At 37.1% G+C, this 40,766-nt stretch carries 36 protein-coding genes and 2 pseudogenes; 9 read left to right on the top strand and 29 right to left on the bottom strand.

All coding sequences use genetic code 11. The features are described from left to right. Both B3P17_RS06210 and B3P17_RS06205 read right to left on the bottom strand, forming a co-directional pair. Nucleotides 1-263: pseudogene (locus B3P17_RS06210) on the bottom strand (hypothetical protein); the annotation flags it as partial. A 4-nt stretch (nt 264-267) separates the two neighbouring features. Next, on the bottom strand, nt 268-552 hold the full coding sequence (locus B3P17_RS06205; RefSeq protein WP_291104421.1) for a hypothetical protein: 285 nt from the start codon (nt 550-552) through the stop codon (nt 268-270). A gap of 166 nt (nt 553-718) precedes the next feature. Here B3P17_RS06205 and B3P17_RS06200 point away from each other — a divergent pair, with 166 nt between their 5' ends. Together B3P17_RS06200 and B3P17_RS06195 are read left to right on the top strand one after the other, a co-directional pair. Continuing rightward, the gene (locus B3P17_RS06200) at nt 719-1,312 is read left to right on the top strand and encodes a hypothetical protein (RefSeq protein ID WP_252639445.1); all 594 of its coding nucleotides are present in this window, start codon (nt 719-721) and stop codon (nt 1,310-1,312) included. A gap of 136 nt (nt 1,313-1,448) precedes the next feature. Beyond that, nucleotides 1,449-2,402, top strand: a complete 954-nt coding sequence (locus B3P17_RS06195) for a hypothetical protein (RefSeq protein WP_291104417.1) — start codon at nt 1,449-1,451, stop codon at nt 2,400-2,402. A gap of 41 nt (nt 2,403-2,443) precedes the next feature. On the opposite strand, the gene B3P17_RS06190 is transcribed toward B3P17_RS06195, so the two are convergent. The 4 genes from B3P17_RS06190 to B3P17_RS06175 form a co-directional block, all read right to left on the bottom strand. Beyond that, entirely contained in the window at nt 2,444-8,143 is a 5,700-nt protein-coding gene (locus B3P17_RS06190) for a phage head spike fiber domain-containing protein (RefSeq protein WP_291104414.1), read from the bottom strand. Next, a complete protein-coding gene (locus B3P17_RS06185; protein ID WP_291104411.1) occupies nt 8,140-8,553 on the bottom strand; it encodes a hypothetical protein in 414 nt (137 codons plus the stop codon). The genes B3P17_RS06190 and B3P17_RS06185 overlap by 4 nt, the downstream gene beginning before the upstream one ends. 1 nt (nt 8,554) lies before the next feature. Then, complete coding sequence (locus B3P17_RS06180; protein ID WP_291104408.1) at nt 8,555-12,694, bottom strand: hypothetical protein; 4,140 nt, start codon at nt 12,692-12,694, stop codon at nt 8,555-8,557. 91 nt (nt 12,695-12,785) lie between these two features. Next, complete coding sequence (locus tag B3P17_RS06175; RefSeq protein ID WP_291104405.1) at nt 12,786-13,475, bottom strand: NUMOD3 domain-containing DNA-binding protein; 690 nt, start codon at nt 13,473-13,475, stop codon at nt 12,786-12,788. A 306-nt stretch (nt 13,476-13,781) separates the two neighbouring features. Between B3P17_RS06175 and B3P17_RS06170 the strand changes: the two genes are divergently transcribed. Then, nucleotides 13,782-14,144 carry a hypothetical protein gene (locus B3P17_RS06170; protein ID WP_291104402.1) on the top strand — a complete coding sequence of 121 codons (363 nt, stop codon included), beginning with the start codon at nt 13,782-13,784 and terminating at the stop codon, nt 14,142-14,144. Between the two features lie 146 nt (nt 14,145-14,290). On the opposite strand, the gene B3P17_RS06165 is transcribed toward B3P17_RS06170, so the two are convergent. The 21 genes from B3P17_RS06165 to B3P17_RS06065 all read right to left on the bottom strand — a co-directional run bounded on the left by B3P17_RS06165 (nt 14,291) and on the right by B3P17_RS06065 (nt 33,544). Then, nucleotides 14,291-14,536 (bottom strand): hypothetical protein, encoded by a 246-nt coding sequence (locus tag B3P17_RS06165; RefSeq protein ID WP_291104399.1) that lies wholly within the window; start codon nt 14,534-14,536, stop codon nt 14,291-14,293. Beyond that, nucleotides 14,509-15,033 carry a hypothetical protein gene (locus B3P17_RS06160; RefSeq protein ID WP_291104395.1) on the bottom strand — a complete coding sequence of 175 codons (525 nt, stop codon included), beginning with the start codon at nt 15,031-15,033 and terminating at the stop codon, nt 14,509-14,511. The genes B3P17_RS06165 and B3P17_RS06160 overlap by 28 nt, the downstream gene beginning before the upstream one ends. A 76-nt stretch (nt 15,034-15,109) precedes the next feature. Then, a complete protein-coding gene (locus B3P17_RS06155) occupies nt 15,110-15,649 on the bottom strand; it encodes a hypothetical protein (protein WP_291104392.1) in 540 nt (179 codons plus the stop codon). A 7-nt stretch (nt 15,650-15,656) separates the two neighbouring features. Next, the gene (locus B3P17_RS06150) at nt 15,657-16,049 is read right to left on the bottom strand and encodes a hypothetical protein (RefSeq protein ID WP_291104389.1); all 393 of its coding nucleotides are present in this window, start codon (nt 16,047-16,049) and stop codon (nt 15,657-15,659) included. 10 nt (nt 16,050-16,059) lie between these two features. After that, nucleotides 16,060-16,632: a hypothetical protein gene (locus B3P17_RS06145; RefSeq protein WP_291104386.1), complete on the bottom strand. Its 573-nt coding sequence runs from the start codon at nt 16,630-16,632 to the stop codon at nt 16,060-16,062. Between the two features lie 14 nt (nt 16,633-16,646). Next, entirely contained in the window at nt 16,647-18,140 is a 1,494-nt protein-coding gene (gene dnaB, locus B3P17_RS06140; protein ID WP_291104383.1) for a replicative DNA helicase, read from the bottom strand. After that, complete coding sequence (locus B3P17_RS06135; RefSeq protein ID WP_291104380.1) at nt 18,079-18,915, bottom strand: DUF4373 domain-containing protein; 837 nt, start codon at nt 18,913-18,915, stop codon at nt 18,079-18,081. Before B3P17_RS06135 ends, dnaB begins: the two co-directional genes overlap by 62 nt. A 3-nt stretch (nt 18,916-18,918) precedes the next feature. Next, complete coding sequence (locus B3P17_RS06130) at nt 18,919-19,110, bottom strand: hypothetical protein (protein WP_291104377.1); 192 nt, start codon at nt 19,108-19,110, stop codon at nt 18,919-18,921. Between the two features lie 10 nt (nt 19,111-19,120). Continuing rightward, on the bottom strand, nt 19,121-19,300 hold the full coding sequence (locus B3P17_RS06125; RefSeq protein ID WP_252639682.1) for a hypothetical protein: 180 nt from the start codon (nt 19,298-19,300) through the stop codon (nt 19,121-19,123). After that, nucleotides 19,266-20,699: a PcfJ domain-containing protein gene (locus B3P17_RS06120; protein WP_291104372.1), complete on the bottom strand. Its 1,434-nt coding sequence runs from the start codon at nt 20,697-20,699 to the stop codon at nt 19,266-19,268. Before B3P17_RS06120 ends, B3P17_RS06125 begins: the two co-directional genes overlap by 35 nt. Continuing rightward, a complete protein-coding gene (locus B3P17_RS06115) occupies nt 20,696-21,328 on the bottom strand; it encodes a hypothetical protein (RefSeq protein ID WP_291104369.1) in 633 nt (210 codons plus the stop codon). Before B3P17_RS06115 ends, B3P17_RS06120 begins: the two co-directional genes overlap by 4 nt. A gap of 2 nt (nt 21,329-21,330) precedes the next feature. Beyond that, complete coding sequence (locus B3P17_RS06110) at nt 21,331-21,702, bottom strand: PcfK-like family protein (RefSeq protein WP_291104366.1); 372 nt, start codon at nt 21,700-21,702, stop codon at nt 21,331-21,333. Next, nucleotides 21,686-21,907: a hypothetical protein gene (locus B3P17_RS06105; RefSeq protein ID WP_291104363.1), complete on the bottom strand. Its 222-nt coding sequence runs from the start codon at nt 21,905-21,907 to the stop codon at nt 21,686-21,688. Before B3P17_RS06105 ends, B3P17_RS06110 begins: the two co-directional genes overlap by 17 nt. Beyond that, on the bottom strand, nt 21,904-22,227 hold the full coding sequence (locus B3P17_RS06100; protein WP_291104360.1) for a hypothetical protein: 324 nt from the start codon (nt 22,225-22,227) through the stop codon (nt 21,904-21,906). Before B3P17_RS06100 ends, B3P17_RS06105 begins: the two co-directional genes overlap by 4 nt. 3 nt (nt 22,228-22,230) lie before the next feature. Beyond that, complete coding sequence (dnaN, locus tag B3P17_RS06095; RefSeq protein ID WP_291104358.1) at nt 22,231-23,352, bottom strand: DNA polymerase III subunit beta; 1,122 nt, start codon at nt 23,350-23,352, stop codon at nt 22,231-22,233. A gap of 173 nt (nt 23,353-23,525) precedes the next feature. Then, on the bottom strand, nt 23,526-24,851 hold the full coding sequence (locus tag B3P17_RS06090; RefSeq protein WP_291104356.1) for a site-specific integrase: 1,326 nt from the start codon (nt 24,849-24,851) through the stop codon (nt 23,526-23,528). Between the two features lie 995 nt (nt 24,852-25,846). Continuing rightward, complete coding sequence (locus B3P17_RS06085; RefSeq protein WP_252636728.1) at nt 25,847-27,253, bottom strand: efflux transporter outer membrane subunit; 1,407 nt, start codon at nt 27,251-27,253, stop codon at nt 25,847-25,849. Nucleotides 27,254-27,255: 2 nt separating this feature from the next. Continuing rightward, nucleotides 27,256-30,426 carry an efflux RND transporter permease subunit gene (locus tag B3P17_RS06080; protein ID WP_291104354.1) on the bottom strand — a complete coding sequence of 1,057 codons (3,171 nt, stop codon included), beginning with the start codon at nt 30,424-30,426 and terminating at the stop codon, nt 27,256-27,258. Between the two features lie 32 nt (nt 30,427-30,458). Beyond that, complete coding sequence (locus B3P17_RS06075) at nt 30,459-31,577, bottom strand: efflux RND transporter periplasmic adaptor subunit (RefSeq protein ID WP_252636730.1); 1,119 nt, start codon at nt 31,575-31,577, stop codon at nt 30,459-30,461. A 13-nt stretch (nt 31,578-31,590) separates the two neighbouring features. Further along, nucleotides 31,591-32,064, bottom strand: a complete 474-nt coding sequence (locus B3P17_RS06070) for a MarR family winged helix-turn-helix transcriptional regulator (protein ID WP_135105064.1) — start codon at nt 32,062-32,064, stop codon at nt 31,591-31,593. A 184-nt stretch (nt 32,065-32,248) separates the two neighbouring features. Continuing rightward, entirely contained in the window at nt 32,249-33,544 is a 1,296-nt protein-coding gene (locus tag B3P17_RS06065; protein ID WP_252636731.1) for a mechanosensitive ion channel family protein, read from the bottom strand. 443 nt (nt 33,545-33,987) lie between these two features. Between B3P17_RS06065 and B3P17_RS06060 the strand changes: the two genes are divergently transcribed. The 4 genes from B3P17_RS06060 to B3P17_RS06045 all read left to right on the top strand — a co-directional run bounded on the left by B3P17_RS06060 (nt 33,988) and on the right by B3P17_RS06045 (nt 38,010). Beyond that, a complete protein-coding gene (locus tag B3P17_RS06060; RefSeq protein WP_252636732.1) occupies nt 33,988-34,893 on the top strand; it encodes a sugar phosphate nucleotidyltransferase in 906 nt (301 codons plus the stop codon). Between the two features lie 170 nt (nt 34,894-35,063). Next, the gene (locus tag B3P17_RS06055; protein WP_252636733.1) at nt 35,064-36,062 is read left to right on the top strand and encodes a class II fructose-bisphosphate aldolase; all 999 of its coding nucleotides are present in this window, start codon (nt 35,064-35,066) and stop codon (nt 36,060-36,062) included. Nucleotides 36,063-36,196: 134 nt separating this feature from the next. Beyond that, nucleotides 36,197-36,577, top strand: a complete 381-nt coding sequence (locus B3P17_RS06050) for a BlaI/MecI/CopY family transcriptional regulator (protein ID WP_252636734.1) — start codon at nt 36,197-36,199, stop codon at nt 36,575-36,577. Nucleotides 36,578-36,579: 2 nt separating this feature from the next. Beyond that, nucleotides 36,580-38,010 (top strand): M56 family metallopeptidase, encoded by a 1,431-nt coding sequence (locus tag B3P17_RS06045; protein WP_291104349.1) that lies wholly within the window; start codon nt 36,580-36,582, stop codon nt 38,008-38,010. A gap of 16 nt (nt 38,011-38,026) precedes the next feature. Here the strand turns inward: B3P17_RS06045 and B3P17_RS06040 are convergent, their stop codons facing one another. Next, a complete protein-coding gene (locus tag B3P17_RS06040; protein ID WP_252636736.1) occupies nt 38,027-38,575 on the bottom strand; it encodes a DNA-3-methyladenine glycosylase I in 549 nt (182 codons plus the stop codon). 468 nt (nt 38,576-39,043) lie between these two features. Between B3P17_RS06040 and B3P17_RS06035 the strand changes: the two genes are divergently transcribed. Both B3P17_RS06035 and B3P17_RS06030 read left to right on the top strand, forming a co-directional pair. Beyond that, a complete protein-coding gene (locus B3P17_RS06035; RefSeq protein ID WP_252636737.1) occupies nt 39,044-39,472 on the top strand; it encodes a GNAT family N-acetyltransferase in 429 nt (142 codons plus the stop codon). 557 nt (nt 39,473-40,029) lie between these two features. Continuing rightward, nucleotides 40,030-40,230: a helix-turn-helix transcriptional regulator gene (locus B3P17_RS06030; protein ID WP_252636738.1), complete on the top strand. Its 201-nt coding sequence runs from the start codon at nt 40,030-40,032 to the stop codon at nt 40,228-40,230. Between the two features lie 158 nt (nt 40,231-40,388). Here B3P17_RS06030 and B3P17_RS06025 read toward each other — a convergent pair. Then, a pseudogene (locus B3P17_RS06025) lies at nt 40,389-40,766 on the bottom strand (DUF5009 domain-containing protein); the annotation flags it as partial.

The following is a 40,766-nucleotide window of genomic DNA, read 5'->3' as shown; positions in this document are numbered from 1 at the left end:
AATAGATCAATTCCGAACGGTTGACCGAATGCTTGACCGAAAGTATATGCGAGTATAATCCATAGACAATAATTAGTTATTTTGTCGAAAGTGCGCCTTACAGCTCTCGATCGCTTTACTATCTCATTACGATATTTAGCGGCTGATATGCCAAACTTTAAATCTGCCATTGTCAAAAGAAAAGCCAATGATAAAAGCCATTTAGCCCAAATAAAGAAATCGAGCAATCCAATAAGGAAACCATCAGTATAGTTGTTATCCATAGCCTTATCCCTCTATTGGTTGTACTTCTTTTTCGATCTCACCGACAATTGCTTTGAACTGTTCAGCATGGGCAATATAATCCTCACTATCCCTGAGAAATAAATTTACCTGTCCGTTTTCCTTCCGAATATTACCGACCTCATTTGGTACAGAGTTCACTTCTTGTCGAATCGAGCATGAAATCAAGGATATCACTCCGTTAACAATCGTATATACAACACGATATTCATAACCTCCTACGGTCAAAGTTGACTCTTTTGTTACTGATGCACTTATTAGTTTAAGCATAATGATATAAATTTGATATTTTATATAAAATATACCGGATTGGGATAATTTCTTGAAGTGATCTTACGAAATAAATTATATAGAAGACATAAAAAAATTGTTGGCTGAAATAGAGAATAATAAAAGTTAATTCCTATTTTCATATAATAATCTTAAAATTTATGATATGAAGAAATTTTTACTGCTTTTATCCCTAGTCCTTATTGTGATAGGATGTTCCAACAATAAGAAACAGGCAATTGATCCAGAATATGAAGAATTAGCTAAAAACGATAACATCAACAATCTTGGTATTTGGAAAATAGGTGATTATGTTGATGAATTTGGCGAAAAAATGGGAATTAAATATATTTACGCATCAGCTCAAGGCTATTTCAGTAATTCAGCCACAACAAATTCTCCATTAGATATCACAATAACTGTAAGCCCATATTCAGTCGATTTAAAGCTTTATGAATATTCAGGCAATCATCCTGTAAAAGGGGAAGGATATATGAATTTTTCTATTAAGGACTCCAAAGGATTGGTTCATTATATAGAGACGTATAATGATGAAAATGGAAATAATACTGTAAAAGACTTGAATTATAAATCTGACAGTATAATGAGGGATGTCTTACGAAAAGGGGGAGAGATTAAATTTTACGGTGTTGCCGATAGATACGGATCTAAGAGTGAATATACATTTACATTGAATAATGCAGATTTTCTCGAAAAAGCATTGAATCAGATTGGACAAACATTGGAAAGAGAAGAGTAAACGAGGTTACGCCATATTCCATAACAAACAAAAGGCAATTTCACGAAAAAAATGATAGTTATATATTTTAGAATATATCCTATTTCCTTTTTATAATAATTGTTACATTTGTTAAAAAATTAATTCCTATCTAATTATGAATAAACTATTACTTATTTTATTTTGTTTGCCTTTACTTATCGCTTGTGGCGATAGTGGCAATGATCCCGTACCCGTGTCGAAAGAAAGAACCATTACGTACAAGTTCAACACGAATAGTGCACCTACAGGCACAAACAACCTGATCGGTGTTCAGATTTATAAAGGAGTAAAGGCAGGTAGCTTAATCCAATATAGCCCCTATGCATACGGACTTTTCGATGATTTCAGTAAGATCAAACTCGAACTACCTAAAGATGCCGAATATAAGATTGTATCGTCTGTAGTTGTAGATGGTAAAACAAAAGTCGGAAAAGACGGAAACGGGTATCTCAAGCCTTTTGCACTTGGAGGTACAGCAGGCGTTCAGTTGACAAATACGTTCACGTTGGACGATACTAGAGCTATGACGTTGCTTAATCAAAGCACCACTACGCTATCTAGCTCTAATAAAAAAACTACAAAAGAAAATTATGAGGCTGACCCGAATGAATACAAGATACCTAATCTCGATCGTTATTATGGAGAGGTTAAAGAATACAATGGCAGTAACTCCGACAATCCTGTAATAGACATGCAACGATGTGTTTTTGGTGTTAAGTTAAGCCTTGACGATGTGTCTAATATAGATGAAGGGCTACATGTTTCCTTCTTTATATACGTATATGGTGCTCCTGATACATTGAAGGTCTCTAATACCGATGAAGTGAAACAGGTAGAAAGGGTTTATACATTGATGGACGAATCTGACCAGATATCTTTCAGAACTAAATCATGGTGGATTGTCAATGATGGACAACCTTTTGTCGCGTCAGATGGAGGTGTTTCAGATGCTTATAAATCAGCCTTAATGGAGATAAAGAGCTACCCCTATTTTAAAGATGGGAGTCAACGATGGGGTGAAAAAATAAATTGGCGTTATTGGTATTATGAACCGGAACCTGCTAGTTAATATATTAAATAAAAGCTACCAATATACGGTAGCTTTTATTTTTATATGCTCATCCAAGAAGCTCCCCCATTTGTTGACTTCTGGAGTCCGCTACTCGTTAATCTTAACATATATTGATCCATTCGCATATATATGCCATCTGTAGTTATGTGCATATACTTATTACTGCTCATAGCCGTAAGTGATCCATTTAATCCCATCTCTGTAAATTGACTTAGCGGTATTACCTGTATTACAACATTTGAATTCATTGTAAAAGATGCAGTACCCGTAAAGTAGGCATCCGTTATAGCCATCATCTCAATCTCTATTCGCCAATTGCCCGCAACTACACCATTCAGCCTGGCAGACTCAAATACAGTTCCTCCGAAGTCTCTCGGCGATGCTTCAATTGATGCGATCTCGTATGACGCATACGTTGTTGTATTCCGAAGCCTGATTACTGTTCTGGCATATACGGTTGTAGGACTACCGATTGTATTTATAGTCGCCGATATGCTGATTGCAGGAATAACCAGATCATATACTTTTCCGGCTGCAAGAGTAAATGTACGCCCATACCATACATTTGTCTCATTTTGTATTGATCTACTGGCGGCCGCACCGCCTGTATTTACAGGCTCCGTTGTTTCATATCCTCCTATATTTGCGATAGAGGTTATGTCTGTCGGCTTTATGGTAACACGTGTATTCCCTCCAGCATCAGCAACTGTTATCTGGTTGTTTCCCGATACCCTCAACGCACCTTCAATATTAGCATTCTTTGATGTAAAATCGCCGTTAGGATCTACCTTAAACTTTCCATTACCCACATTTAGTTGTCCGGCTTCTATAGCGTCTGCAATCGTATCTCCTTTCAGTTCTATGGTTTTAGAAGATAACGTTATTTTATTGGCAGCAATACTCAAAGAACTTGCAACCTCAGCCAAAGTAGTCTTCCCGTCTATTTGCGATTGGGTGTCTTCGGGGGCTTCCGTCCAAGCAGTAGCTTTATTTCCTTCCTCTAATTTCATACCACATATAAGCAGCTTTACTCCGGCAGGTAATCCCGCACTTAACTCAAGCCTCAATCCACTTGTATCACTCTTATTTAATCTTACGGGAACCGATAGACGAGTCCATATGTTCGGTAAAGCTGATATGGCTGATATCAATATTGCATTAGGTAGGCCGTAAGCCCAGAGACTACCACTAACAGAAGATGCGCTGCCATCTATTTTCAGATAAAAACTAAGCATATAATCAGTATCAGCCAAAAGACTTGTATCTGTTAGCTTATATGCGTATGCAGACCATGCAGTAGAAGTTGAGTAAATACGACATCCATTATAGATATCTGTTAATAACGATACCGTTCCTTTTGTTTGCCAATATGATGTATCGTAATTAGCACTTCTTTTTAAAAAGTTACGTCCGCCTACCTGTATTTGCGAAACAGCAAGAGTTATTTTATCAGGTGTCTGATCTATCAAAGATTTAAGGGTTTCTCCTGTCCCCAAACCGTTAATGCCTGTTTTGGTAACCAATGACGATATAGAGTCGTTTGTCTGAGTTACATACGATCCTGATACATTGAAATTGATCTGTACCCACGTTGTGCCGTTCCAACGATACTCAAACCGACAAACATTTTTCGATGAATCCATGTTCACAACGCCTGTTGTATCTGTATAAGTCACCTTCTGCCAGATGTCCCCTACCGAGAATCCCCCACTCGGAGCTGTAGGTTGTGCATCTTGATAGTATGTGCGAGTTTTACTGTCAGCAGTCGTTTGGGCGTTGTTAACTTGAGTTACAACACTCGATATCTGCCCCGCCTGTTGTGTAATACTGCTTTCTGTTGCAGATACCCTGCCGCCTAAAGTATTAAAATCAGTCTGGCTTACCTTAGATGATATCTGAGTATCCAACACCTGCATTTGCGCATTATACTCTGAATAGGCAACTTTACTCAATAATCCTGCATTGGCTGTATCGGCAGCGGATTGAGCCGTAGTTATTCTAGCCTGCACATCTTCGGGAGCTTCCGTCCAATCGGTTCTTTTATTACCTGTTTCCAATTTTATCCACTCAAATTCCCATGAGTCGGTTGCAGCCTGGTTACCTACCAGATAAATCCCCACATTCCTATTACTGGTTTGAGCCGGAACGGTCTTTACAGCAGAATAAAGGCCATCGCTTATCTTTGCAATCTGACCGCCATAATACAATCCACCATTAAACCAAATGCCGAATAGTTTATCCCCCGGGATGTTTCCCTTGATAGTAACTGTCAGCACTTCGCCCACGATGAAGTCTCTACTGGAAATGAATGTGCCTATGTTGTACGCGCTCCCGGCCTTTGCTGTCTTGCTATTCAATAACAGATTCCGGCCTCCCACCTGGATTGCACTTACCTTATCTGTTGCGTCAGTTGCAGCTGTAGAGATAGCTGCATTTTGTGCATTCGTGATAGCTGTCGTCACGTTTGTCCCCGATGACTGGATAGTGAAGTCTCCTGTAAATTTGTTCCCTGATGGAGAAATAACAGTTACCTCTTTGCCTGTCAGGTTATACGAGTTTATACCTGCATATTGCTTGAAGCTCGGAGCGTCCGAACCGTAAGCAGATAAGATGATAGCCGATCGCCTTGCGCTATTTGTACGGTTACCGAACTGGATTATTTCGTCGTTAACTGCCGGGACTCCTGCACCGTCCTTATCTGTCTTTGAGATATTAATATAATCCGTGCCTACCGATGTTACCCGTGCCCAATAGTACTTTATATTAGCACCGTTGAACTTCCGGCATATCACCTGATCGTCAACGGCGAACTGGTTAGCAATAGTTCCGTTTGAAGTATCAAAAGAGCATTTCCAGTACGATCCCCCATCTGTCACAGCATTACAATACATATTCGCAAGAGAGAGTAATATCTGGCCGCCCACACTTTTAATTTCTGCAATAGTAAGTGTATTGATAATCATTTCCCGCCTTACCATCAGATTGTCAAATTCAGCGTATGATTGTCCGTTGGCTGCTAACCATGTACGGAATCCATTACCGAACTGACCCGATGTAAATGTTTCATTTCCGAACTGATCTGAGATAGCTTCGTTCGCTTTTATTTTCTTCTGAAAAAGGACATCGCCTTGTACGGTCCCGCCTGCTTGTTTATTCAGGTAGCGGGCATCTGATGCTTTAGCAGAATAAGCATTAAAGTCGCTTGCAGGTGTATTATCGAATTGAGTTATAAGATAAACACCGTTCTTACCTGTAGCCTGATAGGTAACACCTGCAATTTGTAGCTCTTTTATCGAGTTATCGACACTTTTAGCCCATGAAGCAGCAGCATTATCCCCTACTGTATAAGTAGCCTGATATTTATTTAAAAGACGTTTTTCATACCCTTGTATGCGTGATGATCGAAAACCGCCGTCAAATTGGTCGTGTATGAGCTTTATCTTTTGTCCTATCTCCAGATCCATCTCATTATCGGCGAAATGCTGTATCATGGTAGGACACTCAAATACCGATTTATCCTTCAACATATCTTGCTGCCATTCTACAGCAGTATCATATAACTCCTGTTCTCCAGCCGGTATATACTGATCGGAAACGAGCTGTATGTTGAATCCGTAAAGGATATATGTATCTCCGTTTTGAGGCTTTAGGGTGTCGTTAGGTAAGGCTTTGCCGTAATCTTCATTGCGCACTATTTCAAATAGTTGAGAATCGGGATCTGTTTCAGGTTTACCAAGGGGATTGAATTTAACGGCAAAATCCAAACCATTAAGAGTCGTGCCGCTTTGAATGGCGATACGAAGCTCAACACCCGGCATTAAATATTCTTCCTTGAATTGCAGGCCTGTATCTTTATACCTGTAAGCATTCCATTTCGTAACTACTCCGGTGTCTGTATCCGTATCGGTATATTCTACTGTCGTAATAGAAGACATCGTTCCTATCCTTTTCGGGTAGACCTTTTCAAAAATAACGACAGCCGATTTTATCTCTTCAGGTGACATGTTTGGCTTTGCATCAATAAACTTGCCTTTGGATGCAGGAATACGAAGCCTTTTTTGATAGATGGCGTCCACAGCCTCTCCCGGTGTTGTCTCTCTATAATTTGCCGGGATATTACGTGTAGAACCAAAAGCAAGGATACGTGTATATTTTTCTGAGTTTTCTCCTTCCGAACGTTCCATCTTTTCGACCGACACTTCGCTCTCAAAATCGATCTCCGAGCCGTATGATAATTTCTTTACCAAATGGAATGTTGTGCCCGTCAGATGCCATTCTCCCCCGTATTCCTCTGCTATCTGTGTGGCTGCATCCCAGATCGACACTTTATCGAATCGAAGGTATTTTAATTCCATGAATTCGATAGTACCTACATTGAAAGTGTTAACTCCAAAATAACGATTAGCATTATCGGCCAGCAACTGAAAGTGAGTAGCTGCATTACTCATCAAAGACCACTCCGCCTCTTCAAGGTTTTGATTCATATAATAGAACGTATCGTCCTGTAACAAAGTCGTCCAGTGATCGAAACGAAGCGTATATTTGTAATTACATTTATTTACCTCATCGGGTATATAATCTTCCTTGATAATATACTTTTCACCTTCCCAGATAATATAATCCGAACGAACGAACTTAAAGAAAATATCTAACGCAAAAGATAGCTCGATATAATGCTCGCTCATTAGGGCGTTTTTCTCGATGTCTGTATCTTTGAGGGCATACCGTGCCTTTACAACTTGGTTCTTATCACGAATTGGAATAATGAATTCCTCTACGGCTGTTTCTTCGTCAAACCCAATAATTATATCTTCATAGAAAATAGCTAAGGCCTCTATACCTTCATTGTTCAAATCATCGTGAATATTCCACAAACCTTTCGGCTTGTTCAATAACGTACTTTGCTTATTGGTCTTTAGATATATCCCCGATGATACAGGCAATGTGTACATAAGCTTATCGGCGGCACGTGTGGCGGTCGTTGTGGTTGTAGGAATATAAGAGGTAACCTCCTGTGTCTCCAACTGTATATTGGCAGCAAATAACCCTTTGGAATTGCTATACATGTGTAGAATTGAACTCGTACTACCTAAAGGCATCGTTTTTGAATATCTTTTCCAGTCGGTAGTTATGGAGATTATTGGATTTGGAGTTTCAGCCGGAGGATAATCAGTCAATGATAAGTTATAAGAAGAATCTCCTTTCAAGTAAAAAGACCATTGATATTGACTTGTTGGCGAAAGCCCCGATATTTGATTAAGTCTCGGATAATTACCCTTGTAATATATTGCCTGATTCATTTTTGTATCAGGAAGAATCGAAGAAGTTGAACGATCGCCTTCGTAAATACACCTAATTACCCCTGAGGCTACATAATTACCATTTCCACTGTAAGGGATCAGATTTGCACTTTCCTTTTCTACAAGCAACTTAACATCGTCCGTATAGTTCCCGTAGTCTATACGTGGGATGTTGTTACCTGCAAGCTTCATATTCTTATCCTTGTCGAATAGTGTAGCGGATGAAGCACGAGAGAAGTTGAAGGGAACCAGATCCCCTGTTATATTATCCATTGCATATACAACACCCTCCTTTGCGGCGATAGGCAATAATATGACCTTTGCCCCTGTCTGAACATCAATAGGGAGATTTTGATACAGGTTCAACAACAAAACTTCATCTATCGTAATACCGATTAACGAAAGGTTATATCTGTAGTTTTCTAATTTAGTTATCATAGGGATATACGGTCTTTGGGGTTGGGTTCATTGAATTTTACTGCAAACTTTCCGATATAGTCAAAGAAACTCAGATCCTGATAGCTTAGTGCATCAAGCTTATATATCTTTTTCAAAGAAGGGACTTTCATGGTTACCATACCGGAATCAAGCTCATCAACAAAAGCTTCATATTTTTGTAGATATTCGTCTCTATTTGATGCAGCGATACAGAAGTAAAGAATAGCATCTCGATCGGATTTTCTTGGAGTACGTCTGAATACCTGCTTACCATGTTGACTACGCGCATTATTCGAAGCGTATTCTTTATTTGATGCAGGTAATAGTAAAGCGTTATCACTACCTTCTTCCAGGTATGCCCCCCATGTAGCAAAAGCATCTTTGTCGTTAATATATAATTGACCTATCATACTACTTTGTAATTAATCCTTTTGTATTCTTCTTTATCTCTTGTAAAATATCTTTTATTTCATATAGCTCATTATTGCTGTCTCGAATTTCTTCCCATAGAAACCTCGATTCAACCAAGACATTCCGTATAGCCATAAACTCTTCCTTATAGCCTCTAATCAGCTGGTTGCTTTCAGTGGATAGAAGTACTAACTGAAAAGTATTTTGTTGAATAAGAAGATCGACTTCATGAATGCCGGTTAGCCTGCCGTCAATAGCTCCCGCCTGATCCTGTGTTATTGACTCATAACTACCACGAGATGAGTCTTGCGAATAACTACCGGATTGCCACCCTTGCAGATCTTTTAATTTATTCCTTTCCGCAAGTGAGTCATTCACTATACTATTCCATTCATTTTGCAGGCGGTCATATTCACTCTTATCTATATTCCCATCTCGGTTAGCTTCTGCAAATGAGTTATACCAATCTTCCAGTCTTTTGGCGTATGTCTTTTCCAACATAGCCTTTAGGATAGCTTTTTGCAAATACCCCGAAAAATTATCGGCAAAATCTTTTGCGTCGCTATCCATATCTAGCAGGGTATTCAAGAAAGAATCTTGCAGGCTATCGAACGATACGCCTGTGAGCACTTCTTTTGCCTGTGATATGACTTCTTTTGCATTATCCCCGTATGTGATTAGCTGCTCAAGATAACCTCTAAAATCGCCATCCATGACAGACCAAAACCCGGAGTAGTTTTCTTTAATCCATTGCAATTGGTCGGCAGTCATATTGAGCATATCCGACATTCCATTAAACTTGACATCCCCCAAGCCAGCATCTTTAATGCCTTTTGTGACATCAGGGGCTACATCCTGCCAGTTTTTTCCATCAAACTTATACGAGCCCTTCCACATCCGATACCAGAGGGAGTGACTTCCCGCGCTTTTGCCTGCATCAAGTCTGGCTTGAGCTAGTTTTTTGACGGCATCTGCTTGTTTATTAATAAGGTCTAATGCCTCTTTTTCGGTACGGACAACCTCGTCGGCTACCGACTCCGAGAGGTATTTCTTCTTCTTGTCTATCAGTTCATCCCAGATATTGAGTAGATTCTCATACTTCGACTTAAGTTTGTCATAAGCTGAGTAATCGGCTGTTCCTAGAATACCTGATATAGCATTAAAGTAACCTTTTGTTTGCTCAATTGCCCCGGATATTATCTTTGCAGGATTTTTTGTTGCGATTCCTTCGGCCAAATCTCCGGCTCCTTTCAATATCGACTCAAAACCATCAAGTGCTTTATTAGTGTCATCAGATAGTTTTACACCAAAATCGCCTAATGCATCCCGCAGAGAGGAGGCAATTTCGGCAGCAGAGTTTGCGAGCTCGGCAAACTTCTCTGTTTTTGTCTTTGAAAGTTCTTTGTTGAATAACGCAAGTTGTATTTTAGCATCTCTTAGTTCATTGGCAATATCTACATTATTGGGATCATTAGTTAATCTTTTTTCAATAGTTTCAATAAGCTCTTCCTGATCTGATATCTGTTGCTGTATTGAAGCTTTTCTTCTATCTGATTCAAATGCGTATCGATCATTAACAAGCTCCATAACTTTTTGATTATAGCTTGCATCTGATTCTAACTGACGCTGATATGCTTGTAAACGAGCAGCTGTGATTTCCCTATCCTCATTCCCATTAATCAACTTAATATCTTCTGCATTCTTTTCTGCTTCTTTCCTACGCTCTTTGTAATGCTTACGTATAGAGTATATTTGTTGATCTAATTGAGAGGCGAACGTCAAGCTTTCTTCATCAGAAAAAACCTTTTGTTCTTTTGCTAAATCTTCATTTCCTTTTTGCCAAGCTTTAAAGATAACATCCCATAAGTTGTTTGCTTGAGCTTCTACATCTGATGGTTTTAATCCTGAAGGAAGTAACTTCTCTAAATCTGTTTCACTATATGAAGTAAAATTGAATCCCTTATCATTCCCATTCTTTTTTACATAGATAGTCTTTGCTGCCTCTTGTTGATCCTTTGCCTTTTTCTGTCGAAACTCTTCGATAGAGACAAGCTCTTTTGCCATATTCAACTGATTTTGCCGATAACGCTTATCGAAACTGTCTTGCTCGATATCTAAAAGCTTTTGTTCGTAATCAAGTTGTTGTTTAACGGACTGGGTGTCTAGTTCAGCTTGAAGATTAAGCAATTTAAGCGAGGCTTCTCGGGATGAGGCTAAAGCCGAATCTTGGCTCTTGAAATTTGTCTTATCCCATTGTTGAAGCATTCTAGCTGCAGCATCTCTTTTTGCTTTTGCTGCTGAGAACTCAGGCGTTTTTGGCTTATAGTCTTCATCCATTAACCTTTGTTGTTCATCACGGATTGTTTCCCAATATTTTTTTGAACCTTCAATGATTTCTTCTGTTAGTTTCCCTCCAGATCCTTTCAGTTTTTTTCTTGACTCTTCATCATAACCAAACGCTTTTTCAAACCAAGCTTGCGATTCTTTATTCAGTTTTTCCGCTTCGCCTTTATCTCTATTCGACGCCAGTTTTGCATAATAATCCTCGCCTAAATTTTCAACATATTTACCTGATGAAATGGTTTGTGCAAAAGCATCAAATCTATTAAGTAATGATTCTGCTCCATCTGAGATAGCCTCAGTAAACGACCTGTTGGTTGCTCTTTTTTCAGCATCAGCCATAGCTTTTAAATATTCTTTATATTTTTCAGTAGCTAGCTCCATCGCTGCTACTGATTTAGCCCGAAGCATCATCGAATCCCTAAAAGTGTCTGCATTTTTCACGAATAGACTCTCGGCATCTTTTACATCATTTATTTTTACACCGAAAGTATTATATGCATCTATGTTTTCTCGAACAAGTTTTTCCTTTTGTTTTAAGTCGTCTTTTGCAGCGATCCATTGTAATCTGAGTTTTTCATATTCTATTCTTTGAGAAGCTACGCTATTAGCAACAGATTCGTTAAATTTTTTGGTCGTCGTCGCTGCTTTTTCCTGATCAGAGGAGTATTTATTTATTAAATATATTACTCCTGTAATAGCAACTGATAACCCCAATGTCAATGTTCCCATTAAGGCTTTAGCTGCAACGTTGGATATTCCGAATGTGGAAGCAAGCCATGTGTTAGCAGATGATAATAATTGCGTAGCCTTTGTTACCGTATTTACCCGAAATGAGGATGTTGCATGAAGAGTATTACTTACTTGCTGTAATCCGATAGTAATCGACATTGCAGCTTGTAATTTAGTTTGTATGGCTGCCAATCTATCATTATCTTTTACAAATAATGAGATAACACCTTGTCCGGCTGAAAAGGCTCCTGATAATCCTGTGATTCCTTGCACTAATCCTTCTAATTGAGCATTACCTTTCGTGGTGAGATCTTTTTGTTCTTGCTGCACTATACGATATGAAGTTCCAAGTTCTGAAAGTTTTCTCTTCAATTCTTCATATCGTGCTAAGTTTTCGGGTTCAACAATTCCATCTGTCCCCCTTAAAGTACGCATCTCTTCTGATAGCTGCCTGATCTGTTGTAGTGTTGTAAGTTGCTTGGTTGCCGCTTTCTCTTGTTTTTTTACTCTTTTATCCTCTTCCTTAGTCAAATTTGAATACTCCTGTTCCAGCTCTTTTAGACCTTGCTTTTCTCCTTCGAGTGCAGTTCTTATTTCTTGAAAAAGTTTAGAAGCTTTTTTTCTTTCTGCAATAATAGTGGAATCGGACGTTGATATATTTACAGTGTCGAATACCTCTTTTGCGGCTGCATATTGCTTTTCAAGCTCTGCAACAATTTGTTTTTGTAGTTCTAATTGTTGTTTGATTGCTTCTAAACTTGTAGAATTTGCGTCAAATTGAAATATACCAGAAGTCGCCTTTCCTGACTTCTCTATTTCTTCAATTATGGACTGTACGGATTTACCTGTTCTATTTAATTCTTCAATAAATGCTTTGGATGAATCTGTGCTATTTTCAAAAGTATTTTCGATCTTTTGGCCCGCACGTTGCATTTTTTCACTAACGTCTTCTGTCCTTTTGCCTATATCATCAATTATTTTTTCGGCCTCTGCTGCACCTTGTTTTAAACCTGAGTTATCAATACCGGTGGCCATATACAAAGCTCCTTCTCTATTTATTATGCCCATATCTTCTTTATATTTAAAATATAAGAGAACAAAGAAAAGCCCTAATCCTTATGGGATCAGGGCTGAAAAGAATTTGGAGCTTCCTCTATTACTAATTCTCAGAAATGTATTTCCACTTAAATCCTCCACTTGTTTTCCTAACTCCGCGGCAGACCTGTGAAATCTTGCTATTGTTTATACCATTCTCTCTTGCTGCTTCAGATGCACTATTATAAATCTCTATTACTTCTTCTGTGCATATGTCAATCTTAGCGACTCTCTTTCCGTTCGATAGACCAATCTTTATCCTTGTTTCTTGAGAGACAAAATGTCCTAGCATTTTCACTCTCCTTTTTTCAATAGTATCTATTGTCGGTGATTTCCCAAACATTGGGTTTTTGTCTCCAATTTTCCCCTCCGAAAGAATTCTTCTTGTAGCTTCTGATCTTTTTTGGCCCTGTAATGAAATACTACGTAGCAATCTTGTCTTCAAGCTTTGAACTGTTCCTATTTTGGCAGCTCTCAATTTTTCTCTCTGTTCTAATGACATGGGCTGGCCTTTATTCCAAGGTATGTTACCAGTTAATGATTTAGATATTTTCTTCCGAGTCTTTTTGTCGACAAATTTTTGTGTCTCTCCTAAAACATAACAAGCTTTTGCCTGACCCTTTTTTTTAAGTTTAAGGCCTATCTTTTTTTCAAAGTCATAAGCATCATTTTCTCTTTCAAAATATTTTATGATTTTAAAATCACATTCATATTTATTCCGAATATTTTTAAAATAATTATTTCGATCTTTCATGCTCATTACTCGATTGTTCGAACCTTTACCCACATAAAATATTTCATTCGTATTAGTAATATACCAGATATATACATAATACTTCTTAACAATATTACCGCTTTTAGTCATTTTATGAAATTAGCATTAATATACATACCTTCATCCATTTTTCATCTGAATTTTCAAAAGACTGTCGTTTTTGATATTTTTTTGTATTAAAGTTTTAATGAATAAATTCTGTTACTTACATCTAAAAATTGGGGGTAGAAATAAAAGAGTAATAAATTTATTCCTAATTTCGTATGATAACTTAATTTTTATATTATGGAAAATATTAATGTGTTTTTGACAGTAATTCTCTTAGTGTTTGGGGTACTTCAAATAATTCTATTCTTTAAAATCTGGGGTATGACTAATAATACTATGGAACTAAATCAAAAGATCATCCCCCAGGAAAAATACGATGCAATAAAAGAAGCTAAAATAATGTACTACAAGGGTGATTTTGATAAAGCTAAAGACATCCTAGATACTGCTTTTTATCAAAGACTAATTGAATTGTCAGAAAACGAATATCTATTTGACTCTAAATATCCAAAATTAGAAGCTAAGCTTCGACCAATTTATGAAACAATGGGTATAGATTCTCCCGATTTTGAAAAATACAGAAATATAGAAAATGTTTAGTATACAAAAGCAAAATGCAAACTAATAAATGCTAGTTTTTCTCTTAAAATATAAGCGCCGTACTATCTTCACAGACGATACGGCGCTTGAGTACGAAATACTATGAAAAATACCCTACATTTCAAAATTCAACTTAATATATAAAACTAAATACTCTTTACTTTTTTTATTCGTTTCGGCTGGCCTGTGTCGAAGTCTATTACTGTAGTCCATTCTTCACCCTCATTTATTTCTTCCTCTCCATTGATGGTCTTATTACGCTGATTCATCGAAAAGTTATATTCTTTGAGCATGGACATGATCATGCAGTAACTGCTATTTAAGGTTTGTTGATGGGTATATCCGAAAGCTTCGTTTGCCAGTACTAAAAGGGCAAAGCTGCTTTGAGCCATGTTTCCTTGTTTTTTTGAAGGGCTATTATCTCCCTTTCGTCGAGCGGGCTCACAGCTTCCATGGCTGTGATAGTATTCAAAAAAGACGATGTCCCCAGACGGTAGATGATCGCATTAAAGAGGATATATATATCTTCCCATGTACAACTTTCTTTAAGCACTTTCTTAAACCATTCGGGCATGTCACCGTTGTTGTTATGAATGCCTATATAAATGATCTCAAGAATAAGCTTATCGTACCTTTCCATCACTTCGGCTATATCCGTATTAAAATCCTTGCCGATTGCTGCTTTTGCCAATTCAAGATCTTTGCACTCTATCATTGCCAATAGTGGCTTTAAACGAAACCATGTGCTTACGGTAGCAGGGCGAATAACTATATCCTGACCGACTTTGTCAACTTTATCCGACGGCACATTCCTGAATTCAAAAGGAATCTTTATCGATTTATCGACAGCTGCATCGGACTCCCGAAATAACATTTGTTTTACGCTCATTTTTTTTACTTTAAAATATAAAGGGTATCGTAAAACACGACACCCTTTACTTCTCATTTCATTACTTGCTCTTCAATTAACCTTCAGGAGGTGTTACAGGTTTCACTTCCCTTGTGAATGATGTTTTACGAACTCCTGCGGATGTCACAGGTGCTATAATTGTAGCACGTACCAACATCAGGTCGGTTGCTTCTTCTCCCGGAGCTTGAGACAGACGAGCGAAAATAGATGCTTTCGGAATTACATATTCGGTATATTTACCTTCATAATCCGCTGTCTGCATCTTAATACTCTTGGTAATATTAGGAGCATCAATCGGAGCTTCCCATTTATCTCCGGTAACAGTACCTCCCATAAAATCCTTTTGTTCCTGAGCTGTTGGTGAAGGAATGGCAAACTCTACACTTGATATGTCAGTTACCCTGTTAATCAAAGCCCATGGTTCTCTTTGGCCCATTGCTTTAAATTGTACTTGAGAACCGTCTGCGAAATTGAATACGACAGAGCCCTCGTGAATTGTCGGATATTGGGTATATGCTGCAGCAGGAACTCCATCACCGGGAGTACCAGCACCAACATATTTCATATCCACTGCTAAACTTCTTGATTCAGGCATAATTTTATTAATTTAATTCTGTTATTACTTCTATTCGAATATTTGTACAATCGAAGCCTGCTTTGTATTCACCCATAGGTTCCGACCATACGATCTTTGATTTCCAGTACATACCTTTCGGTACAATTATATTCTCTTTTATAGCTTTCTCGATGGCTCTTTTGGTCGATTTCATCAGTGGTATATCAGGCGTTCCATCATCATACTTCTTGCTGAATATATTGACATTGACAACAGGTGCTTTATTGACATAATCCTTTGACTCCATACCGGTAGTACCCACCACAAAGTGATTGTTTTCTTCTCCTGTTATGGAATTACCTTCATAGCCCACAAGGCCAGTGTTGGCACTTTCTGCCGCTGCGAAGATTATATCTATTATATCAAATTCATCTGCCATATTTAAGCTGCTAAGCGGTTAAACAATTATTCAACTTGTTTTTAATTAATTCGAGTACTCCATTGTAAATATCATACAGGTCTTTCTTGTCCTCTTGTCCTTCCCATTCCGAGAAGCTGTTACCCTCGAAAAACTTCCAAGAAAACACTAGCTTTGCTCTCCTTGATAATTGCAGACTATTGAATATACTTCTTACTTGTTGCATTTTTAGCAGTATATCTCCTGATCTGTCCTGTTCCGTATCTTCTTCATCGATCAGATCTAACCGTTGAAAGTCAATATTTGCATCTATCGGTAATGATCTGTATTTATGCTGATAGGGTGAAGTCGGTGACTGAATGTTTAATTTTATCATCTGCAGGACAAAGAAATCAAGTTCCCGGTATTGTCCCTTCTTGCTTTCGTACAATTGCAGGATATAGGATTCATTGGTCCCGCATTTCTCTATAAGCATCGCCAGAACTTCATTCAATACATCGACAGCCTCTTCATTCATCCCATGATGTGAGCAATGGTAGACTGCATAATCGAGCCAACGATCATATCTTTCGGAAATATATTTATTTATTATTTGATTTGCCATCGGCCAATTCCAATTTAAAAGGGTGTATCATCTTCTCTCTGGTTCTCAAAACCTTCATTCGGCTTAATCGGTGAAGGGCCATAATCGATTGACGACTGAGAATCATAATTATCCCATATCTTCTTGTAATTATTGTCATGATGAAAAATGACAGGTTGGTTCCTGGCTCCTTCCCTGTATTTTGATATAATTAGCTTTCCTCTACCTTTCCATGGAATACCTTTACTGTCTTGTACATCCGGATTATAGTAATCAGGCTTATGGATGAATAGAACGATATCTGCATCCTGCTCGATGTCGCCCGATTCCCTCAGGTCTTCAAGTTGTGGTTCCTTTACAGCCGTTCCTTTCATTGGCCTATTCAACTGTGAAAGAAGAATGATAGGGATATCAAGTTCTTTAGCCAGGTTCTTTAATTCTCCTGTGATATATCCTATTTCAATTTGTCTGGACTGGAATTTCAGGTTTGTTCGGATTAATCCCAGATAATCTATTATCATCAGTTTAAGCTTCCCTTGTCGGTATAATCTCCGGGCTTCGGACTTCATGTTGTTTAGATAGCGTATATTATGATGATCGGCTATATTTAATTTCATATTCCATAATTGGCCCGCCTTTTCGTCAATAGCTGTCCATTCTTCCATGCTCATCTGTCCGCTTTTCAGGTGACGGCTGTTGATACGATCGTCCTCAAGCAGATAACGATTCACAAGCTGTGTCCTTTTCATTTCAATGGAGATAAACAAAACATCTTTACCTGCTAAGGCTGCCGCTTTAGCAAACGAAAGAGAATGTTGTGTTTTACCCATACTCGGACGTGCACCCAATATGATCAGATCCGGAGCAGACCATCCTCCTGCAAAAATATCATCAAGTGAACTAAGCCCTGTAGGTATAGCGAGCTGTATACCTTTACCTCTTAATTCTTGCACTTTGGCTGCTGTTTGCAAAGCGTCACTTAATGCTTCATCCATCGGTACCGACTGAAAATTCCCGGAAGAAGAAGTAAGCTCAGTCAGTGACATTTCTAAGCTTTCTATAATCTCTGCGATATCTTCTGTTTCGTCGTAGGCCTTTGCCGATATTTCCGATGCTATCCGGATAATTTCCCTAGATTTTGCCTTCTGCTGTACAATTTGAGCATGATAAACAATATGGGCAGCCGATGCTACTTTTTCTGTTAATTGGGATATATACAGAGGCCCTCCGATCGATTCAAGTTCACCACTTGATTTTAGATATTCGGCCACTGTCAGCATATCGACAGGTTTCCGCTGTGTAGCAAGCTGTAAAATTGCTTTGTAGATAATCTGATGTGCCTCTAAATAGAAATGTTCAGCTTGAAGGATATTCTCCACATCGAAGTATGCTTTTGATTCGATCAGTAACGATCCAAGTATAGCTTCTTCCAGTTCTATTGCCTGAGGTTGAATTTTACCTACTATTTCAGTCGACAACGGCTGGTCCTGCTGCCGGTTGTTGTGTTTTTTCTGTTGCTGTTTTGCCATAAATATTTTCTCTGTTATTCCATGTACCTAACCTGAGAGCTAAGTCCCATGTTGATTGCTTGTCTATTCTCATTCTTGTCTGTTGCTTATTCATTTCCGTCCAATAGTCGAAAAATGCCCGGATCATTTCTTTACCGTATCTGGGTACATAAGGCCTAAGAGAATCATAAAATTCATTTTTACGCTTGAGTGTAGCAGCTCTAGCTGCGTCAAGTTTCTTGATTTGTTCTTTTGCTTTAGCTTCCAATTCAAGACGTTTCAATTCTTCCGCTTTCTTTTTACTCTCGTTAGAGAGTTTTTCTTTATCTATTACTGTAATATTATTTCCTTTACTTTGTGTATTACTGTCGGCAGTAATAGAGTTATTGTTATCATTAACTCCGTTATTGCAAACATTAATTAATAAATAAGGAAATACTTCATTTGTCTTTCTTCTCTTTATAGCTTCAAAATATCTGGTCTGAATTCCGACACTTGTTAGAATCTTATCCGAATCAAACAGAGATTGGTCGTAGAACCCCCACTTGACTAAGCGACTCACAATTTGGTCTATTAATTCAGCACTGACACCGGGCAGGTTTTTAAGGAGCTTCATCTTTAGCATCTCATTCCACTGTAAGAAGTACCCATTACGGTATACCGCACACAGCAGCTTTATTGTCGCTATCTCTCCTTTAATCCCGAATTCGCCCGATATCGCACCTATCTTTTCATCTTCGAAGAAATCAATATCGAAAGGGAAATAATCAAGTCCTTTTTTCAATGGTCTTGCCATAGCTTACTTCATTTCTTTAAGTCGTTTCTGTAGATACTCGATCAGTTCTTCGACCTCTTGTTTATCTAATGATACACAAATTGGATCTTCTCCAGAATCTTCTATCCAAATCTGGAGTAATTGATCTTCATTAAATGGATAAACTTCTAAATTAGTACCTCTGTCACCGTCATTTATCTTCAATATTGTTGCCATATCTGTAATCTTATTTAAAATCTAACTCAGTTTGTTTTCTCTTATCCAGTTCTGTCTGGTATTCTCTCATAGCTTCACGGGTGAATGTCTCATTTTTCATTAATCCGAAAGGAAGAATACCGCATAATCTTGCTTCGCATCGGATAATACCGGATTTAAGCTGCTGCTGTGACATCTCTTTTAGTTCCATTCTTTTTCGGTTTAAGACGTTCTTTAATTTGTCTCATGTTTTTATTCATAAGAGTGAGAATCCGATCATGGTACTCGCTCAGCCCGTTTCGTTGGCCTCGACACTGAACTATTTTCATATTCTTTATATCAATCTCTATAGTTTCAAGTATAGATTCGTTAATGCGTGCCGATAGGATCAGGCAATCAGCTTTTTTGAAGTATTCGTTGGTATAGACACAGTGATGTAAAGTATCACCCTCTTGTTTGAAGTCTTCGATACTTTGTAGAGGAATAATTTGTATAAGGCTATCACTGATATGTATGTCCAAGAATGGCTGAATAAATTTTTGATATTTTACAGCTAAGCCTTCAAGTTCTTTTTTCTTCTTTTCGGGCCTATCTCGTTTTTGTCTTTCGACTAATATCTGATATTCTCTATTTAAGTTCTTGGGATATGAAAAGCCCGCTTCTTGAAATTCTCCGAAATACTTTAAAATACGGATATAGTCTCGCTTCATTTCTTCTATCCTCATTACTTCACGCTTGCGCTTCATATAGATATCATGTTCTTTCTTTAAATCTTTAGGACATACATAATGAGCATTATTTAAATCTTTTTTGAAGTATCGTAAAAGATCAAGGTAATCGAACCATATTTTCACATCTTTGATTTTATACTTATTTCTCAAGCATATTTTAACCGACGGCCAATAATTATAAATTTCATGTTTAAGACTATAATCACAATAGCAACCTAACAAATCATATCGTTTTGCTTTCAATAAAGTTTCAGCCTTTGGGTTCTCTGGTACAATCTTTATTGCTTCCAGAAAAGTAAGCCCTTCTAAATTTTTATTGATACCATACTTTAGATACTCAGTCTTAAATATTGAATCAGGATGATATTTTTGAGGATATATATCATATTTTCGTTCATCTTTTTTATTCTGAATCTCCATATAACCACCCCATGAATCACAATACCAATTGACAGTATGTCTGCGAGCAATAACTTCCCTCTTGCCATTAGATAATATCCAATGTTGCAGTATTTCGGATATATAATACTTTGTAGATACCCCCGATTTATGATAAGATCGCAACTCAAAATTTCGGATCACCTGAAACTCACCATATATCTCGGCAGAAGCAATGTAAGTTCGTTGCTCGGCGGTCCGTTTCCTCGTCTGCTCTACCTTCAACTTAGTATGACAGTGAGGGCAAACGGCGTGCTTGCGGCTTACAAGATCGGGGGAGAATGCCTCCCCACAATCCATACAAATAACTCTTGTCTTGGTAGCGAATCCTTTATGCTCTAATATATCTTTCTTGGCCCAAGAGAGCATTTTGTTTTCAATGTTTGATAAATACTTACTGTTTTCAAGCACCTCAAATTGAAGCTTTGTTTTCGGTTTCATATCTGCACCTCCTTTCTGTCAATCAGTTTATAATCATACACCCACACCCAAGGGTTATTATCCCAAGTATCTTTGCCATCAATGGAATTGATAAGAGCTTTATATGCTTCTTTAGCTGTTAGGTACTTCTTTATTTTTCCTTTATAATTTCCTTTTGAGTGAAATAAACCATTGTAATAGAAAGAAGATGTTTCACCAAACCAGATCCCCTCTTTGATACAATCTTCATTAGATATATCCTGTAATCTTTCAGCACGAACAGCAGTGATTTTGATAAAATGGCGTGCGGCTGATGCAGGCATAAAGAGTTTATTTTTCCATTGCCATTTAGGCATAACACAACCTTCGAGAAAGAATGTAGGCTCATACCTATATTCAATTTGTTTTGATTCAAGGATGAAGTATGGTTCTTTCAGATATAGAATTTCACCAACATTGTAGCGAGGTTTAAGAGTTACCTTTAAATTATCTATTCCGCCAACCTTATGATATATTCCAAAGAATCCATTAGCAAAAGGCTTAATTATTTCATTTTCCAAAGGTTGATTTACAATAATCCTTCTTGTCTCAGTCTTTGTCTTTTTGACCGTCTTGTCATGCAACGGCTCTATAAAGCATATTCCCTTCATAATCAAAACAAGCTATATTGTCCAACATCTGATTTCTTAGCAGGCTTGAGCTTCAATTTAGGAACCTCAGGTTTCTTAACCTCTGTTTTGGTAGCAGAAGTTTTTACCTCAGATCGAGTGTTTGAAGATTTTTCGACTTTGATATCGTCCTCGTCGTAATAGTGTACCGCCCACCCGAAAACCTCTTCATGGGATATGACAGCACAACCGCCACTTTGCATTTTTTTTGCTCTGTCGGTTATATAGCTGCAACAGTCTTTGATATTCTTGTTTTCCTTTGCATACGTTACGGCAAAAAGAGAATCCTCTTGGGCTCGCTTGTCTAAGTATGCTTTGATTGTATCTTGAAATGAATTATTATTTGTTGTCATCATTATTGTTGTTTTTGTTGTATAGATCATAGCCGTTTTCCCATAGATTATCACTCCGAAAATGAAAGAACTCTTCAATAGGGCATGAATAGCCTTCTTCTGTAATAATTTCATTATTCTTTATAGATATCCATTCGTCAGGAGAAAAGAAGCGATGAGACACTTTTTTGCCATCTTGCATCGCTTTTAATGCTTCTTGCTTTGTCATGACTTCTTATCAAATTCGGTCATAATCTTCCATAACTTTTTGTAGAACTTCTCATCAGGAACTTTCCCCTCGATTGATTCACCAAGGGCTACGAAGAATGCACTACAAGGCTTCATATTATTAAAGTCGATAGCAAACTTTGCGATCGCTTTTGCTTGAGTAGTATCGAGTTCATCCAATCCGGATAAATCACGTTGATTCGATTCCAATATTTCGAGAGCTTTTTCAAGTCCTTGCTTGGCTCCGGCATTCTCTTCCTTTTTGATATTATCGAGTTTCAGAATGAGCTTTATCCTTCTTATTAAATCGGGCTTCGTCATAGCTTAGTTGTTTAGCATCATTGGCATTAATAAATATGTCAGCTTATCCTCTGATTCTTCATCAACAGGTGTAATAAGTGAAGCCCGGCTTGGGTCTGAAAACGACATTTGAAGATCAGATGAAGGAATAGCAGAGATCAGTTCTGTAAGAAAGTGACCTTTGAATCCTATCGCCATTGCTGTTCCTGTATATCCACAAGCAACGGTTTCATCAGCAGCTGTAGAAAAGTCGATATCTTGAGCTGATAGTTTGATCAGATCTTTCGATAGTTCGAGTTTAACCAAACTACTGGCTTGATTAGCAAATACAGATACCCGCTTGATGGCTCCGTTAAGGTCTGCTTTACCAATAGATAATATTTTATCATTATTCTGCGGGAGAACAGAACGATAATTAGGATAGTTACCTTCTTGTAAGGTCGCAATTATACTCTCCGATCCATATTCTAGTCGGACTGAATTATTATTGACGAATATGTTTATTAATTCATCGGTTGGCTTGATTAAGCCTTTTAAAATGGTTGCGATTTTAAGAGGAAGGGCAAAGCTTATTTTCTCTGTCATTGATTCGTCCCGAAGTTCCAACAAAGCAAGCTTATGACCGTCAGAAGCTACAAAGCTGATTTGTCCTTCTACAATATCCAGATAGACAGAGGTCATTATCGGACGAAGATCATCAGTAGATGCACAGAAGATCGTTTTCTCTATTCCGTTTAATAAGATCTTAGAAGGTATTGAAATTTTAGTTGCATTGGTAACATCTTTTTCTTTGGGAAATTCTTGAGGTGATAGCCCTGCGAGTTCAAACTTACCGCCTTTGTACTTGACAGTGACAGCTAACTTTTCATCAATGGCAATTGTGATAGGCTGTTCCGGTAATGTCTTTAGGGCCTCAATCAATAACTTTGGTTCAACACAGATGGAAACATCGTTGTCGATTAATATTCCTTCGATTGATGTATTTATTCGGCCGCTATGATCGGCTGCCGAAATCTTAACCTTTCCTTCTCGGATATCCAAGAGGATATTATCCATGATAGGAAGTGTGTTCTTTGGTGAGATAATTTTACTTACCGACTGTAGCCGGCTTAATAATTCTGATTTTGAAAATGTAATTGTTGTCATAGTGCCTTTTGATTTTGAAGGCTACCTGACAAAGTGTTGTAGAGGTTTTTAAAAGAAAGTATGAGGTAGGTATATAAACACAAAAAAGCCAAATCTCATACTTTCGTATAAAATTCGACTCGCTAAATCCTTTGCAAATATAAAAAGTCTATTTTAATAAAAAAATATTTTCACTATTTTTTATCTTCTCCTTTGAAATATGGATGGTCTTTTAATCGCTTAGCATTGTCTTCAGCAGATACTTTAATGTAGTTTAGTGTTGTCTCAGCCTTAGAATGTCCGAGAAGATCTTGGATAAACTTAATATCTATCCCCGCGAGATACATATTAGTCGCTCCAGAACGACGAGCTGTATGTGATGTAATGAATTTATATTTCGGTGCAATTGTGCTATCCCTTTGATTTTTTCTTGTTTTGGTTAACAAGACTTCTTCATTAATTCCGGCAAGTTTACCAATCTCTTTTATTTGATCATTATGTTTTTGCCCAGATATAGGATAAGGTAGAATATTTTTCCTTCTTTTCAGAATTTCCTTAAGTAGATAATGCATTGGAATATATACTTTTTTATCCTTTTTCAATGTCCATATACCTACAATATCGTCATGAAAATTTGCATTTTCAAGCCTGGAATAGTCAGAATGACGAAGAGCTGTAAAACAACCGATCAAGAAACGATCTCGTTCTTCGTTTAGCGATTTTATAGCTCTATTGAGATTTTGTGGTCTTGAATCATATCCGTTCTCAACTAGAAGTTTCTCAGTAAATTCAATATTGTAAATTTTAGTCAGTTCATCAATTGTAAGGTATATAGAATCTGTCTGCTCTCTCTCTGTCTTAAAATCTTCTACCTCATGAGAACTAAACGAATGCAATCCTTGCTTTTTGGACTGATTCATAAATGTTTTAATATCTTTAGTTAATCCTCCAATATAATTCTTTGTATAAAACACATCTTCCTCTCCTTTTTTATAGCTTGAACCTAGCATCCAATTTCTAAACTGATTATAGAAATCAATATTTATATCAATAAACCGCAGTTTTACTTTAAATTTATTCTCGAATAATATCAACTTGTTAATAGTTGTACCATAACTCTTTTTAGTCTCTGGTTTACGAGAGCATTCTTCCATATAACGTTTTGCAAAATCGACAAAATACTGTTCTGACTCATTGTCTGAAATACCTCCAACTTCGACGTTACGTTTTCTTATTTCATCAACAATAGCATCTTTTACCATTTGTTGAGTTGGTGTAATTAACCCCCAATTATTAAATATTTTCTCAATAACATCGGCCCATTCATCAAGTCTCTTATTTATAAATGAAGCTTCAGGGTATTCGCGAACAATCCTACACCTATGTGTTGATGTATTCCAATATTTTACAAGGATTATTTCTCCAACATAAATAGGATATCGTTGTCCTTTATATCTTACAATAGCTCTTACACTACTTTTTTTCTTAGATTTATCTTTTAAGAAGTAATTAATATCCATATCTTGGGGAAACGTTAAGGGGAACGATTAAATTGTATTTATAAATAAACGAATACAAAATAAATAATATTTATTGTCTGATCTACTGTTTTTTTTAATTATTAAAAGCTAGGAAATTATTTTAGAGTGCTTTCGCCGTGCGCACTATCGCTTCTACAAGCCCATTGATTAACAATAGTTTTTCAATGGGTTTTGTATTTGTAGAAATGTTTGTTGAGACAATTCGGTAAAACCGAGATTGTAAAAAAGGGAAGGAGTATATTGAGTTGGTTTTTTCCAGATTTTCCCAGTCGGAAAGGGAGTTACTAAATCCGAATCTGAAGTATATTTTATAGGATGGTTCGGGTATTGTTATTTTAGGAAGAAGCCAGTGTAAAGCATTTTCGTATTGTTTATATTTTTTAATCTTATATCTTTTGCCTTGCCATGCTTCGTTAACTGAGAGGGGCTTAATGTCGATACGTATTAAATCTCATTTTGTCCAAAACCAAATAAGTAAGATCAAAGCAATTAAGGTTATTAAAAATAAGTTTAGCAGCTTATGTAGGTTATTATCTTGTCTCATTTTTCATTTATTTCATTTGAGTATAGTAAATACAACGAAATCGCTTTATCCTTAAAATATTAATAAATAAAACTTTAAGTAGTTGCTATTCAACTTTACATCCATGAGGTGATTGCTTGAAGTATTTGTAGAGAGTGTCAGTTCACATAAATTCATTCAATAAAAATCCTTGACTATAAAACAAAAGGTAGAGGAATGATTCTTTCACTCCTGTATTTTTTAACTATTCCTTTTTATATAATTATGAGCTTTATTTGTCTTCAATTTTGCTCTATGTCGTTGTTCAGGAGGCAAGTTACAATAAAAAAATAGGACTGCCAAATCTTAAACAAGAATACTTTTTGGAGTTAAATTAAGGAAATATAGGTACAAAAAATAAGGATATTCATCACGAATATCCTTATTAATATTTGGTATGTATCAGATTGTATTACTCTACACCTCCTCCAAGCGCCCTGTATAAATTAACAGTTGCCTGAAGCTGTTCGAGCTTATCATTTACCTGTCCAAGTTGTGCTTGCAACAGATTTTGCTCCGCGTTTAGCACCTCTGTATAATTCGCCTCTCCGGCTTTAAGCAACACTTTAGTATCATCCACTGCAGTAAAGAGAGCTTCCACTTGTTTTGCTCTATCTTCGTTTTTACGTAACGATGATTCGTAAGTATACATTATATCAGAAACTTCTTGTCCTGCTTTTAAGACTGTTTGCTCAAATGTTAACAGTGCTTCTTCCTGTTGAGCTTTAGCCACTTTATATTGTCCTCTCAACTGATTTCCTGCAAAAATAGGTTGCGTTAAGCCTCCTACTATATTAGCTAATATATTGGCTGGTTGAAAAAACTGAGACAATGTATTAGAAGCATAACCTATTGTTGACGTACCCAATGTTAATGAAGGATACAAAGATCGCTGAGCAACATTCCTCATTTCAAATGCATATCTGAATCCCATTTCAGCTTGAATTACATCAGGACGCTTCGCCAACATTTGAGCTGGTATGCCATATTGCAAATGAGAAGGAACAGGTTGATCTTTGATAGCAGTTCTATATACCGGACCTGGCTTGCGACCAACAAGAACAGAAAGAGAATTCTCCAATTTTCTTATTTGGCTCTCAAGTGTAGGCACGCTAACTTGCGTATTATACAACAACGCTTCACTCTGTTTAACACCTGCACGGTTGAGCAATCCAGCCTGCATCATGTCCGTCATAGTAGCCGTAGATTCTTTAAGCAAACCTATGGTTTCCTTTGTAATCTTCAGTTGCTCATCCAAAGCCAATAGGGAATAATAAGTAGTTGCGATATTGGCAACCAATGATGTCTGTATCAAGTTACGATAAGCATGTGTACTAACCAAATTAGCATACTGAGCTCTCGACTTACTACTAAGTTTTCCCCAAAGATCGGCTTCCCATTGTACGGCAAAACCCAATCCAAACTGAGTCCCGGTTTCATATCCTAAGACCCTCTCTTTTCCGTTTTTAATACTTCCCCGAGTGTGCGTCACCTGACCGGCTAAAGCTATAGTTGGGAAATACGCAGATTTAGCAACCACCAGACCTGCTTCAGCTTGTTGGATTCTGGTATAAGCTATTCTCAGATCAAAGTTATTAGCCAATCCTTCATCAATAAGAGCCTGAAGGGCAGGATCTGTAAAATATTCCCTCCACGGGATATTTGCAATCGTAGTAGTATCTGTGGGATTTTCTCCCCTAAACATATCTTGCGAGTCTATTTCAGGAGCTTTATAGTTACTTACTATTCCGCAGGAGGTGAATCCCATTGAGAGTATTACTCCCAACAGAACTACACCTTTTATATATTTTCTCTTCATTGTTATTGGTTTTTATTAATAAACTCATCATTAGAGTTAATCATACCCGATTTACTTATCTTATCCTGTATTGTCTGGAATATAATATATAGGGAAGGAATAACTAGTACCCCAAGCATAGTCCCAATAAACATACCCCCTACAGCACTAATACCGATCGATCTGTTACCGATAGCTCCTGCTCCTGATGCAAACATCAGTGGTAATATACCTGCAATGAAAGCAAAGGAAGTCATCAAGATCGGGCGAAGACGTGCTACAGCTCCGTTTACGGCAGCTTCCACAATACTCATACCTTGCTGACGTCGCTGTAATGCATATTCCACAATAAGGATAGCATTCTTTGCCAGCAACCCGATTAACATAATCATCGATATTTGGACGTATATGTTATTTACAATTCCTCGCGAAAGACCGAATATCATCAAGAATATAAATACTCCGGCAAGACCCACCGGCAAAGAGAATAACACGGCCAATGGTATAATATAACTTTCGTACAAGGCAGACAGCAATAAATAAACGAATATCAAACAAATGCCAAATATTAATATTGTTTGGCTTCCACTACCAGCCTCCTCTCGAGTCATACCTGAATATTCGAAAGTATACCCATCAGGGAAAATAGATTTATCTTGAGACCATTCTTCCAATAGACGTAATACGTCACCGGTACTCTTTCCATCAATTAGGTTAGGTATAACGGTCAAGTCGATAGATGAATACATATTGAATCGGCTCAATGTTGGAGGAGCTACAATATCTTCTACATGAAGAAATTCTGTAATTGGAGCCATCTCTCCGGATTTTGTCTTCACAAACAAACCACTCAGATCATCCCATTTTCTTCTATATTCAGGAGATGCTTGCAGTACCACCCTGAATTGTTTTCCATACAAGTTGAACGTTGAAGCATATGAACTACCTACATAAGCCTGCAATGATCCCATTACTTCACTAAGAGTAAGACCGGCTGCTTTTATCTTTGGCAAATCGGCAGATATCTCTTTCTGAGGGAAAGCAGGGTTAAAGTTGGTCATGGCCATAAGGACAACATCATTCCTAGCCCGCAGTTTTTGAAGGATATTTTGAGCAACATCATTAAATTTGTTGATATCACCTCCCGTACGGTCTTGCAATTGCATCTCAACCCCTGCTCCCAACCCAAAACCTTGAAGGGTTGGAGTGGCCACAAAGAAGAAGGTCGCACCCTTTATCTTGCTTGTCTTTTCTTTGAGGATTGCAGATACTTCGTTTGTTGACAATTTACGGTCATTCCAAGGTTCCATTTTCACTACTAGGGTACCGTAAGAACTGTTCATACCAGCCATAAAGTTAACCCCTGTAATGTTTGTAACACTCTTAACACCTTCTATATCATGAGCTATTTTAACAACCTCGCCAACAACAGAATCTGTTCTCTCCAAAGAAGATCCCGGAGGTAATGTTACAAAGGCAAGTACACCACCACTATCTTCATTAGGCACAAAACCTGTAGGTAACAGCTTCATCAATCCGAATAAAACAACTGACGATACGATGATTATAGCTACTGTAATCCAACGATGTCCTTTTCTTCCAAGGAAGTGAAGACTCTTCTTGTACTTTTGAGTCGCACTGTTGAAAGTCATATTAAAGTAATAATAGAAGCGTTGGATGAAACTTTTGCTCTTATGCTCCTCATCATGTGGCTTCAAAAAGAGAGCACACAAAGCCGGACTCAAAGTCAATGCATTGACCGCCGAGATAAGAATTGCAATAGAAAGAGTTAGCCCGAACTGCTTGAAGAATATACCTGAAGTTCCTCCAATAAAGCTGACCGGAATAAACACCGCCGACATTACAAGTGTAATAGATATAATGGCAGGTGCAATTTCTTTCAAAGCGGTCATCGTAGCTACTTTCGGATCTTTTTCTCCGGCATCGAGCTGCGCATGTACCGCCTCGACGACGACAATAGCATCATCCACCACAATACCGATAGCCAACACGAGAGCAAACAGTGTTAATAGATTTATAGAGAACCCAAACACCTGCAAGAAGAAGAACGTACCGATAATGGCAACAGGAACAGCTATAGCGGGAATAAGAGTAGATCTTATATCCTGCAAGAATACAAACACGACTATAAACACCAATATAAAGGCTTCAATCAACGTATGGATTACTTTCTCTATAGACGCATCCAAAAACTCACTGGAGTCCATTATATAATTAATCTTAACTCCCGAAGGCAATGTTTTTTCTGCATCATTCAATACAGCCTTAACATTCTTAATAACCTCCTGGGCATTTGATCCTGCAGTCTGGTTGATCATTATAAATACAGACTGATTCTTGTCTGTTTCTGAAACAACGCTATAACTCAACGAACCCAGCTCAACTTTAGCGATATCCTTCAATCTCAAAATTTGTCCGTCTTGAGAGCGTAATATGATATTACCAAATTCTTCTTCGGTTTTCAGTTTTCCTGTATATCTCATCGTATATTGGAACGACTGATCACTATTTTGCCCCAATTCACCCGGTGCTGCTTCTATATTTTGATCTACTAATGCTGCTGAAACCTCTTGTATAGAAATCTTATATGCAGCCATTACGTCAGGCTTTAACCAAACACGCATCGAGTAGTCCCTTGCGCCAAACACACTGGCATTACCAACACCATATACACGCTTTATCTGAGGTAAGATGTTAATGTTAGCATAATTCTGAAGGAATTGACCATCATAATCAGGGTTATTTGTGCTCAAAGTCAAACCTAATAGTGTACTATTCTGCTGTTTTGATACAATTACCCCTAGCTGAGTCACCTCTTGCGGAAGCAACGGTGTAGCACGTGCAGCTAGATTTTGTACGTTTACAGATGCAATGTCCGGATTAACACCTTGCTTAAAGAGTATCTTAATGGTAGCCGTACCATTACTGGCTGACGATGTCATATATGTCATCCCTTCCACACCGTTTATCTGTTCTTCGAGGGGAATAACCACACTATTCAATACCACATCCGCATTTGCACCCGGATAGGTAGCCTGAACCTGTACTGTCGGAGGTGCAATATCCGGATATTGTTCTATTGGCAACGTTGCCAACCCAATAATACCTAATACTACAATGATGACAGAAATAACAGTAGAAAGCACAGGTCTTTCTATAAATGTCTTTAACATTATTTCCTTATTTTATTTATTAAATAAATTATCTATTTCTTGACAATAATTCTAGCACTGTCAGACAATGTTGCAATACCGTCTACTACAACTCGGTCGTTAGGCGCAAGTCCGTTTGTAACAACGTATCTTTTGCCATCAGGCGTAGCAGCAACATCTATAAGAGTTTGAACAGCTATAGAATCACTAACAACTTTATAGATGAGCAATTTATTTTGTTTGGTCAATGTAGCTGCCTGCGGTACAACAAGAGCCTTTTCAATGTGCTTAGGAATCAAAAGATTTCCGCTGAAACCACTACGCAAAAGACCTTCAGAATTAGTAAATTCAGCTCTTAAGTTTACAGAGCCGGTAGTTACATTCACCTGACCTGATATCGTTTTAATAACTCCTTTTTCCGGATACATTGTTCCATCAGCCATTCTCAGCGATACCTTAGGCAAATTCTTTATCTTTTCAGCCTGATTTTTTCCCGGCAAGTTAGCTAACAAGGAAACAAGATCTTTTTCATTCAATGAGAAATAAGCAAACACACTTCCTATGCTCGAAACTGTAGTTAAAACATTTGAGTTATTAACCAAGCTTCCTTGACGAAAGGCGATGGTTCCAACAACTCCATCAACAGGGCTTGTCACATTTGTCCAGCCTAATGTTGCATTAGCATTTGCCAAAGTAGCCTCAGCCTGGTTCTTTGTTGCCAGAGCCACATTGTATGCATTTTGATAAGTTGCCAACTGTGTTGTACTAACAATGCCTTTGTCTGCCAATGGTTTAATTCTGTCTACATTCAGTTTCGCTGTTTGTAACTGAGCTTCGGCACTGGCAACTGCAGCCTTCGCTGTTGTTACAGCCTGGATAGCTGAAGGCGAGTTAATCTTAAACAATGCTTGCCCTTTTCTTACTACAGACCCCTCGTCTATATAAATAGCATCAATAAATCCATCTATACGCGGTCTGATCTCAATATCTTCCTGGCCTTTGATAGTAACCGGATATACAGACTCCAGCTCTACACTTTCTTCACTTAGCACGGCTGTTTTATATTCTTGCGGTGCCGTATTAGTCTGCGCAAAAGGATTGGCTCCTCCACCACAAGATGATGTTATAACCATTAGAGCCATTGCTCCAAAAACAATCTGTCTTAAATTCATACCTAATCAATATTTAATTACCTGTTGTTACTTTATTAAATCGTTCTATTTCTTGTAAAAGAATCTGTAATTGAGTTTTCAGTGCTTCACAATCAATATTCTCAAATAATAAGCTTTGCCCTTCCCTTACTTTAGCAATAGCTCTTTCGAAGAGTTCCGAGCCTGATTTGGTCACTTCCACAATTCGGGCTCTGGTATCTGTTGCACTTTCCCTCCTACTTATAAGGCCTTTCTTTTGAAGATTTCTTAATATAGTAGAAGTAGTCATAGGATCAATGCCTGTCTCTTGCGACAGAATAATTTGTGTAGCTTCAGTATTTTCTCTCGACATATGATAGATCGCTCCAAGCAACTCCAATTGTGACCCTGTTAGACCAAATTCACCTAACAGGCGGAGCTTCCCTCTCTGCCAATATTTAGAAACTTTCCAAATTAAATAACCTATATCATCATTGGAATCTTCTAACTTATTACAATTTCCCACCATTCAATAGTTTTTATATTTCGGGACAAAAGTAATAAGCACACTTATTATAAGCGCACAATGCAACCAAATTAATTTACAATATTAACGTTTTTTAAAAAATAAATAACATTCATTTACAAAAAAAATGCCTTTTCGCTATTATAATTTACGAAAAGGCGCTCCCAGTAAGAGAATACAAAATTTACTATTTTACATTTTCCTTGATATATACATCAAAAATATCACTTCCGGAAGATTCTTCAAATATTGTGAGATCAAAATATTTGACAATGCCAATAAAGTGATTTACTATTTCTGATAATATAAGTTCATATTCGGCCCATACGGTGGTATTAGTAAAGGTGTATAGTTCTATTGGTAACCCTTGAGGTCCGGGAGGCAATTGTCTTACCAGCAAAGTGAGGTTTTTATCAATCCTAGGATGGTTGCGTAAATAATATATCCCATACTGAAGAAACAAGTCACTATTTGTTATCCGATACATATTCGATAATAAGCCCTCCCGTTTAGGCATCTTCAAAAATTCCTTTTGTTTAGCTGTGATATACTCTTTTAGCCCATCAATCTCTTTATACTTCTCCAGCTCATCATCGGTTAGAAATCGTATTGTATTATGTTTTATGTTCAGTGCTCTACGAAAACGTCTTCCTCCCGAATCCTGCATTCCTCTCCAGTTTTGGAACGAGTCGGAAATCAAGGCATAAGTAGGTACGGTTGTTATTGTTTTATCAAAATTTCTGATTTTAACGGTTGTAAGATTTATCTCTTCTACATTGCCATCTGCACCATATTTGTTCATCGTAATCCAATCACCGATTTGAACCATATTATTCGTTGTAACTTGAATACTCCCGGCAAATCCCTTTATTGAATCTTGGAATAATAACATCAGAATAGCAGAAGCCGCTCCCATCGCAGCAAAAAATGTGGTAGCCGACTTGCCTGTGAGGATAGAGTAGATAACAACGGCTCCAAAAATAAACAATACGATTTGAACAACCTGAAAATAACTTTTCATAGGTTTGTTCTGGAAAGCAGGCTTTTCTTGCAAAACACCACCAAATGACCGAACAATTGACATTATAATCCAGATAACCATGAATACCATATATACATCCGTAGCTTTAAGCATCGGAGTAATCATTGTATGGAAATCATAAAATATCACGGGAATCGTCCCCCTCACAAAAGAATAGGGGCCTATCAACGCAAGATAATGCGGCAACCTGTTTTCTATTGTATAATTAATAAAAGATAGTTTTGTTATATTAACCGCTCTATGAAAAACAAAAAGCAATATCCTCCTTAATAAGTATTGCAAGCACAATACTATTATTACAACTAATGCAAATAACACAATCAGTTTGGTATATATTATCCCTTGTTCGGGAACGCCCAATCCTATCAAAAAATCTTGTATCCATAGAGCAATAGTTTTGGTTATCGAACCTGCTTCAGTCTGTATCTCCTTTGAATCCATTTCTATCATTTTATTACCTTATTTGTATTAAAATCCAATCTTCATACTTCAAAACACATAAATATATGAAATAATTCGACTTCTTCTAAAACTATTATCTCCTAAATTTTATAAAATTGCATGTTCACAACAAATATAAAAAGCCTAAATCTAACAAAAGTATATAGTATAAAAACTAAACAAACCTTAACCTTTTTTAAGGTCGAACAAGAGATAGGCAAAGAAACAAAATTCATTAAATTATCGTTAAGATTGTATTATCCTTTCTCCGCTCGATCTATAATCAGACGATCTTCTACAAATCTTTTCCGTAAGAATAAAGCAAAGACACAGATAAGATTACACAACAAATGTGAATAGAATATATCGTATCACTATTCTTATTAATCTATAAATAAACTATCTTTGCGCCTGAAAATTACTAATCGAAAAACAATATACTTATGAAACCAACCTTGTACGTACTTGCTGCCGGCATGGGAAGCCGTTATGGCGGATTGAAACAACTTGACGGTCTTGGTCCCAATGGCGAAACCATTATGGACTATTCGATCTACGATGCTCTTAGAGCTGGATTTGGAAAGATAGTTTTTGTTATCAGAAAATCATTTGATAAAGAATTTCGTGAAAAGATTATATCCAAATACGAAAAGCATATACCGGTAGAAGTAGTATATCAGGAATTAGACAACCTACCTGAGGGTTTTACACTACATCCCGACAGACAAAAGCCTTGGGGTACAAATCATGCTGTGATGATGGCTAAGGAGGTTATACACGAACCTTTTGCTGTAATCAACGCTGATGACTTCTATGGACGCGAAAGCTATGAAATACTAGCAAAACAATTAATAGCAATGAACGGAACTGAAAACCATTATTGCATGGTTGGATACCGATTAAGCAATACCTTGTCGGAAAGTGGTGCTGTAGCTAGAGGTGTTTGCGAAACAGATAACAATCATTTTCTGTCGAGCATCGTAGAACGTACCCACATCGAGCGCAAAGACGGTGTTATTCAGTACAAAGATGCAGAAAACTATTGGTTCGAATTACCTGAAAATGCTCCCGTTTCGATGAATATGTGGGGCTTCACTCCCGACTATTTCGAACATTCTGACAAGTACTTTGTTAAGTTCTTAGAAGCAAATGAAGGAAACCACAAAGCAGAGTACTTTATCCCGCTGTTAGTAGATCATTTGATTTTGAACAAAACAGCAGACGTTAAGGTATTGGATACTCCATCCAAGTGGTTTGGTGTGACATATGCTGAAGATAGAGATGGAGTAGTAGAAAAGCTTCAAAAGTTAGTAGTAAAAGGTGAATATCCGACTCCTTTATGGAAATAAACCTAAAAGGTTATTTTATACTATTTTGAAATCTTTTATCACTATTTTTTGTTACTTTTGCATAGTAATCTATAGGTGACAACACGAATTAACGAGATTTGTACACCTTGGATAGCAAAAAGGCATGAATTTCAATAAATATACATTATATAATAATAAATTTAACAACAATGGTAAGTTATAAAGACCTAGGATTAGTAAACACTAAAGAGATGTTTGCAAAAGCTGTAAAAGGAGGATATGCTATCCCTGCTTTCAATGTAAACAACATGGAACAATTGCAGGCTATCGTTCAGGCTGCTGCTGAAACAAAATCTCCGGTAATTGTTCAAGCATCAAAAGGTGCTCGTCAATATGCTAACCCTATTTTATTACGTTATATGCTACAGGGTGCTGTAGAATATGCTAAAAGTCTAGGTTGGGAAAAACCACAAATCGTGCTTCACTTAGACCACGGTGATACTTTCGATACATGTAAAGACTGTATCGATTCAGGATTCTCTTCTGTAATGATCGACGGTTCTCACCTTCCATACGAAGAAAACATTGCTCTAACCAAGAAAGTTGTAGAATACGCACATCAGTTTGGTGTAACAGTTGAAGGCGAACTTGGAGTATTAGCAGGTGTAGAAGACGAAGTTGTTGCAGAACACCATACTTATACAAGACCTGAAGAAGTAGTAGACTTTGCTACAAGAACAGGTTGCGACTCTTTGGCTATCTCTATCGGTACTTCTCACGGAGCAAACAAATTTACTCCTGAACAATGTACAAGAGATGAGAACGGTCATTTAGTTCCACCTCCATTGCGTTTCGATATACTTGAAGCTATCGAAAAAGAACTTCCTGGATTCCCTATCGTTCTTCACGGAGCGTCTTCAGTTCCTCAAGAAGAAGTAGCAACTATCAACAAATATGGTGGTGCACTTAAAGATGCAATCGGTATCCCAGAAGAACAACTTCGTAGAGCTGCAAAATCAGCTGTTTGCAAAATCAATATCGACTCTGACAGCCGTCTAGCTTTGACTGCTGCTGTTCGTGAAGTATTTGCTACTAAACCTGCTGAGTTTGACCCACGTAAATATCTTGGACCAGCTCGCGACAATATGAAAAAACTATACAAACACAAAATTGAAGCTGTGTTAGGTAGTGCAGGAAAAGCTGAATAAAAAGACTTTTATATAATATGAAAAGGGGGTTACTGATTGGTAGCTCCTTTTTTATTTTATGTTTTTTTAATCACAAACATCAAATAGTCTAAATAAATAGACGTATATTTATAGCCTATATAATTTTTTATATCATGCAACTAACGAAAGCCGAAGAACAAATAATGCAGATCCTTTGGACAATGGAAGAAGGTACTGTTCAGGATATATTAAAAAAGTTTGACGAAAACAAACCTGCACGTACTACCATCGCTACAATACTCAGCATTCTCGAAAATAAAAACTTTGTAGAACACCGTAGCGAAGGTCGCTCAAATATCTATAAAGCACTTGTAACAAAAGAAGATTATTCTAAAAAGCAATTGTTTGGCTTCGTTAAGAACTATTTCAACGGTTCTTTTTCCTCCATGGTTTCATTCTTTGCTAAAGAAACCAACCTCAGTATAGAAGAGATGGATAACCTCCTGAAAGAAACACGTGAAACTCTCGAAGAAAAAGATACTAACACTGAATAACGATGGAAGCTTTTCTTTTATATATTGTCAAATCGGGTATATGCCTAAGCATATTCCTCATCGTATATATTATCTTCCTCCGCCCTACTACCTTCTATAGATTCAATAGAATATTCTTAGTATCGGGCCTTATAATGTCATTCATAATACCGGCTGTCCGTTATACTTACGATGTATTCGTTCCTGCAGTAATGACAGTTGAAAGAACAATATCAGAAACAACCTATACCGTTCAATCACAATCGCCGGATATATGGACAATCCTCTTTATCGTATATCTGATGGGTATCTTCACTATATCGGGTCGGAATGTTATGGCATACAGAAAGCTTCGCTTGCTTGTAAAAAATGGTACACATGTGAAAAAAGACAATATTAATATAATAGAAAGTAAACAGATCAAATCGCCATTCTCTATATTAAACTATGTATTGTTAAATACTCAGAGCCTTTCCAATACAGAAAAAGAGCTAATTCTACAGCATGAAATCATGCATATCAATCAGAGACATTGGTTAGACCTCCTGTGCAGCGAGTGTATATTGCTTATACAATGGTTCAATCCTTTATCTTGGTTCTATGTACATCTACTAAAGGAAAACCACGAGTTTCTGGCCGATAAAGCAGTCATAGAATCGGGTATTTCTCCGGCAATATATCAGGCAGTACTTATCAACCAACGATTTCAGGGGCAGGTATTTTCTTTTACCAGCTCATTCAACGATCACAAACCGATCAACCGGCTAAATATGCTACGTAAAGAAAAAAGCTCGCCTTGGAAACGAATCTCTGCCCTTACTATTGTTCCTGTATTCGGAGTATTTATATGGCTTTCGGCTGTGCCCAATTACATCGTACAACCGATAGAAAATGCAATGATACCGATAAAGAAAGAGGGAAACCCTGACAAGCCTGAGATCCTTGTATTAAGAGCTAAGGACAGTATAAAAGTAGAATTGAAAGAAAAAGTCACCTTTACCAATGCCGAAGAGCTAGAACCTCTATATATTATAGATGGGATAAAGTCGCAAGATGGTATAAAAGATCTTAGCCCTGATGAGATAGAAAGCATATCTGTATTAAAAGACAAAACAGCAACAGACCACTTTGGTAATGATGCCAGAGGAGGTGCTATATTAATAAGCACAAAGAAAAAGCACAACACTCATATATCCGACTCTCTTGTTGTAACAAACAATAATTTGGAAAACAAAAAGGGTACTATATTGATTTTGCCATCAACAAAGAAAAGCGAAAAATCAAATAATTTGCCGGATCAACTATTAATACTAATAGATGGAAAAGAATCTTCGAAAAAAGATATGGACTCACTCGATCCAAACAACATAGAATCAGTGGAAGTACTTAAAAATAAGGATGCTGCTTCGGCGTATGGGAATAAGGATGTTATAAAAATAACATTGAAGAAGTAGTAGCCGAATAACCAGTCTACTTTTCCATCCACTTGGGATTATGCTTTCTTATCTCACAAAATATCGGACAGTCTTCATCATGAGCTCCCGGTAAATAACCCGTACTCATCAGAAATTCATTTACAATTTCTCCTCCTGTAAATTTAAATGTCTTCTTGAAAAGCTTCACCCACTCTTCTTTTGTTTTGGGGTGATGCAAATCTAACCAACCTTTGAAAGAGCCGAACTCTTTTTGCAACAGTAGAATCACATTCGCATTGTGTATAGCCGCATCTATTTTCAGTCGGTTTCTTATTATACCTGCATCATTGAGCAATCGGGTTCGCTCTTCATCACCATAGCTTGCCACGGTACTGATATCAAAGTTATTATAAGCATTCCTGAAGCCGGATTGCTTATTTAATATTGTTTCCCAACTTAGCCCTGCTTGATTGATTTCAAGCACCAAACGCTCGAAAAGCTCATTGTCATCCTCAATAGGAAAACCATAATGGTTGTCATGATACGTCCTATGCTGATCTTTTTCTCGGTGAGCAAGCCCTTTTATATAATCACAATAGCTCATTTTATTTCTTTCTATATTTCAACAAAAGTTCAGAATTGCTTATTCAGGCTACAAAATAAGGATTTTCTTTGTTAATCTGTTGCGCTAGTATTAAATATCGAAATTTCGGTTCTCCAAATATATAAAAGTGACATATCTTTAAAAACACAAACACCTAACTATATATAAGTTATAGGAAAAAAAGTAACAAAAGTAACACTTTTCAGGATGTTTTCTCCTGTTACCTTTTAATGTATCATCATACGCTCTAATGTACGAATCATAATATGTCAAAGACCCTTTATAATAGACAATTTTAGCATTAAAAAATAAAGATGCTATATTTGCAATACAACTCAAGTAATTAGTAAAAATTAATGTTGTATTGTAAAAAAACTCTGTGTTACTCTTTTTACTCTGTGGTAAAAAAAATAGATGAGAGCGAATGCGACAAGAATTCCTTTTTTAGAATTTAATGCTTAAATAGAGATGGTAGAAATAAAACAAATAAAAGAAGTAACACCGGATACAGTATCAGCCTTCTCCCGACTGATGCCACAACTTGCTCCGCATTTAAAAGCTCCTCAGATGGAGGACTTAAGCCATATCGTTAATGATAAAAACAAATATATTTTTATCGCTTCCAATCCTCAGATAGTGGGAACAATCACCTTAGTAATCGTAAAGATACCATCGGGAACAAGAGCCTGGATAGAAGATGTTATTGTAGACCAAGATGCCAGAGGGCAATCTATTGGCGAAAAGATGCTATTGCACGTTATCGAATTTGCTAAAAAGCTGAATGTAGCAAGTATCAATCTCACTTCGAGCCCAAGCCGCATAGCAGCCAACAAGCTGTACCAGAAATTAGGATTCAATCTCCGTGAAACAAATGTTTACAGAATAGATGTAGATTAAAAGACAGTCGGTAATTACATATTTAAAATTTCACAATTAAAAGTAAAATAAACTTGTCTTTTAGTAAAGCATTCTTTACATTTGAGTATTGATAATTCTATAATTTAATATTATTATGAAAACAAGATTTTTATTTCCGCACAAATGTAAGATAATTGGTCTATGTATTCTGCTGATGGGTATTTTAGTTGGATTTGTCTTTAATAATTATCTGGATAATTACTTAATAGTTGATTTAAGTTGGCTATTGGGAAGGTCTGGTTTCAATAAAGGCGAAGTAAATATAACTTTTACTCTTACTTGTTCATTATTAATCATCGGGGGAGTAATACTTGCATTTTCTAAGGAGAAAGTAGAAGATGAATATATAGCAAACCTTAGGCTAAGTTCACTCCTCTGGGCTGTTTTCATTAACTATTTATTATTGTTTATTGCTGTTTTTACTGTTTATGGTCTGAACTTTTTGAATGTATTGATTTATAACATGTTTACAACTCTTATAATTTTCATAATACGATTTAATTTTTTGTTATATAAATCTTCAAAAAAGAAGAGTCGTGAAGAATAATATAAAAATAGAACGGGCAATTAATAATTTGACTCAGGAAGAGCTGGCTAAGATAATTTCTGTTAGTCGTCAAACAATTAATGCTATTGAGGCTAATAAATATGTTCCGTCAACAGTACTAGCTCTGAAGATTGCAAAGGTATTTGGGAAACCAATAGAAGAAATCTTCTTTTTAGAGGAAACAGACTAAGTAACTATTTAAATTTTATTCATTCAGATTTTTGGAGTAGCTTTCGATATGTTTTTCCTTTCACGAAGTGATAATAGCGGGCTATGTGATCTAAACTAAGGAAAGAGCATATAAAAGACAACCATAATAAAGTGTTTAGCTAAAACTTAAACAGGTTATTATATCTTTATATATATATGTTTCTTATACAAAACATTACCTACCAGCCATGCGACAAAAACAAAAATTAGTGCAAAAAGCAAGGATCCAAAATAATCGCCAAATACTGGTTGCAACAGATCGTTATATAAATAAGATTTCGGATTAGTCGTTGCCTCATTGCTGCTGAAATGTATTCCGTCTGCAAGAGTCGCCATAATGCCCGCTAGGACATATATAAACAAAGGATTCACCCCAAATGATTCGAAAAAGACCGACCACTTCTTATACCCCTTCACATCGATGATCCATATAAGCAGCGATAAGAAGGTAGCACCTAATCCACATGTAGTCAGAACAAATGTCGGAGACCAGATCTTCTTATTTATAGGACAGCC

Origin of the sequence: Dysgonomonas sp. UBA7630, from assembly GCF_002483985.1 — a bacterium.
Lineage (GTDB): Bacteria > Bacteroidota > Bacteroidia > Bacteroidales > Dysgonomonadaceae > Dysgonomonas.
This window is presented reverse-complemented; position numbering and strand designations above follow the sequence as displayed.

Bases quoted from the DNA above. Each gene is read 5' to 3' on its own strand.
- B3P17_RS06105 (WP_291104363.1), bottom strand. From the start codon at position 21,907: ATGACAAAGCAAGAAGCATTAAAAGCGATGCAAGATGGCAAAAAAGTG.
- B3P17_RS06170 (WP_291104402.1), top strand. From the start codon at position 13,782: ATGGAAAATATTAATGTGTTTTTGACAGTAATTCTCTTAGTGTTTGGG.
- B3P17_RS06090 (WP_291104356.1), bottom strand. From the start codon at position 24,851: ATGGATATTAATTACTTCTTAAAAGATAAATCTAAGAAAAAAAGTAGT.
- B3P17_RS06195 (WP_291104417.1), top strand. From the start codon at position 1,449: ATGAATAAACTATTACTTATTTTATTTTGTTTGCCTTTACTTATCGCT.
- B3P17_RS06165 (WP_291104399.1), bottom strand. From the start codon at position 14,536: ATGGCTCAAAGCAGCTTTGCCCTTTTAGTACTGGCAAACGAAGCTTTC.
- B3P17_RS06075 (WP_252636730.1), bottom strand. From the start codon at position 31,577: ATGAATTTAAGACAGATTGTTTTTGGAGCAATGGCTCTAATGGTTATA.
- B3P17_RS06110 (WP_291104366.1), bottom strand. From the start codon at position 21,702: ATGATGACAACAAATAATAATTCATTTCAAGATACAATCAAAGCATAC.
- dnaB (WP_291104383.1), bottom strand. From the start codon at position 18,140: ATGGCAAAACAGCAACAGAAAAAACACAACAACCGGCAGCAGGACCAG.
- B3P17_RS06160 (WP_291104395.1), bottom strand. From the start codon at position 15,033: ATGAGCGTAAAACAAATGTTATTTCGGGAGTCCGATGCAGCTGTCGAT.
- B3P17_RS06125 (WP_252639682.1), bottom strand. From the start codon at position 19,300: ATGGAACTAAAAGAGATGTCACAGCAGCAGCTTAAATCCGGTATTATC.
- B3P17_RS06065 (WP_252636731.1), bottom strand. From the start codon at position 33,544: ATGGATTCAAAGGAGATACAGACTGAAGCAGGTTCGATAACCAAAACT.
- B3P17_RS06070 (WP_135105064.1), bottom strand. From the start codon at position 32,064: ATGGTGGGAAATTGTAATAAGTTAGAAGATTCCAATGATGATATAGGT.
- B3P17_RS06050 (WP_252636734.1), top strand. From the start codon at position 36,197: ATGCAACTAACGAAAGCCGAAGAACAAATAATGCAGATCCTTTGGACA.
- B3P17_RS06130 (WP_291104377.1), bottom strand. From the start codon at position 19,110: ATGGCAACAATATTGAAGATAAATGACGGTGACAGAGGTACTAATTTA.
- B3P17_RS06055 (WP_252636733.1), top strand. From the start codon at position 35,064: ATGGTAAGTTATAAAGACCTAGGATTAGTAAACACTAAAGAGATGTTT.
- B3P17_RS06080 (WP_291104354.1), bottom strand. From the start codon at position 30,426: ATGTTAAAGACATTTATAGAAAGACCTGTGCTTTCTACTGTTATTTCT.
- B3P17_RS06205 (WP_291104421.1), bottom strand. From the start codon at position 552: ATGCTTAAACTAATAAGTGCATCAGTAACAAAAGAGTCAACTTTGACC.
- B3P17_RS06135 (WP_291104380.1), bottom strand. From the start codon at position 18,915: ATGGCAAGACCATTGAAAAAAGGACTTGATTATTTCCCTTTCGATATT.
- B3P17_RS06035 (WP_252636737.1), top strand. From the start codon at position 39,044: ATGGTAGAAATAAAACAAATAAAAGAAGTAACACCGGATACAGTATCA.
- B3P17_RS06155 (WP_291104392.1), bottom strand. From the start codon at position 15,649: ATGCCTGAATCAAGAAGTTTAGCAGTGGATATGAAATATGTTGGTGCT.
- B3P17_RS06150 (WP_291104389.1), bottom strand. From the start codon at position 16,049: ATGGCAGATGAATTTGATATAATAGATATAATCTTCGCAGCGGCAGAA.
- dnaN (WP_291104358.1), bottom strand. From the start codon at position 23,352: ATGACAACAATTACATTTTCAAAATCAGAATTATTAAGCCGGCTACAG.
- B3P17_RS06190 (WP_291104414.1), bottom strand. From the start codon at position 8,143: ATGATAACTAAATTAGAAAACTACAGATATAACCTTTCGTTAATCGGT.
- B3P17_RS06045 (WP_291104349.1), top strand. From the start codon at position 36,580: ATGGAAGCTTTTCTTTTATATATTGTCAAATCGGGTATATGCCTAAGC.
- B3P17_RS06180 (WP_291104408.1), bottom strand. From the start codon at position 12,694: ATGGGCATAATAAATAGAGAAGGAGCTTTGTATATGGCCACCGGTATT.
- B3P17_RS06200 (WP_252639445.1), top strand. From the start codon at position 719: ATGAAGAAATTTTTACTGCTTTTATCCCTAGTCCTTATTGTGATAGGA.
- B3P17_RS06085 (WP_252636728.1), bottom strand. From the start codon at position 27,253: ATGAAGAGAAAATATATAAAAGGTGTAGTTCTGTTGGGAGTAATACTC.
- B3P17_RS06175 (WP_291104405.1), bottom strand. From the start codon at position 13,475: ATGAAAGATCGAAATAATTATTTTAAAAATATTCGGAATAAATATGAA.
- B3P17_RS06100 (WP_291104360.1), bottom strand. From the start codon at position 22,227: ATGACGAAGCCCGATTTAATAAGAAGGATAAAGCTCATTCTGAAACTC.
- B3P17_RS06115 (WP_291104369.1), bottom strand. From the start codon at position 21,328: ATGAAGGGAATATGCTTTATAGAGCCGTTGCATGACAAGACGGTCAAA.
- B3P17_RS06120 (WP_291104372.1), bottom strand. From the start codon at position 20,699: ATGAAACCGAAAACAAAGCTTCAATTTGAGGTGCTTGAAAACAGTAAG.
- B3P17_RS06145 (WP_291104386.1), bottom strand. From the start codon at position 16,632: ATGGCAAATCAAATAATAAATAAATATATTTCCGAAAGATATGATCGT.
- B3P17_RS06040 (WP_252636736.1), bottom strand. From the start codon at position 38,575: ATGAGCTATTGTGATTATATAAAAGGGCTTGCTCACCGAGAAAAAGAT.
- B3P17_RS06060 (WP_252636732.1), top strand. From the start codon at position 33,988: ATGAAACCAACCTTGTACGTACTTGCTGCCGGCATGGGAAGCCGTTAT.
- B3P17_RS06185 (WP_291104411.1), bottom strand. From the start codon at position 8,553: ATGATAGGTCAATTATATATTAACGACAAAGATGCTTTTGCTACATGG.